General features: G+C 46.1%; 51 protein-coding genes. 23 read left to right on the top strand and 28 right to left on the bottom strand.

From position 1 onward, the window contains the following. Positions 1 to 101 precede the first annotated feature (101 nt). Positions 102 to 2,060 (top strand): hypothetical protein, encoded by a 1,959-nt coding sequence (locus tag IEV16_RS11820; RefSeq protein ID WP_188365925.1) that lies wholly within the window; start codon positions 102 to 104, stop codon positions 2,058 to 2,060. A gap of 74 nt (positions 2,061 to 2,134) precedes the next feature. Here the strand turns inward: IEV16_RS11820 and IEV16_RS11825 are convergent, their stop codons facing one another. Beyond that, on the bottom strand, positions 2,135 to 2,797 hold the full coding sequence (locus tag IEV16_RS11825) for a ComFC family protein (protein WP_188365926.1): 663 nt from the start codon (positions 2,795 to 2,797) through the stop codon (positions 2,135 to 2,137). Between the two features lie 27 nt (positions 2,798 to 2,824). Beyond that, positions 2,825 to 6,334, bottom strand: a complete 3,510-nt coding sequence (gene smc, locus IEV16_RS11830; RefSeq protein WP_188365927.1) for a chromosome segregation protein SMC — start codon at positions 6,332 to 6,334, stop codon at positions 2,825 to 2,827. 76 nt (positions 6,335 to 6,410) lie between these two features. Between smc and queF the strand changes: the two genes are divergently transcribed. Further along, entirely contained in the window at positions 6,411 to 6,764 is a 354-nt protein-coding gene (queF, locus tag IEV16_RS11835; RefSeq protein ID WP_188365928.1) for a preQ(1) synthase, read from the top strand. Between the two features lie 44 nt (positions 6,765 to 6,808). Here queF and bfr read toward each other — a convergent pair whose 3' ends face one another. The 5 genes from bfr to IEV16_RS11860 form a co-directional block, all read right to left on the bottom strand. Beyond that, a complete protein-coding gene (bfr, locus tag IEV16_RS11840; protein WP_188365929.1) occupies positions 6,809 to 7,273 on the bottom strand; it encodes a bacterioferritin in 465 nt (154 codons plus the stop codon). A 76-nt stretch (positions 7,274 to 7,349) separates the two neighbouring features. After that, the gene (locus tag IEV16_RS11845; RefSeq protein WP_188365930.1) at positions 7,350 to 7,565 is read right to left on the bottom strand and encodes a (2Fe-2S)-binding protein; all 216 of its coding nucleotides are present in this window, start codon (positions 7,563 to 7,565) and stop codon (positions 7,350 to 7,352) included. Positions 7,566 to 7,667: 102 nt separating this feature from the next. Next, positions 7,668 to 8,930 carry a dicarboxylate/amino acid:cation symporter gene (locus IEV16_RS11850; RefSeq protein ID WP_188365931.1) on the bottom strand — a complete coding sequence of 421 codons (1,263 nt, stop codon included), beginning with the start codon at positions 8,928 to 8,930 and terminating at the stop codon, positions 7,668 to 7,670. 3 nt (positions 8,931 to 8,933) lie between these two features. After that, positions 8,934 to 10,538, bottom strand: coding sequence for an FMN-binding glutamate synthase family protein (locus IEV16_RS11855; RefSeq protein ID WP_188365932.1), 1,605 nt, complete (start codon positions 10,536 to 10,538; stop codon positions 8,934 to 8,936). Between the two features lie 2 nt (positions 10,539 to 10,540). Next, the gene (locus tag IEV16_RS11860; RefSeq protein ID WP_188365933.1) at positions 10,541 to 10,900 is read right to left on the bottom strand and encodes a DUF2782 domain-containing protein; all 360 of its coding nucleotides are present in this window, start codon (positions 10,898 to 10,900) and stop codon (positions 10,541 to 10,543) included. Between the two features lie 74 nt (positions 10,901 to 10,974). Here IEV16_RS11860 and IEV16_RS11865 point away from each other — a divergent pair, with 74 nt between their 5' ends. After that, positions 10,975 to 11,463 (top strand): hypothetical protein, encoded by a 489-nt coding sequence (locus IEV16_RS11865; RefSeq protein WP_188365934.1) that lies wholly within the window; start codon positions 10,975 to 10,977, stop codon positions 11,461 to 11,463. On the opposite strand, the gene IEV16_RS11870 is transcribed toward IEV16_RS11865, so the two are convergent. From IEV16_RS11870 to IEV16_RS11885, 4 genes are read right to left on the bottom strand one after another with little or no spacing between them, the layout of a single operon-like run. After that, entirely contained in the window at positions 11,449 to 12,174 is a 726-nt protein-coding gene (locus IEV16_RS11870) for a uroporphyrinogen-III synthase (protein WP_188365935.1), read from the bottom strand. The genes IEV16_RS11865 and IEV16_RS11870 overlap by 15 nt on opposite strands. Then, positions 12,171 to 13,094 carry a hydroxymethylbilane synthase gene (hemC, locus tag IEV16_RS11875; RefSeq protein WP_188365936.1) on the bottom strand — a complete coding sequence of 308 codons (924 nt, stop codon included), beginning with the start codon at positions 13,092 to 13,094 and terminating at the stop codon, positions 12,171 to 12,173. The genes IEV16_RS11870 and hemC overlap by 4 nt, the downstream gene beginning before the upstream one ends. Beyond that, the gene (locus IEV16_RS11880) at positions 13,091 to 13,768 is read right to left on the bottom strand and encodes a LytR/AlgR family response regulator transcription factor (RefSeq protein ID WP_188365937.1); all 678 of its coding nucleotides are present in this window, start codon (positions 13,766 to 13,768) and stop codon (positions 13,091 to 13,093) included. Before IEV16_RS11880 ends, hemC begins: the two co-directional genes overlap by 4 nt. After that, positions 13,765 to 14,826 carry a sensor histidine kinase gene (locus tag IEV16_RS11885; RefSeq protein WP_188365938.1) on the bottom strand — a complete coding sequence of 354 codons (1,062 nt, stop codon included), beginning with the start codon at positions 14,824 to 14,826 and terminating at the stop codon, positions 13,765 to 13,767. The genes IEV16_RS11880 and IEV16_RS11885 overlap by 4 nt, the downstream gene beginning before the upstream one ends. A gap of 111 nt (positions 14,827 to 14,937) precedes the next feature. Here IEV16_RS11885 and IEV16_RS11890 point away from each other — a divergent pair, with 111 nt between their 5' ends. Both IEV16_RS11890 and IEV16_RS11895 read left to right on the top strand, forming a co-directional pair. After that, positions 14,938 to 15,198 carry a hypothetical protein gene (locus IEV16_RS11890; RefSeq protein ID WP_188365939.1) on the top strand — a complete coding sequence of 87 codons (261 nt, stop codon included), beginning with the start codon at positions 14,938 to 14,940 and terminating at the stop codon, positions 15,196 to 15,198. A 1-nt stretch (position 15,199) separates the two neighbouring features. Next, on the top strand, positions 15,200 to 15,670 hold the full coding sequence (locus tag IEV16_RS11895) for a YiiD C-terminal domain-containing protein (protein ID WP_188365940.1): 471 nt from the start codon (positions 15,200 to 15,202) through the stop codon (positions 15,668 to 15,670). On the opposite strand, the gene IEV16_RS11900 is transcribed toward IEV16_RS11895, so the two are convergent. Further along, positions 15,642 to 17,183: a 3'-5' exonuclease family protein gene (locus IEV16_RS11900; RefSeq protein WP_188365941.1), complete on the bottom strand. Its 1,542-nt coding sequence runs from the start codon at positions 17,181 to 17,183 to the stop codon at positions 15,642 to 15,644. The genes IEV16_RS11895 and IEV16_RS11900 overlap by 29 nt on opposite strands. A gap of 142 nt (positions 17,184 to 17,325) precedes the next feature. Between IEV16_RS11900 and IEV16_RS11905 the strand changes: the two genes are divergently transcribed. Then, positions 17,326 to 18,720 (top strand): NAD-dependent succinate-semialdehyde dehydrogenase, encoded by a 1,395-nt coding sequence (locus IEV16_RS11905; RefSeq protein WP_188365942.1) that lies wholly within the window; start codon positions 17,326 to 17,328, stop codon positions 18,718 to 18,720. Here IEV16_RS11905 and IEV16_RS11910 read toward each other — a convergent pair. Next, positions 18,710 to 19,528, bottom strand: coding sequence for a hypothetical protein (locus tag IEV16_RS11910; RefSeq protein WP_188365943.1), 819 nt, complete (start codon positions 19,526 to 19,528; stop codon positions 18,710 to 18,712). The genes IEV16_RS11905 and IEV16_RS11910 overlap by 11 nt on opposite strands. A gap of 122 nt (positions 19,529 to 19,650) precedes the next feature. Between IEV16_RS11910 and IEV16_RS11915 the strand changes: the two genes are divergently transcribed. After that, positions 19,651 to 20,058: a hypothetical protein gene (locus IEV16_RS11915; protein WP_188365944.1), complete on the top strand. Its 408-nt coding sequence runs from the start codon at positions 19,651 to 19,653 to the stop codon at positions 20,056 to 20,058. Position 20,059: 1 nt separating this feature from the next. Further along, positions 20,060 to 20,410 carry a dihydroneopterin aldolase gene (gene folB, locus IEV16_RS11920; RefSeq protein WP_188365945.1) on the top strand — a complete coding sequence of 117 codons (351 nt, stop codon included), beginning with the start codon at positions 20,060 to 20,062 and terminating at the stop codon, positions 20,408 to 20,410. Here the strand turns inward: folB and rlmB are convergent. Both rlmB and rnr read right to left on the bottom strand, forming a co-directional pair. Then, positions 20,407 to 21,147 carry a 23S rRNA (guanosine(2251)-2'-O)-methyltransferase RlmB gene (gene rlmB / locus IEV16_RS11925; protein ID WP_188365946.1) on the bottom strand — a complete coding sequence of 247 codons (741 nt, stop codon included), beginning with the start codon at positions 21,145 to 21,147 and terminating at the stop codon, positions 20,407 to 20,409. The two genes, folB and rlmB, sit on opposite strands and share 4 nt — an antisense overlap. A 3-nt stretch (positions 21,148 to 21,150) precedes the next feature. Then, the gene (rnr, locus tag IEV16_RS11930; RefSeq protein WP_188365947.1) at positions 21,151 to 23,322 is read right to left on the bottom strand and encodes a ribonuclease R; all 2,172 of its coding nucleotides are present in this window, start codon (positions 23,320 to 23,322) and stop codon (positions 21,151 to 21,153) included. A 97-nt stretch (positions 23,323 to 23,419) separates the two neighbouring features. On the opposite strand from rnr, the gene IEV16_RS11935 reads away from it, so the two are divergent. Both IEV16_RS11935 and IEV16_RS11940 read left to right on the top strand, forming a co-directional pair. Beyond that, positions 23,420 to 23,662: an accessory factor UbiK family protein gene (locus IEV16_RS11935; RefSeq protein WP_188365948.1), complete on the top strand. Its 243-nt coding sequence runs from the start codon at positions 23,420 to 23,422 to the stop codon at positions 23,660 to 23,662. 128 nt (positions 23,663 to 23,790) lie between these two features. Next, complete coding sequence (locus IEV16_RS11940; protein WP_188365949.1) at positions 23,791 to 25,407, top strand: DEAD/DEAH box helicase; 1,617 nt, start codon at positions 23,791 to 23,793, stop codon at positions 25,405 to 25,407. Here the strand turns inward: IEV16_RS11940 and IEV16_RS11945 are convergent. Genes IEV16_RS11945 through IEV16_RS11975 form a run of 7 tightly spaced genes read right to left on the bottom strand, consistent with a single transcriptional unit; the run spans position 25,402 to position 33,237 of the window. After that, on the bottom strand, positions 25,402 to 26,142 hold the full coding sequence (locus tag IEV16_RS11945) for a glutamine amidotransferase (RefSeq protein ID WP_188365950.1): 741 nt from the start codon (positions 26,140 to 26,142) through the stop codon (positions 25,402 to 25,404). The two genes, IEV16_RS11940 and IEV16_RS11945, sit on opposite strands and share 6 nt — an antisense overlap. 30 nt (positions 26,143 to 26,172) lie before the next feature. Further along, positions 26,173 to 27,933, bottom strand: a complete 1,761-nt coding sequence (locus IEV16_RS11950) for a GspE/PulE family protein (protein ID WP_188365951.1) — start codon at positions 27,931 to 27,933, stop codon at positions 26,173 to 26,175. Continuing rightward, entirely contained in the window at positions 27,920 to 28,621 is a 702-nt protein-coding gene (locus IEV16_RS11955) for an ABC transporter ATP-binding protein (protein ID WP_188365952.1), read from the bottom strand. Before IEV16_RS11955 ends, IEV16_RS11950 begins: the two co-directional genes overlap by 14 nt. Then, entirely contained in the window at positions 28,621 to 29,580 is a 960-nt protein-coding gene (locus tag IEV16_RS11960; RefSeq protein ID WP_188365953.1) for a FecCD family ABC transporter permease, read from the bottom strand. Before IEV16_RS11960 ends, IEV16_RS11955 begins: the two co-directional genes overlap by 1 nt. A 12-nt stretch (positions 29,581 to 29,592) precedes the next feature. After that, on the bottom strand, positions 29,593 to 30,918 hold the full coding sequence (locus tag IEV16_RS11965) for a hypothetical protein (protein ID WP_188365954.1): 1,326 nt from the start codon (positions 30,916 to 30,918) through the stop codon (positions 29,593 to 29,595). Between the two features lie 9 nt (positions 30,919 to 30,927). Then, on the bottom strand, positions 30,928 to 32,658 hold the full coding sequence (locus IEV16_RS11970) for a phospholipase D-like domain-containing protein (protein ID WP_188365955.1): 1,731 nt from the start codon (positions 32,656 to 32,658) through the stop codon (positions 30,928 to 30,930). Next, a complete protein-coding gene (locus IEV16_RS11975; RefSeq protein ID WP_188365956.1) occupies positions 32,659 to 33,237 on the bottom strand; it encodes a 4'-phosphopantetheinyl transferase family protein in 579 nt (192 codons plus the stop codon). A gap of 3 nt (positions 33,238 to 33,240) precedes the next feature. On the opposite strand from IEV16_RS11975, the gene IEV16_RS11980 reads away from it, so the two are divergent. The 9 genes from IEV16_RS11980 (at position 33,241) to IEV16_RS12020 (ending at position 43,304) form a co-directional block, all read left to right on the top strand. After that, entirely contained in the window at positions 33,241 to 34,383 is a 1,143-nt protein-coding gene (locus tag IEV16_RS11980) for a class I SAM-dependent methyltransferase (protein WP_188365957.1), read from the top strand. Positions 34,384 to 34,462: 79 nt separating this feature from the next. Beyond that, complete coding sequence (gene folE2, locus IEV16_RS11985; protein ID WP_188365958.1) at positions 34,463 to 35,383, top strand: GTP cyclohydrolase FolE2; 921 nt, start codon at positions 34,463 to 34,465, stop codon at positions 35,381 to 35,383. A 340-nt stretch (positions 35,384 to 35,723) separates the two neighbouring features. Then, the gene (locus IEV16_RS11990; RefSeq protein ID WP_188365959.1) at positions 35,724 to 37,907 is read left to right on the top strand and encodes a primosomal protein N'; all 2,184 of its coding nucleotides are present in this window, start codon (positions 35,724 to 35,726) and stop codon (positions 37,905 to 37,907) included. Positions 37,908 to 38,021: 114 nt separating this feature from the next. Continuing rightward, positions 38,022 to 38,285 (top strand): type II toxin-antitoxin system Phd/YefM family antitoxin, encoded by a 264-nt coding sequence (locus tag IEV16_RS11995; protein ID WP_188365960.1) that lies wholly within the window; start codon positions 38,022 to 38,024, stop codon positions 38,283 to 38,285. After that, on the top strand, positions 38,282 to 38,575 hold the full coding sequence (locus tag IEV16_RS12000) for a type II toxin-antitoxin system RelE/ParE family toxin (RefSeq protein WP_188365961.1): 294 nt from the start codon (positions 38,282 to 38,284) through the stop codon (positions 38,573 to 38,575). Before IEV16_RS11995 ends, IEV16_RS12000 begins: the two co-directional genes overlap by 4 nt. 174 nt (positions 38,576 to 38,749) lie before the next feature. Next, positions 38,750 to 41,239 carry a phosphoenolpyruvate carboxylase gene (locus tag IEV16_RS12005; protein ID WP_188365962.1) on the top strand — a complete coding sequence of 830 codons (2,490 nt, stop codon included), beginning with the start codon at positions 38,750 to 38,752 and terminating at the stop codon, positions 41,237 to 41,239. A gap of 158 nt (positions 41,240 to 41,397) precedes the next feature. Then, positions 41,398 to 42,165 (top strand): hypothetical protein, encoded by a 768-nt coding sequence (locus IEV16_RS12010; RefSeq protein WP_188365963.1) that lies wholly within the window; start codon positions 41,398 to 41,400, stop codon positions 42,163 to 42,165. An 83-nt stretch (positions 42,166 to 42,248) separates the two neighbouring features. Continuing rightward, positions 42,249 to 42,947, top strand: coding sequence for a DNA alkylation repair protein (locus IEV16_RS12015; protein WP_188365964.1), 699 nt, complete (start codon positions 42,249 to 42,251; stop codon positions 42,945 to 42,947). Between the two features lie 120 nt (positions 42,948 to 43,067). Then, a complete protein-coding gene (locus tag IEV16_RS12020; RefSeq protein WP_188365965.1) occupies positions 43,068 to 43,304 on the top strand; it encodes a hypothetical protein in 237 nt (78 codons plus the stop codon). An 11-nt stretch (positions 43,305 to 43,315) separates the two neighbouring features. On the opposite strand, the gene IEV16_RS12025 is transcribed toward IEV16_RS12020, so the two are convergent. Next, positions 43,316 to 43,567, bottom strand: a complete 252-nt coding sequence (locus IEV16_RS12025; RefSeq protein ID WP_188365966.1) for a hypothetical protein — start codon at positions 43,565 to 43,567, stop codon at positions 43,316 to 43,318. A gap of 156 nt (positions 43,568 to 43,723) precedes the next feature. Between IEV16_RS12025 and IEV16_RS12030 the strand changes: the two genes are divergently transcribed. Next, on the top strand, positions 43,724 to 45,619 hold the full coding sequence (locus tag IEV16_RS12030; RefSeq protein ID WP_188365967.1) for a S9 family peptidase: 1,896 nt from the start codon (positions 43,724 to 43,726) through the stop codon (positions 45,617 to 45,619). Between the two features lie 68 nt (positions 45,620 to 45,687). Here the strand turns inward: IEV16_RS12030 and IEV16_RS12035 are convergent, their stop codons facing one another. Genes IEV16_RS12035 through IEV16_RS12050 form a run of 4 tightly spaced genes read right to left on the bottom strand, consistent with a single transcriptional unit; the run spans position 45,688 to position 49,827 of the window. After that, positions 45,688 to 47,643 carry a DUF2207 domain-containing protein gene (locus tag IEV16_RS12035; RefSeq protein ID WP_188365968.1) on the bottom strand — a complete coding sequence of 652 codons (1,956 nt, stop codon included), beginning with the start codon at positions 47,641 to 47,643 and terminating at the stop codon, positions 45,688 to 45,690. Continuing rightward, entirely contained in the window at positions 47,643 to 48,080 is a 438-nt protein-coding gene (locus tag IEV16_RS12040; RefSeq protein ID WP_188365969.1) for a VOC family protein, read from the bottom strand. The genes IEV16_RS12035 and IEV16_RS12040 overlap by 1 nt, the downstream gene beginning before the upstream one ends. Further along, the gene (locus tag IEV16_RS12045) at positions 48,077 to 48,670 is read right to left on the bottom strand and encodes an SAM-dependent methyltransferase (RefSeq protein WP_229728343.1); all 594 of its coding nucleotides are present in this window, start codon (positions 48,668 to 48,670) and stop codon (positions 48,077 to 48,079) included. The genes IEV16_RS12040 and IEV16_RS12045 overlap by 4 nt, the downstream gene beginning before the upstream one ends. A gap of 26 nt (positions 48,671 to 48,696) precedes the next feature. Further along, positions 48,697 to 49,827, bottom strand: a complete 1,131-nt coding sequence (locus tag IEV16_RS12050) for a cytochrome P450 (protein WP_188365970.1) — start codon at positions 49,825 to 49,827, stop codon at positions 48,697 to 48,699. A gap of 358 nt (positions 49,828 to 50,185) precedes the next feature. On the opposite strand from IEV16_RS12050, the gene IEV16_RS12055 reads away from it, so the two are divergent. From IEV16_RS12055 to IEV16_RS12065, 3 genes are read left to right on the top strand one after another with little or no spacing between them, the layout of a single operon-like run. Further along, positions 50,186 to 51,382: an efflux RND transporter periplasmic adaptor subunit gene (locus IEV16_RS12055; RefSeq protein ID WP_229728344.1), complete on the top strand. Its 1,197-nt coding sequence runs from the start codon at positions 50,186 to 50,188 to the stop codon at positions 51,380 to 51,382. Positions 51,383 to 51,392: 10 nt separating this feature from the next. Beyond that, positions 51,393 to 54,530 carry an efflux RND transporter permease subunit gene (locus IEV16_RS12060; RefSeq protein ID WP_188365971.1) on the top strand — a complete coding sequence of 1,046 codons (3,138 nt, stop codon included), beginning with the start codon at positions 51,393 to 51,395 and terminating at the stop codon, positions 54,528 to 54,530. Positions 54,531 to 54,574: 44 nt separating this feature from the next. Then, positions 54,575 to 55,537, top strand: a complete 963-nt coding sequence (locus tag IEV16_RS12065; protein ID WP_188365972.1) for an ADP-ribosylglycohydrolase family protein — start codon at positions 54,575 to 54,577, stop codon at positions 55,535 to 55,537. A 224-nt stretch (positions 55,538 to 55,761) separates the two neighbouring features. On the opposite strand, the gene IEV16_RS12070 is transcribed toward IEV16_RS12065, so the two are convergent. After that, a complete protein-coding gene (locus IEV16_RS12070; RefSeq protein WP_188365973.1) occupies positions 55,762 to 56,526 on the bottom strand; it encodes a DUF695 domain-containing protein in 765 nt (254 codons plus the stop codon). Between the last annotated feature and the right edge of the window lie 224 nt (positions 56,527 to 56,750).

Here is a 56,750-nt window from a genome sequence, read left to right on the forward strand (position 1 = left end):
TTAATATACCGCATTTTGCTATGAGTAACTTCTTGTTTTTCAACTATTTTCTAAATGCACCACGGGTTAAATGAATATTCATACACAAAATGAAGAAGGTGATGAAAATGAAACTCAAATTTTTAATGACTTTAACCGTGTTGTTATCAACAAGCGCATGGGCAGCGGTGCCACAAGCAGAGCGTAATGCTTTAGTGGCTTTATATAATTCAACCGATGGGGCGAACTGGTCAGACAATACCAACTGGCTGGTGGGAGATCCCTGTGATAATTCTTGGTTTGGAATTGTTTGTGGTACAAACACCATAACTGAAATAAGCATGGGAAGCAATAATTTAGTAGGTATAATTCCTGTGGAATTGGGCAATCTTTCTAATTTACAAAGGCTAAATCTTACTTTGAATCAACTGAGTGGCACGATTCCTAAGGAATTAAGTAATCTTTCTAATTTAAATTATCTTTATCTTACTTCCAATCGCTTGAGCGGTTCAATTCCAAAGGAATTAAGTAATCTTTCTAATTTGCAAAGTCTTAATCTTAGTAGAAATCAACTGAGCGGAACAATTCCGAAGGAATTGGGTAATCTTTCTAATTTACGAGAACTTTCTCTTTTTACCAATCAGCTTTATGGTTCAATTCCGGTTGAATTGGGTAATCTTTCAAATTTATATTATTTGTTTCTTGAATCTAATCAGTTGAACGGTTCAATTCCAATAGAGTTAGGCAATCTTTCTGATTTGCACTACCTACGGCTTAACTCTAATCGACTGAGTGGAACTATTCCAGGGGAATTGGGTAATCTTTCTAATTTGCAAAATCTTAATCTTGGTAGAAATCAACTGAGCGGTTCAATTCCGGTGGAATTAGGTAGTCTTTCCAATCTACAACACCTCTATCTTTATTCCAATCAATTAAGCGGTTCAATTCCAGTAGAATTAGGAAATCTTTCTAATTTATCTTGGTTTAATCTTAATTCCAACCAATTAAGTGGTTCAATTCCGGTAGAATTAGGCAATCTATCAAATTTAGAACGCCTTTTCCTAAATTCTAATCAACTGAGTGGTTCAATTCCGGTGGAATTAGGTAATCTTACTAATTTACAATACCTTTATCTTAATTCCAATCAATTGACTGGTTTAATTCCAGCGTCATTAACTAATTTATCTTCATTGGTATCTATAGACACACGATTTAATGCCTTATATAGCAATAACACTGCAGTCAATGATTTTATTAATGCCCGTCCATGCTGGTCTGGTAATCCATTCTGCAGCGAAGACTGGCAATACACACAAACGCAGTTTCCGGCCAATATTCAAGTAATCGCCAGCAGCGATAACAGCATCAGTTTGCAGTGGGATGAAACAACTTATCAGGCGCATGGTCACTATAAAATCATGATGGCCGAAAATTTGACCGGGCCTTATTCCGAGGTTTATCAGACCAGCAGTAAAAATGAGGTGATGTACACCCATGGTGGATTAAACCCTAATCAGACTTATTACTTTAAGCTGATAACCGATACCATTCCACATGTTTATAATTCTAACCTGGTCACCAGCGTGGAATCAGTTGCGTTATCTGAGACGACAGCGGCTTCAGCCACACCGACTAATTTGACTTTAACCATCAGCGGTGTCCAGCAAACACCCGCACAGGCCTCTGTTGTAAAAGTCCCTGTATTAAAAGCAGCCAGCCTTGTCGATATCAGTTATTCAATCCAAGTTAGTAATGACAGTGCAGAATCACTCACAGGCGCGACTTTTGTCCATCTGTTGCCGGATGATTTACTCAATGTAGCATGGACTTGCGACAATGAAACCAATGGAGCATTTTGTCCTGCGACAAATGGTGGTGGTAATCTAAATTATTTATTAGATTTACCTGCTAATTCGAGCATGACCTTTAACATCACCGGACAATCCGATGTGATAGATGCAGGTGGTCTGATTATTGTTGCCAGCATCGCTCCACCTGATGGATACAGCGATACGGATATTGACACTAACTCAGTCAGTGTTAATTTGGATGTTATCTATGCTAATGGTTTTGAACAATGATAAGGCAATACAGAAAAATGTCTGTTGTTCAGTTATTTCTAACCATCTAAGATTTATGGTGCTGAATAGTTCGGTTAACCACCACTACGTAAAAACACGGCACCATACACCGTGGTAACACCCGCTTGTTTTAAGGCCGTTGCAGCCGCAGACAGGGTTTGACCTGTGGTCAAGACATCATCCACCAAAATAAGAGCTTCGGGTAATACGCTGCCGTTCACCGTAAAGGCATGACGCACATTGGCGCGACGTTTCTTTTCCGGCAGGGTCGCTTGCATGGCCGTGTACTGACTGCGCTCTAAGCAATCGGACAACACCCGGCGACCACTGGCTTGAGCCATCAATCGCGTGATTTCATGGGCCTGGTTATAGCCCCGTTTTTGTAAGCGTTTTCGGTGCAAAGGCATGGCCAGCAAAGGCCAGTCAAGTGGCCAATCTGTGATAACAGGCGACATCAGTTCAGCCATGGCCCGGGCCCAATGCAGCTGCCCGGAAAATTTCAAAGCCATAACCCATTCACTACCCGGTGGCTGATAAATCCCGGCACAGGCGATACCGTCAAAAGCCGGTCGCTCTTTACGGCAATCGGCACATAAACGATTGTCCACCGGCTGATTTATTTCAGTTAAGGGTTTGGCGCAAACATGACACCCGGCAGCGGGTGCTTGAATCAATTGTTGGCAGCCCCTGCACAGCAGTTTTTCAGCATGGCAGTGACAGACAACACAACGGTTCATGACACCCTGACGTCCATGGATTTGTTATCAATCATCAACCAAATCGGCCGCGGTGGCCAAATCAACACTCACCAAACGTGATACACCCGCCTCTCGCATGGTCACACCCATCAGCTGATTGGCAATTTCCATGGTCACCTTATTATGGGTTACAAATAAAAACTGGACTTTTTCTGACATGTCTTTAACCATGTTCGAAAACCGGGCCACATTGGCATCATCCAACGGCGCATCCACCTCATCCAATAAACAAAAAGGGGCCGGATTCAGATTAAAAATAGCAAACACCAAAGACACCGCTGTCAGGGCTTTTTCACCCCCGGATAGCAACTGAATACTGGACACCCGTTTGCCCGGCGGTCTGGCCATAATCGCCACACCGGTGGTGAGCAAGTCATGACCGGTCAGCTCTAAATAGGCGTGCCCGCCGCCAAACAGCCGCGGAAACAATTGTTTGATGTGGCTGTTGACCGCTTCAAAGGTTTCTTTAAATAAGGTACGCGTGTCTTTATCAATGCGGGCAATCGCCTGTTCCAGCGTCTCTAAAGCCTGACGCAAATCTTCATCTTGTTCATCTAGGTATTGTTTGTGCTTAGATTCTTCTTCATACTCTTCAATCGCCGCCAGATTCACCGGTTCCAGACGTATGATGTTGCGGTGCAGTTGTTCCATCTGGGTTTCTTTTTGTTCCACCCATTGAGTCACCGCATCCTGCTTAATCTCCATATCCGCCAGCACCGCGTTGGGTTCATAGCCCAAATCCGTTAATTGCTCTTTAAAACCGTCGGCTTTTAACTGCTGTGATTGCCGTTCTAATTTGGCATTTTCCAACGCATTGCGGGCACTTTCAATTTCTTGCTGGTGGCCTGCGCGGGCTTGTTCCATGTCATTCAGTTCTGACTGTAAGGTGGCCACAACCTGGTTTTGCCGGTTGCGTTGCTGTTCGGCCCGGACACGTTTTAAAATCAGTTCATCCAATGCTTTTTGCTGGTCTTTGGCCGGATTGTTCTGTTGATTTAAGCGGGTCAAGAGTTGATCTTTTCGCTGTTTCAGGTGTCTGATGTTCTGATCGGCGCGTTGCATATTTTGCCGCAATGACTGAATCTTGTTGTCAGCCGCTGAATGTCGGAGACGGGACTGATAAAACTGTTCTGAAATGTCATTTAACTGGGCTTTGGCCTGTTCATATTCGGCATTCAGCTGCTCTTGCTGTTCAGCCAGAACCGTTTTCTGTGCCTGACGTTCTTTCATAGCCCGCAGTGCTTGTTCTAAACGCCCCCGGGCCTCACTCAGAGACTGTTCATCTTCTTTTATTTGCGTTTGAAGAGCCGTTACTTCCTGTGTTTTTTGTTCGGCTTGCTGTTGCTCCCGTTCTATGAGGTGTTGTTTTTGTTTTATCTGACTGTCCAATTCAGACAGTTTGCGATGCGCCATATTCAGATCTAACTGCAACTGTTCGGTCTGTTGGTTTTCGGCTTGTCGGGTATCAATCAACTGCTGCAGCTGAGTTTCCTGGTCACGGATGGTCTGCTGCAACCGCTCACCGTTTTGTTCTAATTCGGTGATTTGTTTTTTACGCAATAAAAAATTTTCCTGGCGATCTCCGCGCTGTACGGTCAGCCAATCCTGACCCGACCAATCGCCTGCGCGGGTAATCACAGAATCTCCCGGCTTTAACCGAGCTTTTAACTCAGGTATATCTTCTGCGCGCTCACAGGCATAAACTGTATTTAACCATTCAGTCACCACAGCCGGTCCCTGCACCTTTTCCGATAACCGACCGGGCTGCGCTTTGGGTTGACCTTGATCCCCACTGATCGCGGTGACAGAACCAAACTTCCAGTCTGCCAGCAATTCAGTTAACCCCAAACCGGTGCTGAGTAAAGCCTGTAATCGCTCGCCCAGTACGGTTTCAACTGCCACCTCCCAGCCGCTGTCCACTTTTATGACTTCTGCCAAACGACCGCTGATATTCGATTGGTGCTGGTGCAGCCAGTGTGTCATGGCCTCATTGTCTTCTGACATGGCCGCTTTTTGCAGTGCATCCAAAGACCGTATCTGACCCTTGATTTGATGCAGTTCGGCCTTGTTGTCATCCATAGCCCGACGTAAATCCGATAGTTGAAGACGGGTGGTTTCTTTCTGGGATTTTAAGTTGGTCAATTGTTGACTGAGCTGCTCGAAACTTTGAAGTTGTTTGTTGTGTTTTTCTTCTAATTCGCTTAAAGCCGCTTGCCAATCTTTGAGTTCATTGCCGGCATCGGTTTGTCGGCGGTTGTTTAAACGCTCAACCTGACGCAGCAAACCGGCTTCCAAAGCCGCAATTTTGGTTTTTTCCACCTCTGCCTGTCGCTGCTGGTCATTGATTTCCTGTAACAAAGTATCCCATTGCTGTCGCCACAGCCGGCGCGCCGTGTCATGGTCTTCACTGGTTTCTCTGGCGGTTTCCAACTGGGCCGTCAGGGTTTCTAAGCGGGGTTCTTCGGCGCTAAAAACTTGCTGCTCAGCCTGCAAAGCCGTGGCATCGTCTTCGCGTTGTTTTTGCTGTTGTTCTATGTCATATTCAGCCGCCAACAGATCTTGTTTGTTTTTTTCTGACAGATTTTTGGCATGGCTGATGGCCTGTTCTATTTTGCCGATTTCTGCATTTATCTGATAAAGCTGCTCTTGTAACTTATTGTGCTGATCTGAATTTTTTTGAAAACTGTCCCGTTTGAGGGTGATGTTTTTTTCGGTTTCGGTCAAGCCGCGCCTGGTTTTTTCAAATTCAGTTTGCAGCCGTTTAATGTCCTGGTCGCTGTGTTCGGCCAGCTGTTGCCATTGTTGCCAGCGTAAGGCCAGCACTTCGGCTTTCAGTTGTTTTGACTGCTTTTTTAAATCCGTGTATTTTTCAGCATTTTTGGCCTGACGTTTCAAATGCTGAATGTGTTTGCCCACCTCGGTGCGCAAATCATCCAACCGCTCCAGATTTTCGCGGGTGCGCAAGATACGCCGCTCGGTTTCTCTGCGACGTTCGCGGTACTTGGACACACCGGCGGCTTCTTCAATGTATCCCCGCAAATCTTCGGGTTTTGACTCCACAATATTTGAAATCATGCCCTGTTCAATAATCGAATAACTGCGTGGCCCCAATCCGGTGCCCAAAAACAAATCAACAATGTCCTTTTTGCGGCATTTGCTGCCGTTCAAAAAATAACTGGATTGGGCTTCCCGGTTTACCTGACGTTTGACCGAAATTTCATTGTAACCGCCAAATTCACCCTGAATCTGGCCATCACTGTTATCAAAAATCAACTCAACTGTGGCCATACCCACCGGTTTACGGGTAGCAGAACCTGAGAAAATTACATCAGTCATGGCGCTGCCACGCAACATTTTGGCAGACGTTTCGCCCATCACCCAGCGCACCGCATCGATGATGTTAGATTTACCGCAACCATTGGGACCAACCACTCCGGTCAGATTGGTTGGTAACAGCACTTCGGTGCTATCCACAAAAGATTTAAAACCGGCTAATTTAATTTTTGAAAGTCGCATGGATGCTATGATTTTTTGTTGCTTTCTGTTTATTTTTTAGGTATGGTCGCGGCCTTTATTAAAACGTGTTTTTATTATGACCACCCAACCCTCAGATCAATTGGAAACCTTTCCAAATCCTAATCCAAACCGGGATTATACCATCATTATGGACATCCCTGAATTTACCTGTCTGTGCCCAAAAACCGGTCAGCCGGATTTTGCCACTTTAAAGATTGAATACACCCCTGATAAATTATGTATTGAATTGAAATCATTAAAATTATACATGTGGACTTTCCGTGATCGCGGCGCTTTTCATGAAGCGGTCACCAACGAAATATTGGATCATTTGGTGAATGCCATTGATCCGCGCTGGATAAAACTGACCATGAAATTCAATGTGCGCGGCGGTATTTACACCGATGTGGTGATTGAACACAAGCAATAAAAAAGGGCCTGCATAAGGCCCCTTTTCAAAAACTGTCCATTTATTTACATCTGGGATTGTAAATAATTTTGTTCACCGACTTGTTCAATCAGACTGAGCTGGGTTTCCAGCCAATCCACATGCGCTTCCTCAGAATCTAAAATTTTCTGGAACAAATCGCGACTCACGTAATCGCGTACCGACTCACAATATTCCACGCCGTCGCGTAAATCCGGAATGGCATCCAGTTCCATCGCCAAATCACACTTAAACATCTCGCCAACGGTTTCACCAATTCGTAGCTTGCCCAGATCCTGTAAATTCGGCAAACCCTCTAAAAATAAAATCCGCTCCATCAAAATATCCGCGTGCTTCATTTCATCGATCGATTCTTCACGCTCCTTGGCGGCCAGTTTTTCAAAACCCATGTCTTCCAGCATCTTGGCGTGCATGAAGTACTGGTTAATGGCGGTTAATTCGTTATACAGGGCTTTGTTGAGTAATTGAATGACTTTTTTATCGCCTTTCATGACGTCAATCTCCATAATTTTGCTAAACCGTCATGATAACATTTTCAGCCAAATGATGGGGTTAAATAAACAGATATCAGGCGAATTGGGGCTTGTTGGAGGACAGGACGTTCAAAAAAGAGGGTTGCTGATCGGATTGTTGTCTTAAGATGTCTTCCGCCATCTCGAGACAACTGCCGCAGCCGGTGGTGGCGCCGGTTTCAGCGGCCAGCTGATAAATGTCACTCACCCCTGATCGGGCAGCTTTTAGGATGTCTTTATCGGTGATGCCGTGGCAAATACAAACGTACATATGCAATGAAAATGAAAATCAAAGCCAATTTTAAATGCCAATGATAATGATTGTCAATAACAAAATAAGAATCGTTCTTGCTCCCTTTCAGAAACTGTTCATTTATTCCAGCATTTCTTCACCGGCATTTGGATCGTTATAAATATCCTCATCAAACTTACCGATGGATTTTGCCACAATACAGGTAATCGTGGCATCACCGGTGACATTCACCGCGGTTCGGGTCATATCCAGCAAGCGATCGACGCCTAAAATGATACCAATTCCTTCAATCGGCAAACCCACTTGTAACAACACGCCCTGCAACATCACCAAACCGGCACTGGGTACGCCGGCAGTGCCGATTGAAGCCATGGTGGCCATCAGAACAACCGTCACAAGTTGACCACCGGTTAAGTCTAATCCATAGGCATTGGCGATAAAAACCGTGGCCACACCCTGCATAATCGATGTGCCATCCATGTTGATGGTGGCACCAAAAGGCACCGAAAAAGAGGCCACCGAATTTTGCACTCCGAGGCGTTCAGTCACGGTTTTATAAGTCACCGGAATGGTGGCATTCGAACTCGATGTACCGAAGGCAAAGGACAGGGTGCTGCGCATTTTACTGAAAAAAATGAAAGGACTTAGACCCGACAGCACTTTGAGCAATATTGGATAAACCAACAAGGCATGCACAAACAACACAATTAATACGGTAAAGAAATAGCCACCTAATGCCAGCACCGCATCAAAGCCCAGCTCTGCAAACACTTTGGCCAAAATGGCCAGTACCGCAATCGGCGCAAACTCCATAATCACCATCACCAGTTTCATAATGACTTCATTAAAGTCCTTAAAGAAACTGATGACCTTTTGACCGGCATCACCGGCTTTTCCGGCACTGAAACCCAGCAGGATGGCGAAAATAATGATGGCCAGCATATTGCCGTCAGCCATGGCTTGAACAGGATTGTCCAAAATACTTAAAATCACCTCGGTGAATGTCCGGCCTTCGGCCGCCACATAATTCACATCCGTGGGAATTTCAGCCCCGCCTCCAACGCCAAAAGTGATGGCAATGGTTAAGGCAATGGTGATGGCGGTGGCAGTGGTGAACAAATAAAAGGCCAATGTGCGCCCACCCAGTGAACCCAGCATAGCCGGTTCTCGCAAAGCTGTGGTGCCACAAAACAATGACACAAAAACCAGCGGCACCACCATCATTTTTAAAGACAGGATAAAGAGCTGACCAATGATATAAAACAAGCCATTGATGATATACACATCGACAAACTCAATGGCGGTCAGATTGGATAAATTAAGTACCGTTCCGATAACGGCACCGATGATCATGTAAATGATTATTTTTCTGGTGAGGTTCATAAGTCAGTTGTTGTGTTGTGGATTATGCCACCTATGGGGGTTTGCTTGTTGCCAATCGGCTTGCCACATGGCCGGCCGTTGATCATCATCCAATAAAATTCCGGCTTTCAAGGTGGGGTACAGTTCTTCATAATTTCTGACCAAAGAACCTTGAACCCGCTGAATAATGTGGTGCGGCCTGAGTTCATCAAAGGAACTTAACCCGGCCGCTGCCAGCAAATCAATCATATTTTCAAGCATTTTACGGTGATAGCGTGCCACCCGTTCGGCTTTATTTTCAACCACCAGACCTTTATTGCGGGCCGGGTCCTGGGTGGTGATACCGGTGGGGCAATTGCCGGTGTCACACACCCGCGCCTGAATACAACCCAGGGCAAACATCATGCCACGGGCCGAATTCACCGTATCAGCGCCCAGCGCCAGGGCTTTTATCATGTGAAAAGCCGAGATAATTTTACCCGCCACGATAATTTTCAGATGGGGCCTTAAACCAGTGCCGATAAGCGCATTATTGACATACACCAAAGCGTCCCGCAAGGGGGTGCCCACCGAGTTGGTGAGTTCAATGGGGGCTGCACCGGTGCCGCCTTCACTACCATCTATGGTGATAAAGTCCGGTAAAATATTGGTTTCCAGCATCGCTTTACACAAGGCCAAAAACTCATATTTTTTTCCCAGACACAATTTAAACCCCACCGGTTTACCACCGGACAGCGCTCGAATTTTGGCTACGAACTGTAACAGTTCAACCGGGGTACTAAAGGCACTGTGGCTGGCCGGTGACTCGACGGTTTTATAGGGTTCCACATGGCGAATCGCGGCTATTTCAGGGGTTACCTTACTGCCGGGCAAGACCCCGCCGTGGCCGGGTTTGGCGCCTTGCGAGAGTTTAATTTCAATCATTTTGATCTGGTCGCGGGTGGCTTTTTGGGTAAACAAGGTTTCATCAAAATGACCCTCTTTATCCCGGCAGCCAAAATAACCCGATCCAAACTGCATGGTGAGATCACCACCGTGTTTCATGTGATAGGGGCTGATACCGCCTTCACCGGTGTTGTGACAAAAACCACCACGTTTAGCCCCCAAATTAAGTGCTTCAATGGCATTGTGACCCAATGAACCGTAACTCATGGCAGAAATATTAAGTAATGAGGCTTGATAGGGTTGCTGACAATCTTTACCGCCGATGGTAACGCGCGGGTGGTAATATTTAATTTTTGCCGGCGATACCGAGTGGTTTATCCATTCATAGCCTTCAGCCTGAACATCCACGATGGTTCCAAACGGCCGGGTGTCTCGCTGCCCTTTGGCACGTTGATAAACCAACGCACGGTGTTCCCGGTTCACCGGCTTGCCGCTTAAATCGGTCTCAATAAAGTATTGTTGAATTTCGGTGCGAAAAGACTCCAGCAAATAACGAAAGTGACCTATCACCGGGTACAAACGGCGCAGGGTTTGTTTTTTCTGGAACATATCCCATAAACCAATCACCGACAATGGTACCCAGATGATGAACAGCCACCAGGCAGCGGTCCAAAATTGAGCCCACAACACCGTCAATGCCGGTATCACGGCCAGTAATACCAGGAATTTTTGTCGGACTGTCATGCTTAAAACCTTTTAATCACCCAATGAACCGGCTCAACGCCACTGTTAATTAAGTCACTGTAGGCCCCGGTACGCATATTTTTGGCTTGCGGGTCGATATAATAAGGCACGCCGTCTGCCGGAATCACTTTAACCATAATTAATTCACCTTTTTGTCGGTATTCTTCGACGATTTGATTTTTTTTGATGATAACATTCACCTCGTTGGCATCGGGTTTGGGTGCTTTTGCCTGCGCCAACAACTCAACCGATTCTGGCGGACTTTGTTTATTTGTGATTGATTCATGGGTGCTTTTATCCTGTGATTGTGCCAGGGCAAAACCGGCGGACAGAAGTAATATGATTAACCCATTAAAACGCATACAGTTCTCCAATGAGGGGATTTTAGGAATGTTGACCATGATACAATGACATTTGTGATTTATAAATCAATTTTATGACGAAGTTTTTAAGCCAAATGATTCAGTGTTGTTTTTTTGCGGTCTTCATAGCGTTGTTACTGACCGGTTGTGGCGGACCAACCGTTGATAAAAATACCCGACTTGTAGAACGGATTAAAAGCATGGAAGCAGCTGTTGAAAATAGACATGTGGATGATTTTATGGCCGCCATCAGTGATGCCGTCGAAACTGAACGTGGCTGGGGCAAGAAAGATATTGAACGGATGTTGCGCCTGCAGCTCATGCGGCGCAGTTCGGTGCATATTCACCCACAGTTAAAAAGTATAGATTGGCGGCATGATGGTGAGGAAGAGGCCGAAGTGAAGCTGGCTGTGGCGATGGCCGCCACCGCATTCAGTTTAGAAGATTTAGCACGCATCAATGCCGATTTAATGCTGTTTACGGTCACTTTTAGACAACACAACGGTGAATACAAAATCACCCAAGCCCGCTGGCAACGGGCCAGACCCTTAGATTTTTTGTAAGGTTGTAATCATGTCGCTGTTTGAAGGGCTGTCAGCGGTGTGGACGTCGTTAAATCCCAATGTTTTAGCAATTTGGCTTATCCGCTTGGCCCCGCTGATTAAGGGTAAGCGTGATACGGCTGTTTTAATTTTCCCGGGACATTGCTGCCAAAAGTGCTCCAAAATCAAGCCACTGGTGGCGGTGAGCACCGGTTTTTTTGAGGTTTTCAGCAGCTCATACAAGGCCTCAAAATTAAGTGACAACGGCACCCTTTGATAGGTATTGATTTGCTGATAATGTATTTGGCGTTCAATACAATAACGGCGCACCAGATCCAAACCTCCGGCAGCCGTTAAAATCACCAGACTGTCTGGCTGATAATGGTCCAGTAATGCCATCATACCGGCTGAATCCTGCGATGCCGGGGTTAGAATCGGCTGATCAAAATGGTCCTGCCAATAACGTGCCACACCCTCACCCACACCCATCACCTTGGTATCCTGTGACAAGGTAAAGTCAGGTTTCAACAACAACAAATGTTTAATCGCGTTGCTGTTAAAAATCAGAATAAGCGGTGCCCGCTCCGCCTGAGCCAGTTGTTCAGGCGTGACTTCAGTGTTGGTTTGTACCGCAAAACACGGCATCGCCATGGTTTCAAAGCCTGCTTGTTGATAAGCTTTTTGTGCTTGTTCAATACGGTGTTGCGGTCGTGTGATAATGACGGTGCTCATGCCTGCTCACTTAAGGCCAAAATTTCTTTGGCACCTTGCGATAACAAATCTTCTGCCACCACACGGCCCAGCGATTCAGGATCGTAACCTTGTTGTTGGGCGTTCAGAACCTGTTCACCGTCAGGGCTGAAAACCGCGGCCTTGAGGTGAATACTGTGATCCGATAACGCCTCGGCATAAGCGCCGATAGCCACCGAACAAGAACCCTCCAGTGTTAAATTCAAAGCCCGTTCAGCACGAATGCACAAATGGGTGTCGGCATGGCTTAGGACGGATAATTCTTCAGCCAGTTGGGAGTTGTTTGCCAAACACTCCACCCCGATGGCGCCTTGTGACACCGCCGGTAACCATTGGGGTGCGGTTAAACGGCTCGCGATGCGGTCTTCAAAACCCAGGCGGATAAGACCCGCCGAAGCCAGAATAATGGCGGCGTATTGACCATCATCGAGTTTTTGCAGTCGAGAATTGACATTGCCGCGTAAAGGCTTAACCTGTAAATCCGGACGCAGTGACAACAGTTGTGCCTGACGCCGTAAACTGGAGGTGCCGACCACCGCGCCGTCTGGCAAATCATCCAGACTTTGGTAATGATTTGACACAAAGGCATCACTGGCATCAGCCCGCTCAAGAACCGCACATATTAAAAAGTCATCGGGCATATCGGCCGGTACGTCTTTCATGGAATGCACCGCGATATCGGCTTCGCCGGCCAACATGGCTTGTTCCAGTTCTTTTAAAAACAGTCCTTTACCACCGAGTTTACTTAAGGTGACCTCCAGACGACGATCCCCTTCGGTGGTCATCGGTAATAATTGTGTTCGGTAATCTGTTCGGGCTTCAATGGCGGCGGCCACATGCTTGGTTTGCCACAGGGCCAAGGCCGAATCGCGGGTGGCGAGGGTCAAAATTTTTTTAGTCATGTTTGTAAATAGTCTTTCACATTGGGTAATTGTCTGCGACTGATGGGCGGCTTTAAATCAAGCTGTTTCAGTAAAGCCACCGGGCAATGCGTTTCATCGCTGTCGATACCACGCAAAAAAAGCACATTCACCAACCAGCTGCGGTGTATTCTAATAAATTGTGGGTATTTTTGGGCCAATTCCGTCAAACTTTGGTCCAATAAATATTTTTTTTCTTTTAAATGGGCGGTGACGTACTTATCTTCTGCCTGAAAACAGGCCACCTGATTGACCGGCAAGCGCAAAAAACGTCCGCCGTCTTTAAATTGAATGGCGTCTTTTTGATTTCCATCAATGCGATCCAGGGTTTCCTGCAATCGCTCACCGGAGATCGGTTTTAGCAGGTAATCCACCGCTTTCACATCAAATGCCGGCAAGGCAAATTGCTCATGGGCGGTTAAAAAAACAATCGCCGTTTGCGGATAATCTCGATGGATAATTTTAGCCGCTTCCATGCCATCCATCACGGGCATTTCAATGTCCATAAAAACCACATCAGGATACTGCTCAGCCATTTTGGTTAACGCCTGTTCGCCATGATCCGCCATACTAATCTGATGCGAACCTAAATGTGCCAATAAACCGGCCAAGCGCCGCCGTGCCAATGGCTCATCATCCACAATCAGAATATTCATAACGGTATCAGTACCTGAGCTTTAAAACAATCCGCTGTCTGCGAGGTGGTTAAAGAGCCATCCCGGCCATAATGCAGAGCTAATCGGGTCTTAATATTATCCAAAGCCGTGCCACAACCGCTTTTAATGCGGCTGATATCCATTGGATTTTCTACGGTTATTTTCATGTGCTGATTATAGCGTTCAATGGTCAGCTTGATACACCCCCCATTCGCCAGATGCGCAATACCATGAATCACAGCATTTTCAATCAGCGGCTGAATAGTCAATAAAGGAATGCGTTGTTCAAGCAAACTGTCATCCACCTGCTGCTGATACTGCAACCGATCAGCCAGGCGCAGATGTTCAATGGCCAAATATTGATTAACCCATTCCAACTCCTTGGCTAATCGCGTCATATTCTGCTGCCTTTGGGTAAAGGCCTTTCTGAACAGACCCGATAAATTCATCACCGCCTGTTCTGCAGCCGGTGGATCGATGGCGATCAAACTGGCAATGGAATTCAGGGAATTGTATAAAAAATGGGGTTTCATGCGCGCCTGGAAGGCATTCATTTGTGCCTCAGCGAGGGCTTTAATCTGCTGCTGCCATTGATTTTGAACGTAAAAATAGCGCAATAATAGCACCATGGTTAAAATTGTCGCCACCCATACTTTAACAACCGTCAAAATTCCATCATCCACATAGTTAAACATCAAAACCTGATCCACCCACACCAAAAAACCGGTCAGAGTAACCGTCAACACACTGGTTATCAGCAGCACCAAGCCAACGCCGGTCAGGGCCGGTAATCGGTTCAGATTAGGGTGCAATAAAACCAGCATAAGCACCAGAATAACGGCCAGAATTTGCGCCATAAAACTCAACACCGCCAATTGATTCAGATAAGCCAGATTAAAACCAATAAAACTCAACGAATACACCAGCACCACCATCTGAGTAATCACCACCACGGTAAAAACCGCCAGCGGCTGTGATAAATCCATCAACCAGCGCTGATTGTTGTTGGCTGCTGTGGATTTGTTGGGCAGGGTGTGATCCGTTTCATCGGCGGACATACTAATTACTTTTTCCTCATGCAATGTAAAAAAACAGGCTTGAATGTTTGCAATTTGCTCTATTTTATAGAAAAATGACCGCGATTAGTAACTTGTTCCGTGTTTACAGCCATGACATCTCGATTTATTTTAGTTCTATTGGCCATGATGTGGTCGGCATTTGCCGCCGCCGCTGAGGTCGTGAATGAACCTGAACAAAATAACCAATGGCTTAAGCCAAGCACGCAGATTAGCAGTGAAGACAAAAACAACACCCTTAACAAACAACCTGCTGGCAACGCTCAAAAAGAACAATCTCCAAAATCCGAACGTTCACGCTTAGGCGGCATGTTTGACCTGTTACTGCCATCGGGTCTCAGAGACAATCAATAACATGCCCGAACCCGCCTTAGCGGACTTCAATCAATTTCTACATAAAAACATCCCATCAGTTCGCTTTATGCAACTGCAATTGTTGAGCTGTACTGACAAGACCCTGACCGCCAAAGCACCGGCCAAACCCAACCTCAACGACAAACAAACTATCTTTGGCGGTAGCAGCGGTGCACTGATGGTTGTTTGTGGCTGGTCGCTGATTAAATACAATTTAGAACAAAGAGGTTTTAATCATGATGTGGTGATAGCCGAGGCCAAAACCCGCTGGCACAAAGCGCAAACCGAAGACCTTTGGATTAACGCCCACACTGAAATCAGCTGGTCTGAGACTGAGATGACTTTAAACAACAATCAACAAACTAAAATCACCATCGACGCACAAATTAACAACGCAAAAAAGCAACCCTGCAGCACCATGACCGCTATTTTTGTGGTCTTGGTCAACAAGACTGTAAAGGCAAAACGCTGAGTGCAGGCTGGCTGTTTAAGGCTTGTTTTGAACCCAGAAAACGATTGAGGATGTGATAGACATCCAGATTAAATCCAGCCGGGCGGATTGGATTTTTATGCACCACATCACTGCTGATAACAGCGCTCTGATTTATTCTTTCATAACCATAATCGCTCAGTTCTGCCATCGAAGTGAGCGCCGCCACATAGACCCAGCCATCGATTAAATGCAACCAGGTCAAATCAGGCTCATGGCAACTTTGCTCAATCACCACCACCGCCGATTCCCAGGGCCAGTCTTTAATCTGGGTTTTAAGCAAGGCTTGTCGTAACCGTTGGTTATGGTCTTTAATGTCTTCTTGTCCACAGCATGCACCGGCACAGCGTTTTAATTGAAATCGAAAGCACGGTGAATGGCGACCGGCCACTGCACGTTCCAGACCCAGAATACGATGACATAAGCGATGTTGATCTGCCAGCTGTCTGAGGTATTCACTGGCATGCCGCACCGTTCTGAACAAACCATATTCCTGTTTATCCGTATCCGGCACCTCATCAGCAGCCACCGGTTTAATGTGAATTCCTTGTGCATCACCATGACTGCCACGCAAACATATCTGGAACATTTTTTTGACCCGCCGCAAGCGAACATTATGTACCGGCAGGTGTTTTTTAATCTCCTGATTTTCCAGTAAACAGGCACCCAAATCACTCGGCGTCCGTCGATAATCAATATGAGCAATTTGATTGTGTAACTTAAAATCTTTGCGTTGGCTGTGGTCTTGTGAAAAATGATTTAATACCCGATTTTTTAGATTGACACTTTTACCAATGTACAACAGGCGATCTTTGTTATCATAAAAATAATAAACACCCGGGGCATTCGGTAAATTAGCCACTTGCTCTGGTGGTAATTGAATCGGCAAGGTGGCATCTTGAATTAATTCACGGCAGGCTGTTGCTACTTTTTGAGCGTCATGCAACAAGCTAATCTGAGCAAAGAACTGATAAATCATCAAGGCATCATCCAGCGCCCGGTGGCGGTTTTCGATGACTAAATCAAAACGCTTGATAATGACGTCCAGGCCATGCCGTTTACATTCAGGAAACAGTCGTCGACTGAGTTTCACAGAACATAAAGGTTTAGTCCGGTAATCCCGACCCAGACGACGAAATTCATTTTTTAAAAAACCATAATCAAAGCGTGCATAATGCGCCACCAACACCCGATCCTGCAGCCAATCCCATAATTCATCGGCAATGTCAGCAAAAGTTGGCGCATCTTTTAAGTCATTCAACGTGATCCCGGTTAATTCAGTGATTTTTGGCGGCAAACTGCGCTCCGGATTGATAAAAGTCTGCCACCTGTCCACCAATTGCCCGTTTTCCACGAACCACAAACCGATTTCAATAATTCGGTGATAACTGGCTTTACCACCGGTGGTTTCTACATCCAGAATCACCATTTTTTCCGGAAACCCCGACGACAAAATCTGTTGTTTGTTGTTGGCTAACCAGGAACTTTGCGCCATGTTTTTAGACCTTTTAACAAATGTTGAAATCATACCCTAACCGTCATCAAAACAAAGTTAATTGAACACATTTCAAGGATTTAACCGGCATTTAAACTCAGGTACGGTATATTAATGAATGATTCACAAAAACATAAAAACCATGAGTCAAATAATTACCAAAAACCCATACAGCCATAAGACAATTCAAAAATACGCACTATTTAGCCAAAAAACCATGTTACAAGCCCTACAACGGGCTGATGACCGCTTTAATTTCTGGCGCCACACAAATTTTGATGAACGTGCCGATTTAATGTATCAACTCGCCCGTTTATTAAAAAAACAAAAACGGGCTTTAGCCGAATTAATCACGCAGGAAATGGGCAAGACTATTAATGAGTCAGTTGCTGAAATCGAAAAATGTGCCTGGGTCTGTGAATATTATGCCGAACATGCCGGCGATTTCTTAAAAGACCGTATCATCAGCACTGACGCCCAAACCAGCTTTATCCGCCATGAACCGATGGGTGCCGTCCTGGCCGTGATGCCATGGAACTATCCTTTTTGGCAGGTGTTTCGTTTTGCCGCACCGGCTTTAATGGCCGGTAATGTGGGCTTGTTAAAACATGCTTCCAATGTGACCGGTTGCGCGCTTAAAATTGCCGAACTGATTCAACAGGCGGGCTTTGAAGAAGGCTGTTTTCAAACTTTGCTTATTGATCATGATTTAACCGCAGAACTGATTAAACAACCGAAATTAAAAGCCGTGACGGTCACCGGCAGTGAGGCTGCCGGGCGTAAAATTGCCGCCAAAGCAGGGAAAAACCTGAAAAAAACTGTACTCGAACTCGGCGGTTCAAACGCTTTTGTGGTGCTGGCCGATGCCAATTTGGATAACATCATAAACACTGCTGTCACCGCCCGTTTTCAAAACACAGGACAAAGCTGCATTGCCGCAAAACGTTTTATTGTCGAAGCATCCATTTATGATGAATTTTTAGAACGGTTTAAAAACAAGGTCGAACAACTGAAATGTGGCGATCCCATGGATGAGGCCACCAGCCTTGGACCGATGGCACGTGCTGATTTGGCCGAAGAACTGGCCGATCAGTTACAACGTTCGGTTCAGCAAGGCGCTAAAATCCTCATCGGCGGCGAGCAATCCAAAACCCGCTTTCAAGCCACCATCGTCACCAATGTCACTGTTAATACGCCACTGATGCAGGAAGAAACCTTTGGGCCGGTGGCCCCGGTGTTTAAAGCCAAAGACGACGAGCACGCGCTGAAAGTCGCAGCGGCCACCCGATATGGCCTGGGCGTGACCGTTTGTACCCGTGATCCAGAGACCATTTTGAAGCAACTGCACCGTTTTCCCGATGGCGCGGTATTTATCAATGAACTGGTTAAATCTGATCCCCGACTGCCTTTTGGCGGTACCGGTATTTCCGGTTACGGCCGGGAGTTATCACGACCCGGCATCAAAGAATTTATCAACCAGAAAACCGTATATGTGAAAACAGGTCAACGCCTGAGAAACGATAATTTTATGGTGTAACCGGGAAGTCTTTAAAAAAATTATTAAGTCCATTGTCACTGCTGCGGGTTAAATCACCTAAGGTATAATTTTTCCACATCACTTTGCCGGTTTCGTTGGAAAACAATAAAGCGGTGCTGTGAGGACGTCCCATGGGCACTGCCACCCCGATAAAAGCACCGCTGGTGGCACCCAAAGTAAGTCCTGCAGTAACCACGCTCATACCCATGGCTTTGACAAAGGACACCCGAGGCACAAGCACCCGCACATGTAATATGGCTACCTTATCCCGAAAATTATGTTCTTCAACAATTGCATCTTCCGATGTTGGCCATAAGTTGACCGGCGTTAAACGAACCCGGTTCAGATAATTGAGGGTGTCTTCAGACACATCGGTGGTGGCAATGCGTTGTGCCTCAATATAGGAATGAATTAATTCATCCTGAACTGCACCGGGATACGAACTGGTCAGATAAAAGGGCGGGTAAATCAGGTCTTCTAACAATTCATTATTCTGATAATACTCAAAACCCCACTCAGGATTAAAACCCAAACCACTGGCCAGCAGGGCAAATTCAAACCGGCCACTGTAACCTTTGTCCTGCAACACACGGCTGATATCAGCTTGTAACACCGCGGCGCGTTTTTGGTTGTCGGTCATGTTGTAATCAAACACCTCACCCACATCATCCACAAATTGGGTGAAATCAAGCACCACCAATAATCGATCGATGCTCTCAGGCGGAAAATCATCCGGGCGGTAACTGTATTTGGGCGCGCAGGCAGATAAAACCAGAACCATGGCCACAAATAAAACTCTTTTTATCATGGAATCTTTCGGCAAGAAATGGACAGTTTATCACAGTATAAAATACTTTATTGAGACCTAAAGCCTTAGTTTTTATTGTTGTTTTATGGCATACTGTTAAATATTTTATTCGGTTATATGCCATGAAAAAACTGGTGATTATTGTGGTTCTGCTGGCTTTGTTACAGGCCTGTGGCGGTCGCATGAGCAAAAAACAAAATTTAGATCACACCTTGTATCAATACGCCAAAGTGATGCGTTGGGCTGATTTTGACCAGGCCTTGAATTTCATGGACCCCAAAGCAGATGAGGATGTGATGCCCACCGAACTCGAACTGAACCGTTTTAAACAATTTGGCGTCAGTTCTTATGTACCCCGTCCCATTTTGCCCGGCCCCGATGAAAACAGCATTATCCAAACCGTTGAACTTAAACTGTATAACATCCACACCAAACGCGAAAAAGTGGTGATTGACAAACAAGTGTGGCGTTATGATGAGGAACAAAAACGCTGGTTCTTAGATTCCGGCTTACCGGACATCACCCACTGACGTGGATGCCATCACCATTGAGAATTTTCGTGCTGATACCACCATCGGTGTGCATGACTGGGAGCAACAACAAAAACAGCCGATTATCGTGAACCTGAGGCTTGAATGTGATTGTCAGGAAGCCGCTGACAGCGATAATATTGCTGATGCTTTGGATTATTTCACTCTCACAGAACACCTTAAGGCGTTTTTAGCACACAATAAATGTGCACTGATTGAATATTTAGCCCAACAATTAATTGATGAAATATTTAAGGTATTCCCGAAAGTCATGGCGATTGATTTACACCTGCAGAAACCTGAAGCTATAAACAATGCCCTGGTGGGTGTCAAACTACACCGTCAACGTTAACTTTTTTGGCTGCGCTGGCGCACCGCCTCGAACAACACCACCCCGGTGGCCACCGCCACATTCAAAGAATCCCAGTCAGCGGACATCGGAATATGCACCAAATGGTCACATGTTTGTTTCACCAGGTGACGCAAACCGGTGCCTTCATTGCCCATCACCAAAGCCACCGAGCCGGTCAGTGATTGCTGATAAATAGATGTACTGCCGGTATCACAATCGGTGCCATACACCCAGACACCGGCGGCTTTAATAATCTCCAAAGCCCGCGCCATATTACTGACCTGATAAATGTCTAAATGAGCAATGGCGCCGGCCGCGGTTTTATGGGTTGTGGCAGTAATCGGGGCGGATTGATTTTTACTGATAATCACCGCAGTAACACCGGCCGCCGCTGCACTGCGCAGACAGGCACCCAAATTACGCGGATCTTCCAAACCATCCAAAACCAGAATCAACGGCACTTGCCAGTCATTGACATCGTTTTTTAATTGACGCTCAGTTTTTAAGGCCGCCTGAGCTATTTCGGCCACCACGCCCTGGTGTTTTTCTGCGCACATTTGATCCAAATGCGCAGTCGAAACAGATTCCACTGAAATCACATGATGCCTGTCCAATAATTGTTTTAATTTTTGTAACCGCTTGTTGTTGCTGTCCTTTTGGAGCCAGACCTTGTCCACCGCTTCACCGGCTTTAAACGCCTGCTCAACCGCATGAATACCAAAAATAATCCGGCGCATGGTTTAGGCTTTACCCACAAATTCAAAATCAATTTTTCGATCATCCACATCCACATGCGCAATCTTGATGTTGAGTTTATCAGTTAAACGAAAACGCGTTCCGCTGCGCTCACCCACCAGCTGATGTTTCACTGGATCAAACTGATAATAATCGTTGGGCAGCGAAGTCACATGAATCAGGCCGTCCACCTGATACTGCTCTAACTGCACAAACAAACCAAATCGGGTGACGCCGGAAACTTTACCGGCCATGGTGTCACCGACAAACTGCTGCATAAACAAACACTTCAGTCGGGCATCCACTTCCCGCGAGGCTTTTTCCGCTCGACGTTCAGTCATGGAACATTGCTCACAGCGTTCAGCAGCCTGTTCATGGCTGTAAAAATACGGCTTGTTTTTATGATAAACAATGTGATTAATGGCGCGATGGACCATCAAATCGGGATAACGCCGAATCGGCGAGGTGAAATGCGCATAATGACTTAGAGCCAGACCAAAGTGACCACAATTTTCGGCTTCATAAGTCGCCAGTGACTGACTGCGCAGCATCACCTGTTCAATCAAATCCGCATCTTCCCGGTGTTGGATTTTATCCAGTAAACGGGTGAAATCTTTGGGCGTCGGGTCTTCTTTAAAATCCGGACGAATACCCAAACCTTTTAAGAAAGCCAGTAAATCTTTGACTTTGGTTTCTGGCGGTGGATTATGACATCGAAAAGCTGCCGGCATCTTATGCTTTTCCAGAAACCGGGCCGCACAGACATTGGCGGCAATCATAAAATTCTCAATCAGTTTATGGGCATCATTGCGTTCGTATTGCTGAATATCATCCACCATGCCATCTTCACCAATGTGGATATTGACATCGGTGGAATGAAACTCAATACCACCACGGGCATGTTTTTGTTGCTGCAATATATGATAAAGACGGTATTGATGGGTCAACGATTCTGTGACTTTCTTTGACCACTGATTGGGATTTTTATTCGTGTCCAGAAACTGCCAGACATCATTATAGGTGCAGCGGGCATGGGAGCGCATCAACCCGCGATAAAATTCATAACTTTGCACCTCACCGGCGCCATCAATGTGCATTTCACAGACCATGGATAACCGGTCCTGGTCAGGATTTAAAGAACAAATCCCGTTGGATAATTCCAGCGGCAACATCGGAATCACTTTACCGGGAAAATACACCGACGTCCCTCGGTGATAGGCTTCCCTGTCTAAGACACTGTCGGGTTTAACATAATGCGACACATCGGCAATCGCCACCAGGAGCTTATAGCCATTGTTTGTGGGTTCTACATACACCGCATCATCAAAGTCCCGGGAATCCTCACCATCGATGGTAATCAACGGTATTTCGCGAATGTCTTTATGGGGTCCAAGGGCTTTGTAATCCACATCCTTAGGGATTGTGTCACGTATTTTTTCCACCTCAGCCGGCCACTCATGCGGCAAACTTTCACTGACAATGGTTAACTGCATTGACAACTCATGGTTAAGCTGCTGTCCCAATACCGCAATCACTTCACCAAAAGCCGGCCGGTTTTGATAGGGGTATTTTTTAATATTGACAATCACATAATCATTATTCTGCGCACCATGCAGCGACTCATTGGGCACCATGATGTTATCGATGGAATTATTATCGGCTTTAAGATATGCCAGTCCTTCTTCATGTATCAGTTTACCCGCCACCGTGGTGTGGGCACGCTTAATCACCTCAACGATAAAAGCTTCGCTTTTCTTCGCTTTGGCATCACTGACCTGAACATCGGCCACCACCACATCACCATCCATCACCATACGCATCTGGCGCGGCGTGATAAAGGCATCGTAATCTAATTCATCAGACACCAAAAAACCAAAGCCATCAGCATGGGCACTGACACGGCCCTGAATCAGTTGCAGTTTTTTTCGCACACCATAACCCCCGCGCCGGTTTTGAATAAGCTGACCATCACGCACCATGCTTCTTAACCGTGCTTCCAGACCGGCCATCTGTTGCTCATTCTGAATACCGATTTTGTCAGCAATGGCATCTTGTTTTAGGAATTTTTTCTCACCGTCGAGAAAATTCATAAGGGCCGAACGACTGGGAATCGGGTGGTCGTATTTTTTTGCCTGTGCAGCAAATTCAGGATCATTGATATTAAATGGATTTTTCATAGCCATATTATAACAACCAAACACCCGTTCTATAGACCTCATGACTTCTTTAATCCTTAAATAATGTTAAAATGACAGTTTTTAATTTCCAATTACCATGATTAAAGCCGAAGTTGTCGAAGACATTGTCAATAAAGTGGATCAATTTATTCCTGAAGACTTAAAAACCATGCGCCAGGAATTCAAACAAAACATGAAAGCGGTACTGACGGCAAGTCTGCAAAAAGCCGATTTAGTCACCCGCGAAGAATTTGATGTGCAAAAAGCCGTGCTGGCCAAAACACGTGCCAAATTAGAGGCTTTAGAAAAGCAGCTGGATGACATGAAGCTCGCTGAATAAGCGATTTATTTGGTCCCGGCGTATGCAATAGCACAAATAAAGATGGCGCTTACAGGCGTTTTCCGTTAAAATTCTGCTTCTTTTTTTCAAAATGGCGAGTTCTCGCCGTTTCTTAATACCTTATCACTATGAATTTTAACCAACTTGATTTGCCCACGGCAATTTTAGATGCTGTGCGCGAACAAGGCTACAGCACCCCGTCACCCATACAAGCGCAAGCCATTCCGCTGGTATTACAGGGCCACGATGTGATGGCCGCGGCTCAAACGGGTACCGGTAAAACTGCCGGCTTTACCCTGCCCTTACTCAGCCGGCTGTCCAATGCCAATCGGGTCGGCTTTAATCAGGCCCGTGCCTTAATTCTCACACCCACCCGGGAACTGGCGGCACAGGTGGCTGAAAGTGTCTGTACCTATGGTCAAAATTTACCGTTACGTTCAGCGGTTGTGTTTGGCGGTGTCAAAATTAACCCACAAATGCAAAAACTCAGACGCGGTGTTGATATTTTGATTGCCACACCCGGACGCTTACTGGATTTATACAGCCAAAACGCGGTGCGATTCGATGAACTGGAAGTGCTGATACTGGACGAAGCCGATCGCATGTTGGACATGGGTTTTATCCACGATTTAAAGCGCATCGTCAAATTACTGCCCAAGGACAGGCAAACCTTAATGTTTTCAGCGACTTTTTCAGGCGATATCCGGCAACTGGCAAAAACCTTTATGAAACACCCGAAAGAAATATCTGTCAGCCCGGAAGTGACCTCCGCCGAAAGTGTCCAACAAACGCTTTATCCGGTGGATAAAAAACGCAAGTCTGAGTTACTGCTGCATTTAATCGGTCAAAATAACTGGCAACAGGTGCTGGTTTTTTGCCGCACCAAACACGGTGCCAACCGCTTATCGGAATATTTATCAAAATTTGGCGTTCGAGCCACCGCCATTCATGGCAATAAAACCCAGGCCGCACGCACCCGCGCACTCGACGACTTTAAACGGGGTAAGGCTTCCGTGTTAGTGGCCACTGACATTGCCGCCCGTGGCATTGATATTGATACCCTGCCGCATGTGATTAATTATGATTTACCCCAGGTCCCTGAAGATTATGTCCATCGCATTGGTCGTACCGGTCGTGCCGGTGCCGAAGGCGAAGCCATCTCACTGGTCAGTGCCGATGAAGCCAAACAACTGTTCGCCATTGAACGTTTGTTAAAAAATCACATTAACCGTGAACTTATTGATGGCTTTGAACCCGGCCATGATGTCCCTGAATCCGACCGCAGCGGAAGCGGACGCCCCAAAAAGACAAAACCGATTACAAAAGAAAACCAAAACTTTAAGAAAAAACGTTCAACCGCGAAAAAAAGAAGCCATCAAGATAAGTCACCTCTGAGCGATGAACAAACCACCGGTTCAACAAAATTCAAAAAGCCTTATAAAAAAAATAAAATAAACAAGGACAGACCTAACACCGAAGGTTCCCGATTGAATAAATCGAAACGTTTACGGCGAAAAAACACACCTTTTAGCGATGTCCCCAAAAACGGTAAAAAATCTGCAAAGCGCAAAAAAGCGAGCGGCGGTTCCGGCGAAACATCAAAATCAAAGCCTCAAAAAGACCCTCAAATTTCACCGAAATTGATTGCTAAAAACAGTCCTAAAACTTCTGCTAAAGATCGCTTTCAAGGTTCCAGGATTAACCCAAATAAAGCGACTACTCAACGAAATTCGACTAAATCATGATGTCATTGTGGACGTGATTTCGACAAATCGAGACAGTATGTTACCGGCGCGGGGACAGTCTTTGAGTTGGGTTAATAGTTTTTCGGGTTGCAAACCTTCTGCTTTATAAGCGTCACTGCGTTGTTTGATGTAGGCGGCAGTGATTTCGGCATTCCATTCGGGGTGGTACTGAACACCCCAGATAAAATCCCGGAAACGGAATAGATGGTTGGTATCGGCTTCGGTTCGTCCAAAGACCCGGCTGTCAGACGGCGGTGTTAAGATGACTTGTGAATGCGACACCAACACATCCACCTGTGGCTGCGGCAGTACTTGGAATAGCGGATCTTCAACGCTATTGGCTGTTAATTGACATTGGCTTAAACCGATGCGACGGCCTTTAGGGTTATAACCAACCTCTCCGCCAAGCATATCGGCCAGCAGCTGATGGCCAAAACAGACACCCAACATCGGTATTTTATGGGGCAGGGTTTGGCGCAGCCAAGCCTGGGTTTTGCGCACCCAGTCATCACCTTCTGTGACCATGGCTTTGGATCCTGTGATCAGCAGACCCGCGTAGGTATCCACTGCGTGCTTCAGTGGCGGCAGGGTTGCACCGTGATGAACATTAATCACATCAACGCAACCGGCATCCACATCCATGCCGGCAATAAACCAGTCAGCAAAGGCTTCACCATGGGGGGCAGCCAATGGTACCGGATCGCCGGTTTGGATAATCAAATATCGGTTTTTCATAGAAATAACATAGGGTTGACTTGGGTTAAATCAATCCATACTGGGTGGTGCCAGCCGAATCGCTTCTTCCAGAGAAGTTTTACCGGCTTGCAATAATTCAGCAATCGCCACCCGCAGTGGCAGCATACCCTGACCATAGGCAATTTTGGTGATGACTTCTGAAGGGGTATCCTTTTTAATGTTTTTCCTGATTTCAGCATCAACAGGCATCATTTCAAAGACCCCGGTTCGGCCATGGTAACCGGTGTTACGACATTCATCACAACCCACCGCTTCAAACAGTTCTTTGGGTGGTGATAAATCATAAGGATGTACCATGGAAACCCATTTTTCGGCATCCACCTTGTGTGATTTTTTACAGTGCGGACACAATAAACGAATCAACCGTTGTGCAATGATACCCGCCAGGGTACTGCGCAGTAAATAATCCGGCACACCCAAATCCAGTAAGCGATTAATCGCAGAAGGTGCATCATTGGTGTGCAAGGTGGACAGTACCAGATGCCCGGTCAGGGAGGCCTGAACCGCCATTTTGGCAGTTTCCAAATCCCGAATCTCACCCACCATAATGATGTCGGGGTCTTGCCTTAACAGTGTTCGAACACCATCGGCAAAATGTAAGCCAATTTTGGGGTTGACTTGCATCTGATTGAGTACACCGTCCACCATTTCAATCGGATCTTCCACAGTCGAGACATTCACTTCCGGGGTTGCCAGTTGTTTTAAGGTTGAATACAAAGTCGTGGTTTTGCCCGAACCGGTGGGGCCGGTCACGAGGACAATACCATGAGGCCGATTTATCATGCGCTCCCAGGTTGCTGCTTCTGATTCGCTAAACCCCAAATCACGGTAATTTACGACCACCGCTTCAGGGTCAAAAATCCGCATCACACATTTTTCACCGAAGGTGGTGGGCATGGTGGAAACCCGCAATTCAATTTCACGACCATTTTCGGATAAAGTTTTAATGCGGCCATCTTGCGGGCGACGTTTTTCCGCCACATCGATGCGCGATAAAATCTTAATGCGGCTGGTGACCGCGGACATCACCGAAGGTGGTAAATCATAGACCTTCATGAGCTTGCCATCAATCCGAAATCGCACCAACGCCTCATCCCGTTTCGGTTCCAGATGAATATCACTGGCGCGTTGTTCAAAAGCATACTGTAACAACCAGTCCACCAGACCAATCACGTGCTGATCGTCGGCATGAATATCCTTGTTGCTACCAAGTTTTACCAATTGTTCTAAATTCAATACCGGGTCATTGGTTTTACCCAGGTGGCGTCTTTTGGCTGATTGGACCTGCCGGTTCACACCGTAAAATTCATACAATAAACGCTGCAGATCGATCGGATTGACATGCACCCGTTCAATTTTTTGGTTATGAATTTTTTGAATGTCACTGAGCCAATCGGTCTGGGCCGGATTGGCCACCGCAATCTGTATGGTTTTACTGTCGATACCAATGGGTAGAATCTGGTGTTGGCGTGCATAGCCCTGAGAAATGACCTGAGTGACCTGATTGACATTGATTTTGGTTGGGTCAATCTTCTGATACGGTAATTTATTGGCTTTGGCTACCCACTGAGTCACAAATTCCAGGGTAATGGGCTTGCCGGTTTTCTGGTTGGTGATTTTATTATCAACAATTGACACATAGGGATGCACTGTGCTGGATTTTACCTGTGATTTTTCCAGTAAACGTGCCGCCGCTTGCTGGTTAATAATACCGGTTTTTAACCACTGGCGCGCCACGCTTGCCATAAATTGTCTGTCAGATGGGTTCATCAAATAGTTTGTCCATATGGGCGTTGTTTAACATTGTAGCTGAATCACCGCTGAGATAACAATCACCACCGAGTAGCATCAGAACATGAGTGCAATATTTTTGCACCACATCCAAATCATGACACACCATCACCACCGATTTTTTGCGGCTGATGGCCTGTAATTTTCTCACCAAAAAACGTTGATATACCACATCCAAATGATTAAACGGTTCGTCTAACAATAAATAATCACTGTTCTGTGCCAGACAAGTGGCAATTTCGACCTTGCGCCGCTCACCACCGGATAATTGTAAGATTGAACGGTTTTGCAGGTTTTCAATGCGACATTCCTGCAGCATTTGTTCTGTGATATGGTGTCGGTTGTCGGGATCATCCGGCCATGGGTAACGGCCCATTTCCACCGCCTGATATACGCTGAATGCCAATGAGGGTTCCTGTTCCTGCATCAGATACGCCACTTTTTGTGCCCGTGACAGGGGGTCCAATTGGTGCATGTTTTCACCATCCACCATGACCTGACCGACATCCGGTGTTATCAACCCGGACAAACACCGCAACAAAGTGGATTTGCCGGCACCATTTTGCCCGATAATGCCCCAAAATTCTCCGGCACTGAACGCACAGGACAAATCTGACAACACCCTGCGGTTATCCAAAGTTACGGATATGTGCTGAGCGGTTAACATTAGATTTTTCGTGATAAAACTAAAAACACCGGCACCCCAATCAACGCTGTAAAAATACCTACCGGCAACTGAACCGGACTCAGCAAGGTACGCGCCAGGGTGTCGGCAATTAACAAAAACAAGGCACCGGCCAAAATACTGATGGGCAGTAAATGGCGGTGTTGGTAACCCACCAAAAGCCGCACAATATGCGGAATAATCAATCCCACAAACCCGATGGTACCGGCCTGGGCCACCGCCATGGAAGTCAGCAAGGCGGTCATTAAAAAAACCATCAGATTTAAACGCTCGGCGTGTACCCCGGATTTACGGGCAAATAACTCACCGCGGGCAAGTAAGTCCAAAGCACTGTGTTGTCGCTGTAACAGGACATAACAAAAGATTAACAGTACGCCCATCAACCAACTGGGTTGAGCAAACGATAAATCACCCATGAGCCAAAACATCATCGAGCGGATTTGCTGACCATCAGCCAGTGACAACATGAAAGAAATTACCGCGGCAAAACCAAAGGCCATGACCACGCCATTTAAAGTGACTTTATTGGGTTTAATGCGCCCATGGTAGCTGAGTTTGAGGACCAGCAAGGTGGCCAACAGGGAACCACCGAAGCCAATGAAAAACAAAGCCGCCTGTGACACAGTCAAACCGAGCATAATCACCAACAGCTGACAACTGGCAGCACCCCCTGATACGCCGAGCAAATAAGGATCCGCCAGTGGATTTTTGACCATGTTCTGAATCAGCAATCCGGCCAGCGCCAAACTGCCGCCAACCAAGATCGCGTTCAGGGCCCGTGGTAACCGCAAATGCCAGACAATGCCGTAGGTAATGGTGTCGGGTTTAAATAACTGATCCAAAGAAAGACTGACCGATCCCATTGACAGGGAAAACAACAGCACCGGCAACAAAAACAACCACCACACCCAGGGTCTTTGCAACCAGTGACGTGTTTGCATCAGAAACTGTTTTTAATGTGCGATGCTGATTGACAACACATCTTTGCGAGAAATGTTGATGGTTGCATCACCACTTTTAAAACGGGTCGAAACGGTCACCTGATTGGCACTGATACCTTTCAGCACGCCAAAAATGGGCCGCCCGCGCTTGGTTTTGATTTTCACTGACTGACCAATGGCATCAGACCAGTTTTTTAGGGTGTATTCTTTTTTTTGCTGGCCGCCAACATGGGTTTTAATGCGTCTAATCAGTTCTTTGGGCTTGTTGGCCTTTTGTTCGCGCTGTTTTAACACCGCTTCACGTTGCTCCATATCACGCCTTAATGTGTCGATGTCTAAATCCAGATGGTCAATCTTAGACAATTTAATGTCTTGGTATTCCTGTTCACCCAAGGCCGCTTCAATGGTACTGTTTTTAAACAATTCACTTTGTGACCAACCGGCCATTTCAAAAATATATTTTGGTTCTTTGAGTTTAAATATGGCGTTATATTCAACATCCGGTTGTAAGGAACGCTGGTATTGGTTGGCCAGTTTAGACGACATTTCACCGCCGGCATAAATACGCAACATCTGCTGCAGGGCATCACTGCTTTTGGACCGGTAAGCGGCAAATGTGGGTTGTTTTTCTTTACCGCAGTATTGATTTCGCCGGCTGTTAAACCCTTGATCAGCATAATAATAATACAAGGTATCCACAATGGTGTCGTGGAAGGCCAGTCGTTCATCGTTGTTGGCCCGGGCTAAGCCCCCTGACCAGGTGCTGTACCAGTTATCCGGGCTGTGTATGTTGATATTAAAATCAATGTTGTATTCATCCACCAGCGCATAGGTGAATTTGACATCAAAAATCGGTTGCAAAACACCCATCGCTTGCCATTGCGCCACAGAAAAACTGGGCCCCGGACCTTCACCACAGCCAAAAGCACCCAAATAACCCATCACCACCGGATAATAATTGCTTTTCAGTATTTGCGACAACAAACGGCTGTTGGCATCGGGCAAACGTACCTGGTTAAAATTCACGGTTAACTCGGACGGCAGTTTAACCAGTAAATCAGTCGATTTAGTGAACAACAAATCGCGGGCATCGGTGGTCACTGTGATTGAATCCACATGAATGACGTCTTGATAACCGCGGGGCTTAAACTGCACGCCCTTAATCGCAATATCACCACTGACAGAAACACTGTGATCACGGTATGACCAGTCACCGAGGTGACTTAAATGTGACATCACACCCTCCACAAAAAATTCACTGTTGTGATTGATACGCCACCAGGGCAAAGCCACCAAAGCAGCCACAACAACGATAATAATGATATTTTTTTTATTCATAGGATTATTTTACATGATTGGTTCGGCAAAACCACCAAAGGCAGAAATAATTAAAGTTTGTATTTGCTTCAGGGGCAAATCAACGTCGGGGAAATTACCCACTGATTTGTAATGTTCAAAGAAATCCGGATGATCACGAGGCACCGGCTCTTTGCCCGGTAACAATTCGTAGCTGGTTGAATACCGGAACGGCCAGATGTCAAAAATCGGTAGTTTTCTGGAAATCGTGGCAAAAAAACCACTGACATGACTGAAAAAAGGGATTTGTTCCTTGGCCGCCACCAGCCAACTGTTTTCAGCCAGCATGTCCTGCTCAATACTGGCGGTTAACTTGGCCGCAAATTCACGGTCATAAATAATGAATCCCGATTCAGTGTTCAAAACATCCGAGCGCGGGTCAAAGTTATGGCTGCCAATCATAGACACCTTGTCGTCAATCACAAAAGACTTGCTGTGCATACCAAAACGGGTATGTTCATTGGTTTGGTGGGTGGCAAAGAATTTTTCCAGCATACCCGGACGTTGTTTAAACTCATAAATTTGCATACCCAGTTTTTTCAGGTAAAAACGTTTGTGCTTTAAACTGATGGCGTACACATAAAAAGCATCGGTTGACGACAGGGAATTGGTGGATACCCGAAGTTTTAAATCCGGATGTTGTTTGCGCAGATTTCTGAACATCTGCCGCGCTTTGCGGGAAAACACCAGATAAGGGGTCTGAATTAACAATTCGTGTTTGGTGCGTGCAAACAAATCATGAAACTTTTCGGTTAATTGTTTATTGGCCGCCCGGGCATCCTTGTTAAAAGGTTTATCATGGCTGTCACTAAAATATTCAACCGCATCCACGGCCACAAAATCCGAAAAAAAAGTGTGTTCAATGAAAACGTTATCGTCAGCCTGCCGACTCAACTTTTGCACAAACTCAGGCAAGGGTTTATCCCAGTCTGTCTGGGCCTCCTGATTATTAATGATGCGATTAGCCACATCATTTAAGTGCGTCAGCGGCAACACATGCGGCGAGGTCCAGAATTGATCAAACGAGGTCACAATTTCATCCACCACTGAACCAATGGCCATCACCTCCCTATCTTTGTAATTAAACGTGGCATCCCAGTCAAAATAACGGCTGGAGTAATTGCGTCCGCCGACAATCGCGTAACGGTCATCCACCACAAAAGCTTTGTTGTGCATGCGTCGGTTCAGGGTCACCAGACAACAGGCAATCGCTGAAGCAAATTCAAAAGCCGAGGTGTGGGCGTCACTGAACACCGGGTTATACAAGCGGAACTCAAAATTCTGATGTATGGTGGCCAGTTCAGCCATCAGCCAGGAATTGTCCATGGTATAGAGCTGGTCGCCGATAATACTGACTTTAACGCCGCGCCGTGCGGCTTTAATCAGTTCGGCCAACACCCAGTTCCCCGCCTCATCGTTGTTCCAGATGAAGGTCTGAATATCGATGCTGTTTTGAGCGGCACGAATGAGGTTGATCCGTGCCAGCAATGATTGCTCGCCGTGATCCAGAATCAGCATCTGGTTTTTATCGGTCATCTGACTGGTGGCATACAGTTTACTGAACGCCGTGTTGCGAGCGCAAGCGGTGATTTCATTGACAGGGCAGGTTAAGGTGACATCCTTTTTCAGTTCTGTCACGGTTTCGGCGCGGCGCAATGTTTGCCGGTCGATTTGACAACCCAACAGCAAAAATCCAATAATAATTAATAAGCCTTGCTTCATCTATTTTAAGGTGTTGATATAAACATGATGAACCGGATAAAACGTGGCCACGGCCCCGGCGTATCCTTGGATATCGGTTAAATCAGTAAGATAGAGCGTTGGGTTGTTCGCTGTTGTTTGTTGACGCGCTAACACTGAACGCCCCAGATAATACCACAAAACCCCGCCGCATAATTTGCACCAGGCTTCTTTTCGGGTCCAAAGCCGATAAAAAAACAGGCGCCTGTTCTCAGGCGATAAGTTTTTTAAAAAGTGGTGCTCATCGGTATGAAAATAGCGTTGACTGAGGGTGATGAAATCACGCTCTTTTTCGGTGCATTCAATATCCAGACCCAAAGCGCCTCGTTTTGACAAGCCATATAAATAAGCCCGGCGGCTGTGGCTGTAAGAAAAATCCACCGGCGCATCGGTGAAAGGTTTGCCGTTTTTGTTACGCTTAATATCAAACTGAAGCGATTCGGGACAGGCATTGTTTATTAACTGGTGTACAATACCATCGCTGTAAATCTTGGCTTTTTTGCGGTCTTGCTGCGGGTTATGATTGAACCACAGCGTGATGGTATCCTTATGATTGATCATCCTATGTCAGACTCCTTAGAACAAACACAACAAAAATTATGGCAGGCCATAACCCAAGCCATCCGGCAGCATAACGGATTGCCTTTTTCAGAATTTATGCGCGCGGCCTTATACCAGCCCGGTTGCGGCTATTACAGTGCCGGTTTAAAAAAACTCGGTCAAGACGGTGATTTTATCACAGCGGTGGAACTCGGTTCGATGTTTGCACAAACCCTGGCCCGACAGTTTGCAGAAGTCATTGAAATGGTATCAGACCCTGTTATTATGGAATTGGGAGCCGGTAGCGGCCGGTTTTGTGCCGATGTCTTAACCGCCCTGGATGATATGGATAAAAATGGCCGATATGTACCTGATTGTTATCTGATTTTGGAAGTCAGTGCAGATCTCAAGCAACAGCAACAACAACACATCGACACTTTACCGACTCATTTAAGCAATCGCGTAAAATGGCTCGACACACCACCGAAACAACCATTTAATGGTGTTATATTCGCGAACGAAGTCCTCGATGCCTTGCCGGTTGAGGTGTTTCGACATAACAATAATGAATATCAGCGGCTTGTTTTACAGTTGCAAAATGGACAATTGGTAGAACATTGGCATACGTTTCCAGCAGATCTGTTGACCCAGCTAAAAGCCAAAGAATTAAGCTTACCCGATGGTTATCGTTCTGAATTCATACCGTATCTTAATAATTGGATGGCGGGCATTACGGCACCACTTCATCAGGGTTTGGTTTTGTTTGTGGACTATGGCTATGGCCGCGATGTTTATTATCACCCCGAACGACACACCGGCACCCTGGTATGTCATCAGCGTCATCAGGCCAATTTTAATCCTTACCACGATGTCGGGGCACAGGACATCACCGCATTTGTTGACTTTACTGCGGTCGCCGAAGCACTGAAAGCCGCTGATTGTGAGGTGGTGGGTTTTAATCATCAAATGGATTTACTCATGGGGCTTGGTGTTGAAAACATAATCAGCGCCGAAGGTGATTACAGTAATTACTATGCGCAAGCCACGGAATTAAAGCAGCTGATGATGCCGAATGAAATGGGTGAGAAATTTAAATGTATTGCCGCCTTAAAGAACTTAAATATGACATTAAGCGGCTTTAAGAACAACCGTTTACACAATTTATGATGGGTATTTTCATGTGCCAAACCCTTGTTTTTTTATCCGCTAAACCGCATGATATGGGTTTTAGCCAATTTTATAGTTCGTGTTAGATTCTACCCACCAAACGGCCACCCTGCCCGACATCGCCCAAGAAGAAAAAGCCCACATTGGCGGCCAGTTGCAGTGGGTCGGCATGAGCGACATCGAAATGCCGTTGCAGTTAAACGCCGATGTTCAGGTCAAAACCGGTGTTGCCCGGGTACGTGCTGAAGTGTCTTTGGACGATTCAGCTTCTAAAGGCATTCATATGTCACGGTTGTATCTGGCCTGTGATCGTTTATTCAGTAAACAGTCTGTTGATTTCGATGCTTTGAGTGCGCTGACTGATGAATTTTTAGACAGCCACCGTGATTTGAGCCGTAATGCCTTGGTGGAAGTAGAATCCGATATTTTATTACGCCGCAAAGCCCTGGTCACCAATCATGCCGGCTGGCGCAGCTATCCGATTAAATTAACCGTGGTCAATTGCCAACAAACCGGCGCTGCGCGCTATTTGAGTTTTCAGGTGGTGTATTCCAGTACCTGTCCCTGTTCAGCAGCGCTGGCACGGCAATTAATTCAAGACAATTTTGACCGTCAATTTGACGGTGACATGGTGAGCAAAGCCGATGTAGTAACCTGGTTGGGCAGCACCGAGGGCATCAATGCCACCCCCCACAGCCAGCGCAGTACCGCCGTGGTCAAAATAAAATTGAATCCAAATCAAAGCCGTGTGCCGGTTGAATATTTTATCGAAACCGTGGAAAACACCCTGCAAACCGCTGTTCAAACAGCGGTTAAGCGCGCCGATGAACAGGCTTTTGCCTTAAGAAACGGCCAAAATCTGATGTTTTGTGAAGATGCCGCACGCCGCATTAAACAAGCACTTGAAAAATCAGACCGGGTGCAACAATTTCACTTACGGGTGACGCATCATGAGTCCTTACATCCGCATGATGCCACCGCTGAAGCCTACAGCCGTTAAGCTTTGATTTATCGCCATCTCAGGCTTTAAAAGCGCTCAATAAGATGCGACTTATGCACATGCGGATTTTTGGCTGATTAATTCAATCAGTTAGGCTGTCTGTTTCTGATAAATGTTTAATATGGTCTTGTATATCACTGATATATATAGCTTATTTGTCTTTGGGAAGTTTTTAACCATTCTGAGTCAAATAACGCCCCTGAGTTCTTTTAAGCCTAATACGGCGACTTATGCACAATGTTATCCACAGGATATGTGGATAACATTGACACATACCGAATAGATGGATTAGCGCCACAATTTTTACCGCCTTTAAAGCCACAATGCTAAGATATCTGCCATGATTAACACCGCACCTTGTATCGTTCAGGTGGCGCTTAAAGTGCCTTTTGCCAACACCCTGGATTACCAACTTTTGGCCGAAACTTCGCCTGATTTAATCGGTCGTCGGGTGCGCGTGCCATTGGGAAAAAGTCAGTGGCTGGTTGGCGTCATAATCGGCCTTAAAAACAGCAGCGATTACCATCACCTCAAACCAGTTGATGCCGTACTCGATGAACAACCGTTGTTTAATAAAAACAATCTTAAGCTAATCAAACAAGCGGCCAACTATTATCAAGTGAATTTGGGCGAAATGTTAATGACCGCTTTACCCGCCTGGTTCAGTAAACCAAGCAACCCGCCGATACCCCAAGAAATTTGGTACAAAGCCCTAAGCGACAAACAAATCGCTGAAAAAAAACTCAAAAAAGCGCCGAAGCAATGGCTTATTTTTGAATACATTTATGACAACGGGCCGCAAATACCGGCAGCTTTAAGCCACTTGAGTGCCGGTGCTTCGACTTTATGCCGGCAATTGGTTGATAAAGGCTTGTTTGAACAATCTAATCGTTCTTTCATCGACAATCAAAACATCGAACACCCCGATTTCGCCCTGACCGATGACCAACAGCGGGTACTTAACCATATTCACGAACACCGCCATCATTTTAATGTCAGTCTGCTTGACGGCATCACCGGTTCCGGTAAAACAGAAGTTTATATTCGCAGCCTGCTACCGCTGTTGGCAAATGGCAAGCAGGCGCTGGTTCTGGTGCCGGAAATCGGTCTCACGCCACAATTGTTCAGGTCTTTTTCAAAACGCCTTCCAGGCCGTTTGGCGGTGTTCCACTCGGGATTGTCTGATGGTACCCGTGCCCGTGTTTGGCAACAGGCCGGAAACGGCCATGTGGATGTGGTGGTTGCCACCCGTTCAGGTCTCTTTACACCGTTTAAAAATCTGGCCATGATATTGGTGGATGAAGAACATGATTTAAGCTATAAACAACAAGACGGTGTACGATATTCTGCCCGTGATCTGGCTGTATTACGCGGGAAAATCGAAAATATTCCGGTTGTTTTGGGCTCCGCCACACCCGCCTTTGAAAGTCTGCGCCATGCCTTTGACGGCCATTACCATTGGCTCACCTTGCGCAACCGCACCAATCAAAAAGCTTTGCCGAAAATTCAACTGCAAAACCTTGACAACCGTAAAACGTACGGTGGCATAAGCCGTGTAACCATTGATACCATTGAACAACAACTCGACACCGGCCATCAGGTTTTGGTGTTTTTAAATCGCCGCGGCTGGTCGCCGAAATTACTCTGCCACGATTGCGGCTGGATTGCCGAATGTGATGATTGTGACGCCTATTTAACCTACCATAAACACAACAACCGTCTGCTGTGTCATCATTGTTGCCGGCATTATTCTTTACCCGAGTTTTGCCCCAATTGTGGTTCCCAGGAAATGGATACACTGGGTGTCGGCACCGAACAAGTGGAAACCGCTTTGCAACAGGAACTGGGCGACTATCCGGTGATTCGTTTTGACCGTGACTCCGTATCGACACCACGGCAGTGGCAACAACAATTAGACCGCGTTAGAACCGGCAAGCCCTGTGTGATTGTCGGCACCCAAATGCTGGCCAAAGGCCATGATTTTCCGAAACTATCACTGGTGGTGGTGGTGAATGTCGATAACAGTTTCTACTCCACCGACTTCCGTGCCGAAGAATACCTGGCACAATTACTTATCCAGGTGGCCGGACGCGCCGGACGCGCCGAAACCGCCGGTCAGGTGATTATCCAGACCCACCAACCTAAACACGCATTTTTTCATACCCTGCTACAACAAGGTTACGAACAACTGGCACGCAAAGGCCTGGAACAGCGCCGTGAAATGCAATTCCCGCCCTTCAGCCATATGGCCATTATACGGGCGCAACACCGTTATGAAGATAAGCTTGAAGCCTTTTTACTGGAACTCATCGAGGCCATCGGCCAGGATCCCGATGTCAATGTTATGGGCCCGTTACCGGCACCCATGCAAAAAAAGCAAAAACTGCACCGCATGCAACTGATCTTAAATGCCAACAACCGCCGCGGCTTACATCAACTATTGAAACAACTTCTCAAAAAACACAACCCCACCGCCGGCCCCGTCCGCTGGTTTATCGACATCGACCCGGTCAGCTTTGATTGAATAGTTTTCCCTGAAAAGTCCTTCCAGGCTTTTACAGGTTCAACCGCACACCAAGTCATTGCAAAAAAACACATCAACCTTTAAAATAGTCGAATCGAACGATTTAAACGAACTATGGAAAAATTAACTGCGAACACAGCCAAAACACGTTTTGGCGAATTACTGCTAAAAGTCCAAAAATCACCGGTGCAAATCGATAAAAACGGCCGGCCAGTGGCTGTTGTTATGTCAATAGAAGATTATGAAATGACCGAGCAGATTAAACAAGAATTACTCCGAAAAAGGCTCAGAGCCGCCCACCGGGAAGTTAAAGACGGCCTTTATGAACCGGCTGATGACGTTTTTGAATCACTTTCGGTGAACGAACCGAATCCATGAGAACACTGTACATAACTCAACAAGCTAAAGCCGAGTTAGCCGCCATCCAATCCTACTCTGTTCACAACTACGGCCAACAACAAGCCAGAAAGTACCTATCCTCAATCCGAAAAAGCTGCCAACTTATCAAAGCCAATCCACGTATCGGGCACCATAAAGTTGACTTTAAAGAACCTACTTACGCCTTTCCAGTCGAAAATCATGTGCTTTACTACAGTTTCGATGACAAAAATATTTATCTCTTGGCAGTACTGCATCAAAGCATGCTTCCTAAAAATCACCTCAAGTAAATATCCGCCAATCTTGAATTTCATTGACTCCCCGTCAAGGCATTGCAAACAATCCACTACTCTTCTAAAATAAATTATTATAGCTATTTTCGAGCGACGTCCTCGGACTTGATCCGGGGACCCAGTTTGCAAAGCAAACAAGCAAAGCTTCTTTACATCAAAACAAGAATAACAATGACCACACAATCCACCATGGACATCTATCACCGAACGGTGGTGAATAAATTTCAGATTTATAACAGCTTGTTTTTAAACCTGCCCTTTGACCAGGTGCATCAGGTGGGTGTGTTACTGCCGCTTTTGAACCAACACTGCCAACAAGGCTATCAACAGCAACAAAGCCCCAGACAAATTATTGACGAATTCTTCGATCACCATCTGCCTGAGCAAAACAGTGAACAACGCATCACTGTGCTGTTTAAATTGATTCAGTACATTGAACGTCAGATTGTGCTGTTTGATGCCATTGAAGAAGCCGCTTTCACCGAAAACAATGCGCTCGACGGTGCCGGAAGTATACCATTACTGGCACAGCGCAGTGCTTTTTTGAATAAAACCGCTGAACTCAAAGAAAAGCTAAAGCATTACCATGCCCGCATTGTGCTTACCGCTCACCCCACCCAGTTTTACCCCGGGCCGGTTCTGGGGATCATCACCGAACTCTCACAGGCGATTAAAGACAATAACTTAAGCGACATCGAAATGCTGCTGCAACAACTCGGTAAAACTCCGCTTTACAGCAAACAAAAACCCACACCGTTCGAAGAAGCCGCCAGTTTAACCTGGTATTTAGAAAACGTCTTTTACAAAGCCGTCCAAGACATAAACAAGCGTCTGGAAAACCACATCTATCCAGATGGCCAACTACCCGAAAACGCCTTTATCGAAGTGGGCTTCTGGCCCGGTGGTGACCGTGACGGCAATCCCTATGTAACCGCCGACACCACACTTAAAGTGGCCCGACGTTTACGCAGCACTATTCTTAAATGCTATTACCGTCATGTCCGTGATATAAAACGCCGTCTGACCTTTAAGAACATTGAAGACCAGGTCAGTGACATTGAACAAAAACTGTACACCGGTGCTTACACCAACCCAGAACACCATGATTACAGCGCCGAGCAATTACTCGATGATTTAAAAACCATAAAAACTGATTTAAACAACGACCACCAAGGCTTATTTGTCGATCACGTCGAAGCCCTGGTTCGTCAGGTACATAGTTTTGGTTTTCATTTCGCACCACTGGACATTCGCCAGGATTCGCGAATCTTAACAGCGGTACAAGCGGTGCTCAATAAGGAACAAAACAATCGCGATGCGTTACCGGTTAAGGATACCCTGGCCACGATACAAGCCATGGTGAAAATCCAAAAAGACAACGGCCATTCAGGATGTCAGCGTTTTATTATCAGTAATTGTCAATCGGTGGCACATGTAAAAACTGTCATGGATCTGATGCACAAAGCTGATTTGCCCAAACCTTTTCCGGTGGATATTGTGCCTTTATTTGAAACCATAGAGGATTTAGCGGCCGCGCCAGAGGTCATGACCACTTTGTACACGGACGATGAATACAGTAAACACCTGGAACACCGTAATAACCGCCAAACCATCATGCTGGGTTTTTCCGACGGCACCAAAGACGGCGGCTATATCGCTGCTAACTGGGCGATTTTAAAAGCCAAAGAAGCGCTGTCTAAGGTCGCTAAAGAACATGACATTGAGGTTGTGTTTTTCGATGGTCGTGGCGGCCCGCCGGCCCGTGGTGGCGGTGAAACCCACCAGTTTTATGCCTCATTAAGTCCGTATATCCAGAACCACGCCACCCAGTTAACCATACAAGGCCAAACCATATCCGCTAATTTTGGCAACCCAGACACCGCCCAATATAACCTCGAACAGCTCTTAAGCGCCGGTGTTTTTAACGCCATTAATCCGCCTGAAGACGCCTGGCATGATGGTGCTTACAAAATTCTGCAACAACTCGCTGATATCAGCTTTAACCATTATCAGGATTTTAAACAACACCCGAAATTTGTGCCGTATTTAGAACAAATCAGCACCCTCAAATACTACGGCCAAACCAACATCTCCAGCCGCCCCACCAAACGCGGTGATGATAATGCCGGGCTGGTGTTCGAAGATTTACGCGCCATTCCCTTTGTCGGCGCCTGGAGCCAGCTCAAACAAAACGTGCTGGGTTATTACGGTGTCGGTACCGCCTTACAACGACTGATTGATGATGGCTGCTTAAATGACCTACAACAACTTTATACAACCTCAGGTTTCTTTAAAACCCTGATGGACAATTGCATGATGTCGCTGGCCAAATCCTATATGCCCCTGACCGCTTATCTGGAACAAAACCAACACTTTGGTGATTTCTGGCGCCTGATCAAAGACGAATTCGAACGCAGTCGCGAATGCTTACTGGCCGTGTCCCAACAAACAGAACTGCTGGCCGACCAAAAACGCCGCAACGCCTCCATCCAAATCCGTGAACGCATCGTACTGCCACTCCTCACCATCCAGCAATACGCCCTGCAAACCATCGAGGAATTAAAAGCCCAAAACGCCGATCCGAAAACAATCCAGACCTTCGAAAACATGGTCACCCGCTCCCTCTACGGCAACATCAACGCCAGCCGAAATGCGGTGTAAACGACGACAGTCGCCCCGAGCGAACGGAGTGAATCGAGAGACCTCCCAAAACTATTCAAATTTATACTCTAAAGTATAAACACCAAGACTATCGATTGTTGTGCTAAGATTAAATGCTTTTTAATATAATAATTTAGTCGCTAAGCTAAAAATAAAAAATGGGCATAACCTTACGATCAATCGGTCTTTTTGGCACCGCTTTATTTGCGCTACTTTTTTCTGTTACATTTTTATCTTCAGACACCATTGAACAATCAGCGAAAGGTTTTGTTAAATATCAAATTGAAAAGGAATTAAAAGAAAAGCAGGCCTTAGTGACACAATCCTCTTTGGCAGACAGCGCCCTTAAAATTGCCGGCCGTTTAGGCTATGAAGAAAGTAAAATCAAACAGGATATTGAAAACAAGTTACCCGATAAAATTGCTTCGGTTATTGCTTCAATGTGCGGCTATGATTGCGAAAAGAAAAAGAATTTAGCTCAATCAATCACTTCAGGATATCTGGATCGCATTAAAAATATTCAACTCGCCCAACACACCCTCGCTGATATCATTAAAGACCGTTACCTTAAAATTATCGGAGAATTAAAGTTCGACTTGAGGATATTTTTAGGCTCAAACCTGATTATGTTTCTCATCGTCCTGATTGTTTCTTTTGCTAAACCTAAAGCGATGGCACATTTATTTTTGCCCAGCATATTACTGCTCGCTGCAACAGCCATCGCCGGTGCTTTCTATATTTTTGGTCAAGACTGGTTTTATACGATTTTATATAATGATTATATGGGCTTTGCTTATTTGGCTTATATCGGTGTTATTTTTATGATTTTACTTGATATTGTGTTTAATAAAGCCAGAGTCACAACCGAGGTCATTAATGCCTTTTTACACACCATAGGATCCGCATTTTCAGTGGTGTCATGTTGACGGTGTCGTTATTTAAGTCGCCTATAAAATAAATCACTTGTCCTCCCTTACACATGTATTTTTTATATACTAAATAGAACGATATGAATAAAGCAGACGTTTATAAATTATTAGAAGACAACCAGAATCCACGGGGGATCGATAACTGGCAGGCGATGGAGAGCGGTTGCGCCTATAAAAGCTTTGGTATTGGTTTAACGGTATTGCGTAAACTGGCCAAACAGGTCGGTAAGAACCATGCGCTGGCGAAGGAATTGTGGGACAGTGATTATTATGACATGAAGGTTATGGCCGTTTTAATTGACGACCCTAAATACATCACCCGTGTACAGGTGGAGGCGCAAGTTGAGGATGTCGATTTTGGCATGATGGTGCATGTATTTTCGGCTTGTGGCGCGCCGGTGACTAAAACCAACTTTATACAAACGGTGGCGGATGATTGGCTCATAAGCGATGATTCTGTGCGACGCCGATGTGCCTATGGTTTTATCTATGATCTGTCAAAATCAACCAAGAAAAGTGCACCTAATGATGAATATTTTCTCAAGCTCATCAACCATATTGACCAAACTTTTACCGACGAAGACAGGTCTGTTCATTTGGCCATGGCCACAGCGCTCATGGGCATCGGCAAACGCAACAAAACACTCAACAAAGCCGCACTTAAAGTGGCCAAAAAAATAGGCCCGGTGCCAGTTGAATCCGGTAAAACACAATGTGAGCCCATGGATATCACCAAACATTTAACCAGTGATTATCTGAAAAAGAAATTCGCCCAATAAAAAGTCATTAACCACCGATACCAAACCCTGACTTCCGGCACTTCAATCTGAAAACGAATTTTGCTATTTTAAATAGGTAATCTAACCTGTTGTTAGGCGACTGTTTTAAAGGTGGATATAATGATTGAAGTGTTTGTTGGGCTTTTGATATTACTGGCTGCGCTATTAGTATTGAAAGTTTTATTTTGGGTTTTTGTTTTGATCTTACTCAGCCCGATTTTATTTGTCGGTGCCGCCATTTTGTCAATTAGCGTGTTTTTTCTGACGGTTATCGGTGTGGTCTTTTTCGGCTTGTTGAAATTACTGTTATTGCCGATTTTATTCCTGCTGGCGATTCCTTTTGCGATATTTTCTTAATCAAACGTGGTTTATTTGGCAAACACTTTACCACCAATCATTTTATACGCCGGAGTGCCGCGAACCATTGTTTCGCGTGCGAATTCCTGACCACATTCAGGACACACACAGGGTTGTTCAGTAAAATCCTGACTGATACGCGCTTTAAAACATTTCACCAAGGATCCTTTACCACCTTTGCGGTATTTATACAGCTGAGTCTTACACTGTACGCAGTACACATCCACTGTTTTAATCGGGCCTTTTTTATTGGGTTTTGCCATGGAATTAAAATATTTTTAATTATCAACATAGCAAGTTGAGATCTGAAAGACAATACCACTCATCCTTTAAATGCCCCATTTAAATCTATAAAGTAAGCTTTCTTTTTCGGCTGTTTTTAGGTAACCTGATAAGCCTTTTCTAATGGGCTGTTTATTATGAAACAATTTTTAGTATTTCTATTGGTATTCACCGGAATATCGGCATCTGCCGATGTCTTAACCCCCGAGAAGTTATGGCAGGTTGAGCGGGTCTCGGCATTGGGTTTATCGCAGGATAAATCCCAGGTGTTTTTTAAAGTCACCACGCCTGATGTTTCGGACAATGATTTTGATAAAAAGGTCTATAGACTATCTGTTGATGGCGGGCCGGCGCTGTTAACCGAGGCCTATGAAGGACTGCTGAAAGATAAGAACCTGTCACCTGATGGCACCAAGAAACTTTTTCACAAAGCAGTTCTGGTGAATGAAGTCGCCGGTAAAGACCGCTATGAGGGCATGGATAAAGCCGAAGTCAATGTCTATGATTCCTTGGATTATCGCCATTGGTCCACTTATAACGAGGGGAAATTTAATCATGTATTTTACCGTGATTTAGCGACCGAAGAAGAAACCGACATCATGCCGGGTGAACCCTATTACACGCCCCAAATGCCGTTTGGTGGTGATGAGGATTATATTTGGGGGCCCGAAGGTGAGAATATTTACTACGTCAGTAAAAAAGTGGTCGGCACAGAATACGCCAACAGCACCAATAGTGACATCTATAAATATAATATAAAAACGAAAAAAACTGAGAACATCACCTCGGAAAATCCCGGTTACGACACCAGCCCGGCTTTTTCGTCGAACGGCACCTTGGCCTGGTTACAAATGAAAACCCCGGGTTATGAAGCCGATAAGAACGATATTATCGTAAAACATAAAGGCTTCACTAATAATTTGACCGCCCATTGGGACGGCACGGTGCGTAGTTTTAAATGGGCCGAAGATGGCGAAAAAATCTATTTCACCGCACCGGTGGACGGTACCGTGCAATTATTCAGTGTCGATGATCCGGGTAAAACCAAACGCATGCCGGATTTACAACAACTGAGCGAAGGCCAGTTCGATGTCACCGGTATTGTCGGTGAAGTGGATGGTGCCTTAATCGTCACCCGCACCGATATGAACCATGCCCCGGAAATTTATCGTTTTGATCTGGATAAGCAATCGTTTAAGCAGCTTAGCCATGTTAATGATGACTTATACGATTCACTGGATTTACCCACGGTGAAAAAACGCATGGTGAAGACTCAGGACGGTCACGATATGCTGACCTGGGTGATTTATCCGCCGAACTTTGATAAAAACAAAAAATACCCGACCCTTTTGTACGCCCAGGGCGGTCCGCAATCAGCTTTATCACAGTTCTATTCTTATCGCTGGAACTTCCAGGTGATGGCCTCTCAAGGCTATATCATTGTGGCACCCAATCGCCGCGGTATGCCGGGTCACGGCGTTGCCTGGAATGAGGCCATCAGTAAAGACTGGGGTGGTAAAGCGATGCAGGATTATCTCGATGCCATCGATGATGTGGCCAAAGAGCCTTACGTGGATAAAGACCGTTTAGGGGCCATTGGCGCCAGTTTCGGCGGATATTCTGTGTTCTATTTAGCCGGTCATCATGACAAGCGTTTTAAAACCTTTATTGCCCATGCCGGTGTGTTTGATCTGCGCAGCATGTACGGCACCACCGAAGAACTGTTCTTTGTTAATTACGACATGGGCGGACCGTACTGGGATAAAGACAATAAAGACGCCCAGAAAGCCTTAGAAGACTTTAATCCGGTTAACTTTGTCAGCAATTGGGACACGCCGATTCTGGTGATGCACGGTAACACCGATTACCGCGTTCCAATCGGTCAGGGTTTAGCCGCTTTTCAGGCCGCACAACTGCAGGGCATTAAAAGCCGCCTGGTGTTTTTCCCGGATGAAAACCACTGGATCAGCACACCGCAAAATGGCTTAATCTGGCAAAAAGAATTCTTTAAGTGGCTTGAAGAAACGCTGTAAACTTATAAGGATAATGACAAAAAGAACGCCGCTTGAAACAGTGGCGTTTTTTATACCTGTTAAGCAATTTACCAGCCACCGCCGCCACCGCCGCCACCGCCGCCGCCGGAAAAGCCGCCACCGGAGGAAAAACTGCTGCTGGATGAATACGATGAGGAATACGAACTTGAATAACTGCCATAGCCGTCTGATGAAGAGGATATGCTTTGTTTTGAAGCCGGCACATCGGCGGCTTTTTGGACTGTGCTGTCGAGTTGACCGGACAGAGCGGATAATTGTTCTGTCAGGGATCGGTCATTGAGTACATCGCCTTGATACCAGCTTAACGGTAAATCGCCGGTGGTTTTCGGCTCCGTCTTTTCAGCACTAAAGACCGCGCTGAACTTTTCGGCCCAGCGGTTTTGCAAACCCAAAGCCACCGCATAAGGCAATAAAGCTTCGTAATGGGCCAGGTTTTTCTCCGGCGGATTCATCAGGTTTAAGCGTTGTTCCTCCGCCATACTGATATACAGTTTTAATCCGGCGACTTGATCCAAAATCTGACGGCCGTAGAGGGTTGGTGACTGTATTAACCAGGTGAACAGAATATTTAACGCAATGATTACCAGTGTGAAATAAAGACCCACCTGAACATCCACAAACCATTGCATTAATTCAGAAAAAGACCCCACCAAAACCAACAGTAATAAAACACCGACCACCACCGGCCAGGCCATCAATGTGATTACAGCCACCAAAAAAGCGAAGACATAAACGAACAGACCGCCAAAAAATGCAGCTGTACCCTGTTCAAACCCATAAAATAAGGCATAAAACAGGATGCAACAGAGCAAACTCAGTACCCAGCCCCAGATAATATAGCGGCGATTATTTTTAAAACAGGCGTCTTTATATTCAGCGGTCAGTTTATGTGCCAATTGTTTTTTACCCTTAGCCAGTTTCGCATTGGGCTTTTTATTGATGATGAGTTCATCCTTTTTATCGGCAAACAGGTTTTTATACAGCTGCTTTTCGCCTTTGGATAATTTCTGCTGAGGCTGTTGTTTGAATAAGCGATAGTGCTGAGACTTCTGTTTAATCATAAGCGCACCTTTAACGGCCAGACTTAATATGGCAGCGGTTAAGGTGGTATTGGTGATTTTTTGGTTGTCCAGGTAATTAATGGCCGCTGGTGACAGGCCTTTGGGTGGTTTAAAACGGGCAACAATCACACCTTTTTTCGGATCGCGCCCATGTCGAAGCCAGGCCAGCGCCATAAAAACCAATAAACCCAACACAGCCAATAAGGTACTGAGCCACAAAATATTATGCGCTATAAAACGACCGATTTGTAAACCGGGTTGTTGGATCAGGCCTTTTTTAAAAGAAAGACCAATGGTTAAACCCTGATGCTCAGCCAATGTTTGGGTGCTGGCAAATACTACCGTATCGTTATCCGTTGAAAGAATCTTAAAATCATCACCCTGTTGACCCTGATAACCGGTCCAGCCTCTGATGTCTTTAATGGCATGGCTGCCACCGCGGGGCAGGTGAACTGATGCCGTCACTTTATTGATGGGAAATGACCAGCCGTTGCCGGTGACATTCCAGTAGAATTCATCATAATCATCAAAAAACTGTAATTGATGATTGGTTCGATAGGTCAGTTGAAAACGGTGCCGACCATGGGATAAATAACTATTTTTATCGCCTATATAAACCCGTTGACCATTCACCATGTCTTGCAACATCATGGATGTCGGCTCACCATCCAGTAACACTGAGACAACCTTAAAACCGGTGCGGCGTTCAATGGCCAAATCATTGCGATATCGGGTGGGAAAATCGCGATAAATACCACGTTTTATGGCTTTACCTTCAGCCCAGACATCAATGGTTTCAATAACCGTTAGGGTGCCATCATGGTGAAGATTAATGTCACTTTCAAAATGCAGAATTTTTTCAACTGCAAAAACCGGTGCAGAAATGATTATCAAGCCCAAAAACAGCAACCCCATAATCATTGATTGTTGATATCGCCCCATCAGTCGATGGCAAACAAACGATTCAAGTCTTTAAACGCCTTAAACTCCAGGGCATTACCCGATGGATCTTTAAAAAATAACGTTGCCTGCTCACCAGCCTGGCCTTTAAAACGCACATAAGGCTCGATCATAAACTTCACACCATAATCAGTTAAGCGTTCAGCCAATTGTTGCCAATCGTCCATACTTAACACCACACCAAAATGTGGAATCGGTACGGCATGTTTATCGACATCACTGTGCACCAGTTTAACCTGACCGTCCGGGCCTAAATTCGGATCCAAATGACACACCAGCTGATGACCGAAAAGGTTTAAATCAATCCAATCCTCACTGGCGCGGCCTAAAGAACAGCCCAAAACATCGCGGTAAAAAGCCGTGGCTTCGGCCACATCACGGCAAGGAATGGCCAGATGAAACGGCGTTAAAGCACTCATGGTTTGACCGCCGTTAATTGCACCACATCGGCCGCCCCGGTGTGGCCACGGCCTTCAATCACATCGCGCTTAAATTCTGCGATATGAACAATATCCAGATCTTTAAAATCTTCTCGAAGTAGGGCTTCAGTCATCATCAGTTCCTCCGTAGGCGGTCCGCCGGTGGTGTTATTTAATTGCGCCGGGGTATAGGCTTCAAGAATTATTACTCCCCCGGATACCAAACCAGCCACAGCCGCCCGGTGAACCTGATGGCGTAATTCAGGCGGTAAATGGCAAAATATCGAGACAATCCCCTGCCAGCTGTTGGGTTCGATTTGATAGTTCGCTAAATCAGCCTGCACAGTGGTAATACGAACACCCCGGTCTTTTGCCAGCTTGTCGGCTTTATCCAAACCCACTTTTGAGGCATCCACAGCCGTGACCTGATAACCCTGTTCTGCCAGAAACACAGCATTTCGGCCTTCGCCTTCGGCCAGACACAAGACCCGACCCAATGGAATGGTTTCAAATTGGCTCGCCAGGAAGTCATTGGGCGCCACCCCGTAAAAATAACCTTCATCAGCAAATCGTTCATCCCAACTCATCATCCATCTCCTAAAAATACACAGTTATTTTATTTTAGCATGTGAATGGGCAATGTGGCATAACCACTGGCGGGATAATGTGCCGGTGTGGTTTCACCGGCACTGTGCATATCGCTACTTGCATTCAATAAAGCCATGATCACCGCTTTGAGCTCCATACGCGCCAAACCGGCACCAGGGCAATAGTGAATTCCGGCACCATACATCAGGTTTTGTTTGTGATCCCGGTTCCAACGGAATTGATCGGCCTGCTCAAAAACAGTTTCATCGCGATTGGCCGAGACCCAGTTTAAAGTTAACGTTGAATCTGCGGGGATATCACGCCCGGCCAACGTCACCGGACAGGTGGTTTTTCTTCGATTGGTCACCAAAGGCCCCTGTAAACGAAGGATTTCCTCGATTACTTCCGGAATTTTCGTCTGATCTTGCCGAATATGGTGTTGAATATCCGGGTTCTCCGTCAAAAACTGTACCAATATCCCCATAGCAGCTGCCATGGTGCCGATTTCGCCCACCGCCCAATTGCGTAAAATACTGATCAGTTGCGATCGGGTTAACAGTTCGCCGTCCACCCGTTCTTGTAACAAACGTGCGGTGACATCATCTTTGTTCTGATGACGTTCAATAACCCCTGAAACAATCACTTCAAATTCAGCGGCACAATCAGCCAGTTCCGCTCTGTCTCGAACTAAAGTGGCTTGCTGGTTTCTTTTCACCCACGCCGTTAAGGGGTCGATGTGTTGATCTGACCAACCCAAAAAGGCACACTGCATGGCCACCGCCACCGGCCAGGCAAACTTAGCCATAAAATCAACTTCTTCACAGTCACTGATTAAGCCCGCATAGTGCTCGGCAATGTCCTGACAAGTTGGTGCAAACGCCTGTACCGCTTGTTCACTAAAATACGGGTTAATTAAATCCCGATAAATTGTATGCTCCGGCGGATCCATGCCATTGGGGACTGAAACATGACGGGATACACAGTTACTAAAGGTATCGTGGTCTTGCAGTATAGCTGCTATATCGGCATGCCGAAATACTGTCCATTGCAGGTAGTCACTATAAGCCACCGGACATTCGGCACGCATCTGATCATAAGTGGTAACGGCCTGATTTAAACTCTCATCTGAACGCGGGTTCCAATCTTGATGGTGTGACATCGCGGGCTCCTGTCATCTACAAAGGCTTCATTGTCTTGATTTAACCCTTGGGTGCAAGCACAGCGGGACTTATGACATCACTTTTTCCTTAATAGTTGATTTGAATCAAACCACAATACCCCGCCGTTAAATCCATGACCGCTTCTCAGCGCTGTCAAGATACGAAATACCGCTTAAAAACCTTATTAATGCTGACCATGACTAATGCCCTATAAATCACTGATAGTGCATATAAATCCTGACTTCTGGCCCATGTTTTAGCGTCAAATTTTTGATTAAATAATTAAACATCGAATTCAACCGCTCGCTGAGTGGTTTTTAAAAGACAACACCCAATAATCCCAAAGGGGGACTAATTATGAGTAAAGCAACAAAAATTATTGCACCTATTCTGGTGATTATCGGCGCCATAGTATTGGTTCAGGTTATGGTGGCCGGCAAACCGGCGCCTGAAAAAAAAGAAAGCAGTCAGCGCACTGTGTCTTTACATGTGGCACCGGTTGTTAAAACCAGCCGTTCCATTGATGTGGAGACCCAGGGGGAAGTCAAAGCCAAAAACCAAATCCCGTTAACTGCCCGCGTTAGTGGCCATATCATTGAAATCAGCCCTGACTTTGAAGAAGGCGCGGCCATTGACAGTGATACCCTGTTACTCAAAATTGATGACACTGATTACAAAGCAGCGGTCATACGCGCTCAAGCCCGTCTGGCAGAAGCACGGGTGGCTTTGGAACGCGAACTGGCCAATGAAAAAATCAAAAAAGATACCTGGGATCAGAAAAAAGGCGACACAAAACCCACCGCTTTTGCCCTCAACAAACCCCAGGTTTTAGAAGCCGAAGCCAAACTGGCTGCAGCCAAAGCCGATTTGAAAGAAGCTGAACTGAATGTTGAGCGCACTGAAATTCGTGTACCTTTTAACGGTCGTGTCATGTCCCGAAATGTCGGTCTGGGCCAATACGTGTCTGCCGGCGCAGTGCTGGGTCAGGTGTTTTCAGTGGATGTGGCGCAAGTGCGTTTACCCTTAACCGACCTGCAGTTATCTGCATTACGACTGCCACTTGGATTTGAAGCCGGCGAAAAGAACGCACCTGAAGTTCTGTTCACCACCAACATTGGTCGCAGCAGCCACCAATGGCGAGGTCGGATTGTGCGCACCAATGCTGCCGTCGATCAGAATACCCGCTTAAGCTATGCCATTGCGGAAGTGGAAGACCCCTATGGCCAGGCGGCTAATGGCGGTGCGCCTTTTGCCGTCGGTATGTTCGTCAATGCACGGATCAAGGGCTTTGAAGAAACGGATGCCTGGGTCTTACCCCGTGATGCTTTGCGTCAGGAGGACACGGTATATGTGGTCAATCAGGACAACAAATTAAACATTCGCCAGGTCGAGGTCTATGCCACCACGTCCGATGAAGTCTTTATCAGTGCCGGTGTCCATACCGGAGAAAATGTGGTCACGTCAGCCGTCAACAATGTCTTTGACGGCATGCTGGTCGAACCGTTAACAGCTTCATCTACCGGCACTGATGCCGGTGTGGTTTCAAAGCTTTAAGGAGGGCAATATGAATCGTTTAATCGCCTGGTGGGCCAATAATCACGTCGCCGCCAATCTGATGATGGTGGGTATTTTTCTGGCCGGTTTTATCGGCTTTAACAGCATGGAACGCGAAATGGAACCGCAGGTCCGCTTTCCAGGTCTTTATATCGGTGTCACCTGGCCCGGCGCTTCACCCCAGGAAGTCGAAGAACAACTGGTAACCCGTATCGAGGAATCCGTGAGTGACCTGGACGCCATTGAATGGGTACGTTCGGAATCCCGTGAAGGTGGCGGTGCGGTGTATATTCTGGCCGAGCAACAAGTGGATTTCACCCAGTTTATGAATGACGTCAAAATACGCATTGACTCGATTTCCACCTTTCCCACCGATATGGAGCCACCCATTGTGCAGCAATGGGTGAACCGCAATGAATACATTCGTATCGCCGTGCATGGTGATATGGAAGAACGTGAACTCAAACGCCTGGCTGAAACATTGCGTCGGGAAGTGGCACAATTACCGGCCATCACTGTGGTCGAATTATTCGGCACCCGTGATGAAGAGGTGTCCATCGAAGTGGGTGAAACCGCCTTAAAACGCTATGACCTGACTTTTTCTGAAGTCGCCAATGCCATCCGCAACGCCTCTATGAACCGCTCAGCCGGAACCGTGCGTACCCAAACCGGCAGCTACCAACTGAAAGTCCGGAATCAGGCCGACAGCCAGTCTGAGTTTGAAGATATTGTGATTCGCGAAGACGCCAGCGGCGGACTGGTGCGGGTGGGCGATGTGGCCACGGTAATTGACGGGTTTGTGGATGAACCCATACTGGCGACGTTAAATGGTGAACCGGCAGTACTCATTCAGGTCATGACCACGGAAATTATGGACATCGTGACTGCGTCCAAGGCGGTCAATGAATGGATTGCCAAACGCCAACAAACCTTACCGGAAGAAGCCACACTCACCCTCTGGACTGATCAGGCAGAAGACTTTAACAGCCGCATGACCACCATCACCTCATCAGCACTGATTGGGTTGATTCTGGTATTGTTTGTGTTAATGATGACCTTACGGCCCAAAGTGGCCTTTTGGGTGGCGGTTGGTATTGCCACCGCTTATGCCGGTGCCTTTGTGCTTTTACCCTCAGTCGGGGTATCGTTAAATATGCTCTCCACCTTCGCCTTTTTACTGGTGCTGGGTATTGTGGTGGATGATGCCATTGTTGTCGGAGAAGGCATCCACAGTAAATCCATGGAAATGGGCGGTGGTGTGAAGTCGGCCGTCGCCGGCACCCAGATGGTGGCCAAACCGGTCATCTTTGGGGTCGCCACCACCATTATGGCTTTCTTACCCTGGTTATTTTTAAGTGGTTCCACCAGCGAATTTACCCGGCATATTACCTGGGTGGTGATACTGGCTTTAAGTTTTTCTTTAATCGAATCCTTATTTATTCTGCCGGCGCATTTATCCAAAATGAAGCCCCGGGTGGTACATAACCGCTTCGGTCAGTTACAAAAGAAAATCGCCCATGGCATTATCAATTTTGCCGATAAACGTTACCGTAAAATGATTGACTGGTCTTTAACGCATCGTTATTTGACCACCAGTTTCTTTATCGGACTGTTAATTGTCGGTATGGGCATGTTTGGTGCCGGCATTGTGAAAAAAGGCTTTATGCCGGATATTGAATCCGATGAAATTATTGTTAATGTGGTGCTGCCGGAAGGCGCACCCTACAGCCGCGCATTAGAAATCCTGGCCCAATTACAAAACGCCGAGCAGGCTCTGGTGGACGAAGTCAACGAGCGTACAGAAGGTGAAGGTGAACTCATCGAGAACTGGTACACCCGGTCCCGCCGTGACAGCGTCATGGCCATTGTAAAACTGGCACCGCCGGAAGTGCGCGATATGAGCGCAAAAGATGCCTCGATTCGCTTGCGGGAGTTGATGGGTGATATACCCGATGCCAAAGAAGTCTCGGTGGAATACACCAACGGCGACAATGAACCGGGTTTTGAAGTCTCTGTCCGGCACCCGGATTTAAGCACCTTACGTGCCGCCACCGCTGATTTAGAAAATCAATTGAGAACCTATGAAACCCTCTATGATGTGCGTAATAATCTGGACGGTGCCACCGAGGAAATACGACTGACCTTAAAACCCGGCGCCAAAAAATTAGGCCTGACTCTGGCTGATGTCAACCGTCAGGTCAGACAAGCCTATTTCGGCGAAGAAGTCCAGCGCCTGCCCCGCAACGGTCAGGATGTGCGGGTTAAAGTCCGCTATCCCAAAGCCGATCGCTACTCCATAGAAAGTTTAAATAATTTTAATGTGCGTACCCCAGCCGGTCACACCGTGCCCTTACTGGCCGTGGCCGATTTAGAATTTGCCCCGGGTATCCAAAGCATTCGCCGCTGGAACGGTAACCGTGCAGCGCGGGTCAGTGCCGATATGAAAGATAACGTCCGTCAGGATATTGTGGAAGACTTAGAAACCAACTTTTATCCGGCCTGGGAAAAACGCTACCCGGGCATTATCCGTGGCGCCATCGGACAGGCAGAAGGCGAAGCCCGCTTTTTCCAGGAGCTCATGGGACTTTATTTAATTGCTTTCTTTTCCATGTACGCACTATTGGCGGTGGCCTTTAAAAGTTATGGCCAACCGATTCTGATCCTGATTGCGATTCCGTATGCCTTCATCGGCGCCGTGGTTGGCCATTCGGTGTTTAATTTAACCATGGCCATATTCAGTTACTTTGGTATTGCCGCCGCCGCCGGGGTGGTGGTGAATGACAATCTGGTACTGATGGATTATTGCAATCAACTCAAAGAAAAAGGCCTGGCGGCCAAAGAAGCCATTATCGAAGCCGGTGTCGCCCGTTTTCGCCCGATTTTGCTGACTTCCGTCACCACCATCGTCGGTCTGATGCCGATGATGCTGGAACGCTCCATTCAAGCCGCCTTTTTACAACCGGTGGTGGTATCACTGGCGTTCGGTGTGTTTATGGCCTTTTTCATCACCCTGTTTATGGTGCCGGCATTGTATGCCATCGGCCTTGATTTCCATGACTTTAAACAACGCACCAAAGCCCGTTTACTGGGCCGGGAAGTCCCACAAACCCGCACACTGGAATCCTCTGAGGCCCGTCAGAACGGATAAGTTATACAGCCTGCAGACATGGACGTCTGCGTTATAATGGAACAATGTCAATTAAAAATCTAATCAGAAACACCCTCATCGGCGCTCTGGTTGCCGATGTCGCTTCACTTGGACTACACTGGCTGTATGATGTAAAACGCATTGCTGAAGTTGTTAAAAACCACAACGACCAACCCGTCTTTGTACCCATCGACGCCCGGCACTACCGCAGTGACGTCGGCTACTTTGCCCATGGCCATAAACACAGCGGTATGCTCAGCCAATACGGTGAATCCTTGCGCTTAATGATTGTCAGCATGAAGGCCTGTAACGGACAACTGAACACTGAATCCGTACAACAGCATTTTAAAAACACCTTTGGCCCCGGCGGCTCATATCAGGGTTATATCGACAAACCCACGGCCGGGACATTACAAAATCTGGCATCAGGACAAACCGAACCTTCGGGAATCGAAGATGACCAGCTTCCGGCTCTATCCAGATTGGCACCAGTTATATTGACTTACCACAACCAAAAAAACTTCAACCAAATCCTCGATCAAGCCATCACAATCACCAACACTCACCAAGATGCCCTCGATTACGGCCGGGTCTATGCCGATTTACTGACGCTGATTCTTAACGACACCGAATTAAAAACCGCCCTGCAACAGGTCGCTGAACAAGCCCCGGACACCATCCGCAAAGGGCTTAAAGATGCCCTTAATAGTTCAGAAACCGATTCAGTCCAATACGGCGAAACCACCGGCCGCGCCTGCCCCCTCTCCCAGGCCATGCCCCTGTGCTTCCATATCCTCAATAACACCGACTCTTATCAACAAGCGGTTGAAACCAATATCCGCGCCGGCGGCGACAACGCAGGCCGCAGCATCATTATCGGCACAATCTTAGGCGCTTATTACGGCCTTGATGAAAACAGAGGCATTCCGATTGAATGGCTGTTGCAATTGGATGATGGTTTGACGCTGTGTCAGACTTGTGACAAATTTGCACAGCTCGTTAAATAAAATCAGTACATAACCCGTAGCTGCGACCCTTGCGGTCGCCGAATTGAGACTATGCTGATTACATTTAGCAATCGTAAAATGATGTTATTATCGGAATAAGAGTCTGATGCGGTGCAAGGCAGGGACAAGCCCTGCGGCTACAATAGTTTTGTATATGGCCCGTAGCGTTCTTTAGCACAAAACTCTCTAAATAAAACTGGCTTTGAATAGTCCGACAGATTTTTTTATTTTTCTATGGAAGTTTCCCATCCGTCATAATCTCCATTTAATTCCTGGGCCTTTTCCCAAAGCTCCAACGTGTAATCGTCAATTTCATCATATCCAACTTTGTCAACTCTAGAAACTGAAATAACAAATTTGTACTCACTGGACGGTTTAGTTTTACTTTTATTTTTTGTTTCAAATCCCAAATTGTCAGTAAAGTTTTCAAACTGATCAAGCTCATTTTGAGTTTTAAAATAAATCCAATGAAAAACTTCTCTTGGTTTTGTTAAATCATCTCCGCCTTTCTCTAGTTGTTCAAGAACCCGTCTGTTTTGAACTACTTGCATCTGTCTTGGTAATGGATATAAAAAATCAAAATATCCACTCCACTCTTTATCTGGCTTATGTCCAAAATCAAATTCAAATTTTGGAAATGCTGTCATTGAGGAAAAAACTTGTTTTTCCATAGAATTTGGGTTTTCTCCAAAAAAATAAATGTCTCGAAATCCGTTTGAGGTCAGACGACCTGCAAAAGTGTAATTCAGATTATTGCTATCAAAGGCTTTTATTATCTTATCTTCGATTTTCCATAAATCGTCTGCATCTTCGTTACTTGAAAGTCCATCTTCTCTTGGATTTGGCATTTTAATAGACACATAAACAACAATATCTTGTCCGTTCACTGGTGCAATGTTAATTAAGTTCAAGTCAGTCGCAATAGAACTCAAATTGTCATCTACGTTTGAAAAGTAAAAAGCCCAATCTGGTTGATAGTCAGTTTTCATTTCCTCCTTTCCAAATAATTTACTTAAAAACTCCATTATTTATAATTAAGCTCAATGGTTTTCGTACTCGCCTTTTTTCAGCGTTTCGGCTATGCGCAGTGCGGGATTAAAATCCATCTTACTTTCAGCCTGTTGTTATGTTTGTTAATATTCATTTGACTAGCCCAATAAACCGCTACCATTTGTAAAGAGAGAGATTTCATCATGAAAGCATGCTTTCATGA

The sequence above is a fragment of the Marinicella pacifica genome (genome assembly GCF_014636635.1).
Taxonomy (GTDB): Bacteria; Pseudomonadota; Gammaproteobacteria; order Xanthomonadales; family Marinicellaceae; genus Marinicella; species Marinicella pacifica.

Bases quoted from the DNA above. Each gene is read 5' to 3' on its own strand.
- IEV16_RS11820 (WP_188365925.1), top strand. From the start codon at position 102: ATGAAAATGAAACTCAAATTTTTAATGACTTTAACCGTGTTGTTATCA.
- IEV16_RS11825 (WP_188365926.1), bottom strand. From the start codon at position 2,797: ATGAACCGTTGTGTTGTCTGTCACTGCCATGCTGAAAAACTGCTGTGC.
- smc (WP_188365927.1), bottom strand. From the start codon at position 6,334: ATGCGACTTTCAAAAATTAAATTAGCCGGTTTTAAATCTTTTGTGGAT.
- queF (WP_188365928.1), top strand. From the start codon at position 6,411: ATGACCACCCAACCCTCAGATCAATTGGAAACCTTTCCAAATCCTAAT.
- bfr (WP_188365929.1), bottom strand. From the start codon at position 7,273: ATGAAAGGCGATAAAAAAGTCATTCAATTACTCAACAAAGCCCTGTAT.
- IEV16_RS11845 (WP_188365930.1), bottom strand. From the start codon at position 7,565: ATGTACGTTTGTATTTGCCACGGCATCACCGATAAAGACATCCTAAAA.
- IEV16_RS11850 (WP_188365931.1), bottom strand. From the start codon at position 8,930: ATGAACCTCACCAGAAAAATAATCATTTACATGATCATCGGTGCCGTT.
- IEV16_RS11855 (WP_188365932.1), bottom strand. From the start codon at position 10,538: ATGACAGTCCGACAAAAATTCCTGGTATTACTGGCCGTGATACCGGCA.
- IEV16_RS11860 (WP_188365933.1), bottom strand. From the start codon at position 10,900: ATGCGTTTTAATGGGTTAATCATATTACTTCTGTCCGCCGGTTTTGCC.
- IEV16_RS11865 (WP_188365934.1), top strand. From the start codon at position 10,975: ATGACGAAGTTTTTAAGCCAAATGATTCAGTGTTGTTTTTTTGCGGTC.
- IEV16_RS11870 (WP_188365935.1), bottom strand. From the start codon at position 12,174: ATGAGCACCGTCATTATCACACGACCGCAACACCGTATTGAACAAGCA.
- hemC (WP_188365936.1), bottom strand. From the start codon at position 13,094: ATGACTAAAAAAATTTTGACCCTCGCCACCCGCGATTCGGCCTTGGCC.
- IEV16_RS11880 (WP_188365937.1), bottom strand. From the start codon at position 13,768: ATGAATATTCTGATTGTGGATGATGAGCCATTGGCACGGCGGCGCTTG.
- IEV16_RS11885 (WP_188365938.1), bottom strand. From the start codon at position 14,826: ATGTCCGCCGATGAAACGGATCACACCCTGCCCAACAAATCCACAGCA.
- IEV16_RS11890 (WP_188365939.1), top strand. From the start codon at position 14,938: ATGACATCTCGATTTATTTTAGTTCTATTGGCCATGATGTGGTCGGCA.
- IEV16_RS11895 (WP_188365940.1), top strand. From the start codon at position 15,200: ATGCCCGAACCCGCCTTAGCGGACTTCAATCAATTTCTACATAAAAAC.
- IEV16_RS11900 (WP_188365941.1), bottom strand. From the start codon at position 17,183: ATGGCGCAAAGTTCCTGGTTAGCCAACAACAAACAACAGATTTTGTCG.
- IEV16_RS11905 (WP_188365942.1), top strand. From the start codon at position 17,326: ATGAGTCAAATAATTACCAAAAACCCATACAGCCATAAGACAATTCAA.
- IEV16_RS11910 (WP_188365943.1), bottom strand. From the start codon at position 19,528: ATGATAAAAAGAGTTTTATTTGTGGCCATGGTTCTGGTTTTATCTGCC.
- IEV16_RS11915 (WP_188365944.1), top strand. From the start codon at position 19,651: ATGAAAAAACTGGTGATTATTGTGGTTCTGCTGGCTTTGTTACAGGCC.
- rlmB (WP_188365946.1), bottom strand. From the start codon at position 21,147: ATGCGCCGGATTATTTTTGGTATTCATGCGGTTGAGCAGGCGTTTAAA.
- rnr (WP_188365947.1), bottom strand. From the start codon at position 23,322: ATGAAAAATCCATTTAATATCAATGATCCTGAATTTGCTGCACAGGCA.
- IEV16_RS11935 (WP_188365948.1), top strand. From the start codon at position 23,420: ATGATTAAAGCCGAAGTTGTCGAAGACATTGTCAATAAAGTGGATCAA.
- IEV16_RS11940 (WP_188365949.1), top strand. From the start codon at position 23,791: ATGAATTTTAACCAACTTGATTTGCCCACGGCAATTTTAGATGCTGTG.
- IEV16_RS11945 (WP_188365950.1), bottom strand. From the start codon at position 26,142: ATGAAAAACCGATATTTGATTATCCAAACCGGCGATCCGGTACCATTG.
- IEV16_RS11950 (WP_188365951.1), bottom strand. From the start codon at position 27,933: ATGAACCCATCTGACAGACAATTTATGGCAAGCGTGGCGCGCCAGTGG.
- IEV16_RS11955 (WP_188365952.1), bottom strand. From the start codon at position 28,621: ATGTTAACCGCTCAGCACATATCCGTAACTTTGGATAACCGCAGGGTG.
- IEV16_RS11960 (WP_188365953.1), bottom strand. From the start codon at position 29,580: ATGCAAACACGTCACTGGTTGCAAAGACCCTGGGTGTGGTGGTTGTTT.
- IEV16_RS11965 (WP_188365954.1), bottom strand. From the start codon at position 30,918: ATGAATAAAAAAAATATCATTATTATCGTTGTTGTGGCTGCTTTGGTG.
- IEV16_RS11970 (WP_188365955.1), bottom strand. From the start codon at position 32,658: ATGAAGCAAGGCTTATTAATTATTATTGGATTTTTGCTGTTGGGTTGT.
- IEV16_RS11975 (WP_188365956.1), bottom strand. From the start codon at position 33,237: ATGATCAATCATAAGGATACCATCACGCTGTGGTTCAATCATAACCCG.
- IEV16_RS11980 (WP_188365957.1), top strand. From the start codon at position 33,241: ATGTCAGACTCCTTAGAACAAACACAACAAAAATTATGGCAGGCCATA.
- IEV16_RS11990 (WP_188365959.1), top strand. From the start codon at position 35,724: ATGATTAACACCGCACCTTGTATCGTTCAGGTGGCGCTTAAAGTGCCT.
- IEV16_RS11995 (WP_188365960.1), top strand. From the start codon at position 38,022: ATGGAAAAATTAACTGCGAACACAGCCAAAACACGTTTTGGCGAATTA.
- IEV16_RS12000 (WP_188365961.1), top strand. From the start codon at position 38,282: ATGAGAACACTGTACATAACTCAACAAGCTAAAGCCGAGTTAGCCGCC.
- IEV16_RS12005 (WP_188365962.1), top strand. From the start codon at position 38,750: ATGACCACACAATCCACCATGGACATCTATCACCGAACGGTGGTGAAT.
- IEV16_RS12010 (WP_188365963.1), top strand. From the start codon at position 41,398: ATGGGCATAACCTTACGATCAATCGGTCTTTTTGGCACCGCTTTATTT.
- IEV16_RS12015 (WP_188365964.1), top strand. From the start codon at position 42,249: ATGAATAAAGCAGACGTTTATAAATTATTAGAAGACAACCAGAATCCA.
- IEV16_RS12020 (WP_188365965.1), top strand. From the start codon at position 43,068: ATGATTGAAGTGTTTGTTGGGCTTTTGATATTACTGGCTGCGCTATTA.
- IEV16_RS12025 (WP_188365966.1), bottom strand. From the start codon at position 43,567: ATGGCAAAACCCAATAAAAAAGGCCCGATTAAAACAGTGGATGTGTAC.
- IEV16_RS12030 (WP_188365967.1), top strand. From the start codon at position 43,724: ATGAAACAATTTTTAGTATTTCTATTGGTATTCACCGGAATATCGGCA.
- IEV16_RS12035 (WP_188365968.1), bottom strand. From the start codon at position 47,643: ATGGGGCGATATCAACAATCAATGATTATGGGGTTGCTGTTTTTGGGC.
- IEV16_RS12040 (WP_188365969.1), bottom strand. From the start codon at position 48,080: ATGAGTGCTTTAACGCCGTTTCATCTGGCCATTCCTTGCCGTGATGTG.
- IEV16_RS12045 (WP_229728343.1), bottom strand. From the start codon at position 48,670: ATGATGAGTTGGGATGAACGATTTGCTGATGAAGGTTATTTTTACGGG.
- IEV16_RS12050 (WP_188365970.1), bottom strand. From the start codon at position 49,827: ATGTCACACCATCAAGATTGGAACCCGCGTTCAGATGAGAGTTTAAAT.
- IEV16_RS12055 (WP_229728344.1), top strand. From the start codon at position 50,186: ATGAGTAAAGCAACAAAAATTATTGCACCTATTCTGGTGATTATCGGC.
- IEV16_RS12060 (WP_188365971.1), top strand. From the start codon at position 51,393: ATGAATCGTTTAATCGCCTGGTGGGCCAATAATCACGTCGCCGCCAAT.
- IEV16_RS12065 (WP_188365972.1), top strand. From the start codon at position 54,575: ATGTCAATTAAAAATCTAATCAGAAACACCCTCATCGGCGCTCTGGTT.
- IEV16_RS12070 (WP_188365973.1), bottom strand. From the start codon at position 56,526: ATGAAAACTGACTATCAACCAGATTGGGCTTTTTACTTTTCAAACGTA.